Source organism: Candidatus Neomarinimicrobiota bacterium, from assembly GCA_034716895.1.
Lineage (GTDB): Bacteria > Fidelibacterota > UBA8477 > UBA8477 > JABMPR01 > JABMPR01.
Genome location: JAYEKW010000016.1, coordinates 1 through 52,603, shown reverse-complemented (window position 1 = coordinate 52,603; position 52,603 = coordinate 1). Strand labels below are relative to the sequence as shown.

The window sequence follows — 52,603 nt, the reverse complement described above, 5'->3', positions numbered from 1 at the left end:
ATTTGGGAAATCGTTTCTTTTGCCAACATCCATTTTCTGATGCCTGGATTATTTCTCCAGTCTAAAATCATCAATTTTTCAGACATGGATAAATCAATAAAATTTTTAAATATACTTCCCGGTTCACCAATAAGTTTGCGCACATTGGTAAGCAAAAGCTCAGAATCGAAACATTCCATGGTGATAAAGTGACTGTCTTTCAAATATTCCAGCATATGGGATTGATTATCCGCTGTTTTTATTGCAATAAATGGTAGCTGAAATTGCAGGATCTCGTGGACAAGTGCACTGGGGGTAATTATGGCATAGTCTGAATTATGCATGAGTGATGCCATATTTTCAGGGTTAACATGCAATGATACGCTTGCTTTACCAGCAACGTATTTAATCAATTCTTCCAAGTGTTGTTTGGCTGTACTCGTAACAACAATTGGCCGAAGATTTGGATATTCAGCCAATACCAATAGTATTTTCATTAATATATTTGAATGATCAGATCCACCCATTGCTACAAATACATTAAAATGAGAACGTGGATCACTCAGATTACTGATTTTCAGATTCTCATCCATAAATTGATCATCGATAAGTGTATATTCAGCTCCACAACGTAGTTCACATCTCTCCGGAATCAGACCGGCATACTTTGATTCATCTGCATACAGATTGTGATTCAACAAAATATCACAGAAATGTGGTTGATAGGTGTCATCAAGCACAAGGAGCAGTATATCGCACTGTTCTTTTAGCTTTTTTTCATATTCCAGGTCTATGCCATAGTGATCAATAACGATCATATCAATTTTTTCATCACTAATAATGTTGATCATCTCTTCCACTGCATTTGATTTGAGATGTAATAATCTATGACCACATTTTCTGATATAGTCATTGATATTCCCTGGTAGATCTTGGGTGGCAAAAGTGATACTATCCAGTTTATACTGTTTAGCCAATACCAGATCTCTTGTGATATGTCCTATGCCAATTTCCGAAGAAGAATCTGCTCTGAATAGTATATTTTTCATCGTTCCATCGATTGTTTTTGTAGAATCTTATACATAAGCTCCGCTCTTTCCCAATCTTCATGAGTGTCAATATCCTGAACCAAATGGCTGGGAATTATCACAGGTATGCTATGCTTGCTGAACATGATTTCAGTGGATGTCTGTTTTAGTTTTCTCCAATAAAACTGACCTGCGTCCTGATAGGTCTCTTCAAGATCCTGACTTCTGGATGTGAAATGCTCTGGCCACAGCATCTCGCATCTACCGTTTGCAGTAATTTTAAAAGCCCTTTGCACTGGAAACGGCATTATTGCAGCAGAAAATGCATTTATTGCATCTGATTTTTCCAGTTTCTCAAATCCTTGCTGCAAGTAAACACTTCTCAATAGTGGTGCGGTTGCATAGACTGTACAGACATAGTCATATTCTTGATCATATTGCTCAAGCCAATCCAATGCATGACCCATTACTTCAGCAGTAGTTGCAAAATCATCAGCCAACTCTTTCGGACGAATAAATGGTACTTCAGCTCCATATTTTCGGGCGACCCGGGCGATTTCTTCATCATCTGTGGATACAATTATCCTATCGAACAAATCTGATCTCTGGACAGTATCAATGGAATATGCGATCATTGGCAGACCACAAAATTCTTTAATATTCTTATGCGGGATTCTCTTGCTACCCCCTCTGGCAGGGATAATTGCAACCTTGCTAGTCATTATCTACCCTACCTGGATCATATTGATCAGTACTGATCATAAAAATCTCGTATTGTTTCCACAACATGATCTTGTTCATCATCGCTAAGCCCGGGAAATAAAGGCAGTGAAAGTGCTTTGGAGAAATATTCCTCACAGACAGGGTAGTCACCCTCACTAAAGCCATATTCCTCCTGATAATAGGGATGAAAGTGGACAGGGATATAATGAACCTGGACCAAGATATCATGCTCATGCAGGTAGTGATAAAGTGCATCCCGATCTTGAGCCTGAATAATGTACAGATGGTAGGATGACTCACCTGCCGCCGTGTGTTTTTGAGGCTTCAGGAAGGAAATGTCTTTCAAATATTTATCATAACGGGCAACCAGATACGACCTTCTCTGGATCCAATGGTCACTTTTAGCAAGTTGACTCAATCCCAGCGCACTTTGGAAATCTGTGATTCGGTAATTTGCACTTAATGTATTCATCTCATACAACCAGGGTTGGGCCAGGCTGATCGCAGTTTCCTGAGGTTTTGCAATCCCATGAGTCCGTAAAGAAAGTAAGCTAGTGTACAGTTTGCGATCATTTGTCGTGATCATACCACCTTCACCGGTTGTGATCTGTTTGACTGGATGAAAACTAAAAACAGTAAGATCAGAATGCGAGCAATCACCAACACGTCGAACCAAACCAGTTTTATCTATCCATTTTCCACCAAGGGCGTGGCAAGCATCTTCAATGACATACAAACCATACTCTTTTGCCAGAACCTGAATAGTCTCCATGTCAACTTGAGCTCCAGCAAAATGTACAGGAATTATGCCTGCATACTTTTGTCCAGATCCCAGAGCTGTTTTTACCTGGTCTACTGAAATATTGAGATCATCTGGATCAATATCAACGAGATGCGGAATTCCATTATTCAAGGCAATACTATTAGCAGTAGCTACAAAAGTATTGGGAGTCGTGATTACATGGTCACCTGATTGTATGCCGAGAGCCTTGTTCGCCAGGATGAGGGCGGCAGTACCATTTGATACAGCTACCGCATATTTTGCCCCGCAGTATTCTGCGAAAGCATCTTCAAATTCGGCCGTTTTTGGTCCCTGGGTTATTAAACGGGCATGAAGTGCCTCTACTACAGATTCAATATCTGCAGTATCAATAGACTGTTTGCTATACGGAATATTCTCCATAACTGCTCACAGCTTTGAACTTACATGATTGTTGATCAACTCCCGAAGATGTGGAACATCAAGAAAATCAGAATTATTCTTACTGTTATACTTAAACCCCTCATCCAGAAGATGGCATTCCACACCAAGTTTTCGTTGCCGTTCCATCGTCTCAATAGCAATGGAGGTTGATGGAAACAAAATGAAATAATCCTTAAATTCCAGTGTGCTAATGGCATCGGTTTCAGTAATCAGATCCTCATGAATTTTCTCACCAGAACGAACACCAATGGTCTTTAGTTTAGCTTTTGGTGCCATGGCTTTTGCTACATCAACTATTCTATATGATGGGATTTTAGGTACGTATAATTCTTGTCCACGCATCCGCAATAAACAATCCAGAGAAAATTGCACACCCTGTTCAAGGGTAATATTAAATCGAGTCATTCGTGGATCAGTAATGGGCAAACAGCCCTCATTTATTTTAGACTTAAAAAATGGAATAACAGAGCCACGACTACCCATCACGTTGCCATAGCGAACGACGGCAAAGCGAGTATCTTTGCGACCAGCATAATTATTGGCAGCTACAAACAGCTTGTCTGAAGCAAGTTTAGTGGCTCCGTATAAGTTAATGGGAGCTGCAGCTTTATCAGTACTCAGAGCCAAAACCTTTTTAACATTTACTGCAAGCGATGCATCAATAATATTTTGTGCTCCTATAATATTGGTTTTGATCGCTTCAAAGGGATTGCGTTCACAAGCAGGTACCTGTTTCATAGCTGCAGCATGGACAACCACATCAACCTGGGCTTGTAGAGCCAGGTGAACTCTTGCTCTATCTCTGACATCACCAATAAAATAATCAACACGTGGATCTGAGATCTCATTGCTCATCTCAAACTGTTTAAGCTCATCCCGACTGAATATAATAATCCTTCTTACTTCGTGATTTGCTAAAACTTCCTTCGTGAAGTGTTTGCCAAATGATCCGGTTCCACCGGTAATTAAGACCGTTTTTCCTGTAAGTTCCAAAACAGATTCCTAACTCGCCATTCGTAGCGTTTTATAAAAAATCATTTTCTAGCTTTTCAGTATTCTCATTATTTCCAATTAAGACGTATCTACAGTTCATCTTATACGTGCTTTGGTTTTTTAATTTTTTTCAGCCCTTGCAAAACGTTATCTAATTGGGTTGTACTGGCTGTGGCTGCTCGATTTTGAGCTTGGATCTTTTCATAGATCTCATTGCGGTAAACAGCTACATTTTTTGGTGCATCAATGCCGATCTTTAAATATCTGGAAGAGCTCTCTAGAATGGATATAATAATATTATTCCCAATTCGAATACTTTCTCCAGACTTCCTTGTCAATATGAGCATACCGTCCCTGGTCCTTATTCACACTATTCAAGTTCGTTATTCAATGGATGTTCGACAGATAAGCTGGCATTATCCAGGATGACCTGATTGGCTGCGCCAGATACTGGATTAAACACAATGGGTGCTTTAATGTTAGCTGTGAACTCTTGAGTTCCCTGATTAATTTTCAGGATCACATATTGCTCTGAATCCCCTGTCGCTTCGAGATCCAGAATCTGTAATTCCCTGGGGGGAATATCTATATCCTTCCAGATAGCCAACAACTTGGCATCGATCACCAACATTGAAATATCAGGCTGCTCAACCGATTTCAAGGCACAAAACGGTGCATATCCATCCAGCTCAGCCAAAATAAATGTAGTCAGATTCTCAAAGCCCGGTAAGCCATTGATCAAATCAATACTTCTGAGGGTTGCCATTGGAATCCCACCAAAGGAATGACCGTTAGCAGGTGTTTCTGTTTGCACGGTTTGTGATTCACTATTCATCTGATAAAATCCATAATATTCAGCTGCAGAGCCTTGGAAGTAACCTGAAGAGCAGCCTCATAGGCCATTTCCTCTCCATTGTACTCCATGATCACTTCAGCCAGATTTGAGTCTTCAGTTTCGGATAGAAATGATAAAATATTTGTACGAGCCGTCTCGATTCTGGAGTCGCTCATGAGCATATGGCTTTTCACCAGACCATTTTTTGATTCCAGCCCCAACAGATTATTTGCGGCACTATCCAGATCAGTAAGATAGCCTGCAACAGTCGCAGCATCATCTGCTTCCAGGGCTTCCCTCAGTGCGATCAAAGAGTCAAAAACGCCTGCTGCAGCGAGTTCAGTACCGGTGATATTGATCTCAACATCCAGACCCTCTGATATGTGGCGACTCATTTTCCCGTTATTGCCGCTGTAGGTCACTACGTTTCCATCATATTCAAAAGGCTCCATATTCAAGGTATCTGTCCCTGAAAAAATGGATTTTCCTAAATAGCTACTATTGGCGATGGAGATCGTTTGTTCGATGATGCCATTGATGCGATCCGCCAATACCAGTCGGGTGCTGGCTGATTGCGAGGCATCCGCGCCCTGGATAGCTACCGAACGGGCTTCCACTACCAGATTATGAAATTCATTCATCACCATGGCATTGTTATCCACAAATCCGAGGCCATTGTTGATATTCCGCACATATTGATCATACTGTGACAAAGTTTTGCGATATCTGGATGCACGCGCAAATTTGACCGGGTCATCTGATGAATTGGTGATCTCTTTTCCAGTGGCAGCATATTTCTGGAGCTCACCCATGTTTTCCCGACTTAAATTCAGGTTTTGAATTAGATTTCTAGACATGATAGATTGGGTAACTCTCATACTATTTCCTCCATCAAATCAAGGCCAACACTGACTGGATCAATTCATCCGCCACTGCGATCATTCGGCTGGCAGCCTGATATGCTTGTTCATATTTAACTAAATTGGTCATTTCTTCATCCAGGGAAACACCTGAGATCGAATCCCGTTGATTCTGCAGAGCGGTCACCACCATTTCCTGACTGGTTCTTAAGAATTTTGCTTCCTGAACCTTACTGCCCACCTCGCTTAGCATTGAGTTATAATAATCGGAATATTTTACGCCCTGTAGGAGGTATCCATTTTGAAGGTTAGAAATATCAGCAGCGATCTGACCATTACCAGCCTCATCCGCAAAACTTGAAGTTGCAATTAAGAGTGGGTCATCGATTATGTTCGTACTGACAGTCAGGCTATCTGCACCGCCGATGTTGGTTTTGAAAAAATTTTGATCTGTATCATTATCAAGATTAAATCCTGTTCGATGAACCTCGTTCACTTCTTCAGCAATGGAAACTGCCAGAGCATCTATTTCCCGTAAATAGCTCGGGATCTTTGCATTATGCGCTTCCAGCAAGCTTCCCAGAGTACCTCCAGTAATGGCACTCAGAGTTCCCCCTTCAGAGAAGGACACATCTACGGTGTAATAATCTGTGAATGGTGCAATTGTAACATTCAACTCATTGATAAAATCATTGTTAACCAATGGAACCAGTACATTTCCGCCAGTGGTTATGCTTATGATATGGTCACTATCCTCAGCCACTTCAATATTTATAATCTTGGATAGTTCAGTAATGGCAGCATCCCGGCTGTCGGCCAGATCGTATGAGTAAGTTGCACCCATCGTTTCATTGATGGATTTTATTTCATGCAACAACCTGTTCACCTGGTTAACAGTTGCCTCAACATCATAACCAACCTCACGCTGCATATTGTTAAGATCAATATCCAGTTGATTAAAAGTATTTGAAAGCAATACTCCCCTGTCCTTAACAATAGCCCGGGCCGTATTACTCTCAGGATCATTAGCGAGATCACTCCAGGCATTCCAGAACTCGGTCATGATGTTAGACAAGCCGGAATTACCTGGTTCATTAAATAATGATTCAATCTGGGAATAAACTATTTCATCAGACTCATACCGTCCCATAAACTGGTTCTTGTACCATAATTGTCTCTGGATAAACCCTGATTCCAGGCGATCAGTACTGTCCTGTTCACGAAAAGCCAAACCGCTATTGGGAGAGATCAACGCGCCAATATCAGACCGTCTGCGAACATAATTTTCATTGCCTACATTAGATATATTTCTAGCAGTAGTTTCGATGGCTGATTGATAGGCAGACAAAGCGATCCGAGAAGTTCCCATTATGGTAGATATTGACATTTAAATCCTCATACCTGACAATCCACACGGGCGTTGTGGGTTTGATCGTCATATACCTGCCCATGGCCACCGTAGTGGATGTTTTCATTCTCAGCTTTGCCTAAAAGGACCTGAACAAGCCCTCTCACTAATTCAAGGGAGGAATTAAGGAGGAATTCATTCTCACGATTTGCGTGAGCAATTTGATCAAGTCTGAGAATGAGGTGTTCCCGATACTCGATCAACTGTTGTGAATAATGAGAGGGTGTCAGATCGATCAATTCCATTAACGAGGGTGTTTTACAACTCATTTTTGATACTGCTGCAATCGTAGCTGCCCGTAGTTCCCTTGCCCGGGTTGCGGTGCGTATCTTTGGAATCAATCGTTGTTCTTCGTGAACATTGTTTTGGAGGGATTCAACATCCCCTTTGATAATATTGGATTGCTTGGCTTTCAAAAGATCACCAAGTTGATTGTACAATTTGACTTCATGTTCAAGACACTGGATCAGTTCCTTGAAGGCTCCGTCTCCATTATTCAGGAGTTCATTCATTGCTCATCCTTTAAGGAACTAATACTTTGTAATACATTGAAGGTTTGCAGGTAGTCCTCACCACCAAGCTCTTGTGTATCTGGTGCTCCATCCATACTCCGTAATGAAGCAAAGATCATTTTTGAGAGCCCGATGCCACCCCCCTGCGTCATAGCATCACCCATGACGGAGCTAAACATCATGGTGGAGAGTGAGTTTTTTCCACCTCCTAACCCGTCTGGAATGGTTTTCTCCATGGACTTGATCAATTGTGTGAGAAAAACAGCTTCTAACTCATTGCTCTTTTTCATAAGCTGAATATCTCTGGCGCTAAGATCGGTATCTGGTGATGAATTCTTACAAGGCTCGATCTGTTTTTGTTGTTCAATTGCTATATCTGGGGTAATCTTCATCTTGATCCAACCCTAAATGATGATCAGGCGTGCATTTAAGGCACCAGCCTGCTTTAATGCTTGAAATATTGATATTACATCCCGGGGTCGCATTCCCAATTCGTTCAAAGCAGCAGCAAGATCACTTACTGAAGTAGTTTCCTTGATAACTGCATTCTTAACCTCACCCTCGGAAGCTTTCGTCTCTGTCACATATTCCACTACGGTCTGCCCTACATTACTGAAGGCAGCCATCGGTTGGGAAATAATGGGGGTCCGTCTGACATGGATGGTCAAAGCACCATGAGAGATCATGATCTCGTTGATCCGGACATTCCCACCTGTTACCACAGTACCCGTTCGTTCATTGATAACCACCCTGGCATCAACATCAGGCTGTACCATCAATATTTCCACATCTGCAATAAAAAATACGGCTTCATCCTGACTGGTAACGCTGGCAGGAAAGCTGACTTCAACAACTCCGGCATTTAATGGTTTGGCAATGTTAGCGGGAGTGTTTCCCTGGCCCTGGTCGGTATTGATCTTATCAGCAATGCGGCTGGCGGTTCCAAAATCGGGCTCATTTAGCAAAAACCGAACGGGTTGATCCAGTTGGAACCCCAGATTATTGGCAGCTCGCTCCAACACACCACCATTTGGAACCCGTCCCACCAGGGCATGATTCTTTTTTAATTTTTCCCCGGAATCTGTCTCGATATTAAAGCCACCAACAGATACGGATCCCTGTGCCAATCCATAGTGAGTTCCGTCCATTCCACGTAGAGGTGTCATTAACAGGACTCCGCCTTCGAGACTGCTTGCATCCCCAAGTGAACTAACTGTAACATCAAAATGACTTCCCACTCGACCATACGCAGGGGTATTAGAGGTTACCATTACGGCAGCTACATTGCGAGTTCTTAAATAATCTTTGGGAACCGTAATCCCGAACCTTTCCAGCATATTACTAATGGTCTGAACAGTGAATATTGCACCGCGATTACCGGATGATCGATCTCCAGTGCCATCCAGTCCAATCACAAGTCCGTAACCGATCAGGGCATCCTGTTTAGCATTCTCAATGCTGGTGATGTCCTTCAAGCGTACCTCAGCCGACAGTGTGATTGCCAGTAGAAGTCCTGTCAGGATAGTAGTCATTCTTAGCATAATAAGTCCCTAGATACCTGCCCCGGAAACCGCTAGACCCAGCAATACCACCACCATACTGATGGCAATCGTTTTCGATACAGTTGCTGGTGATGCGATTGAATTGATGACTCCGGACTGTCTGTAAACGATCTGTGCATCAGCAATATTATAAGAAAACACGGTATTGTCTGTCCGGATATCGCGAGCTCTCACAGATCCTTCCAATTTCATTATGTTGGCCTCTCCATTCACCTCCACAGATCGTTCGCCCCTGATTTTAAGCAGACCGGCATCTGTCTTTTCGATAATTGTGGCAGTAATCTTACCGGTGAGGCGATCTTCCTGACGGCTGCCATTTGTTTTGTCAACATCGCTGGAGATCACGCTAGTAGCGCCAAATACTGGCAGAAAATTGGCAAAGGTTCCAGCTAATTTCCCATCAGCATTAACGGCTGCATTTGATCTTGATTTGGCATTGGATTCCTGTTTTGCGCTGGCATTTTCAACGATCAGGACTGTGACTACATCCCCTATTGAATGCGCTTTAATATCGGTATACATTGAGGACATGGACTGCGCCTGAATGGAAGCTACCCACAGTAAACCAATTAATATTATTTGTCTGGTCTGCATCTCTTTACCTCAGACTTACTGAAACTTGTTTTGGGCTTTCTAAGATTCCTCTAAATTCTTTCCGGGTCGCAGGACATTGAACTCGAATCTCTTCACCGATCAAGCCTTCATCTTTGGCTATTCCAGCTAACTCCAAGCGAAGGCCATCATTATTGAGCACGATCTGCACTTCGGCTCCCCGCAATACATCAGGTGGAACGCGAACCATATTTCGTTCGATGATCCTGCCTTCCCGAATCATTTGAGTCGCCATTTTAGTGTACACTTGATCAGCATCAGCTAATACACGACAATACTCTCGACCAATTCGCCTTCGTTCAACAAGCACCAGATCCTTTGATAGAATTTCCAGTCGTGAAACATTTTTTAAAGCAGTGGGAACCATGAGATTAGCATGAACCTCAACAGTAATGGGATACTTCTTCCTGACCACTCCATTTACCTTGTGAACCATCCAAAGGGTTTGGTGTCCGAGATTGAACTTGCGCTGTCCTGATTGTACCTGGATCTGTCCGTTTTGCAGATAGGTCTTGTTTATGTTTGAAATATGGATCAATTCCACTTCAATGTGATCTCGAGTTATATCGAGACGTTTGGCAAAGTATTCAGCTACCAGTTTCGCTTGAGCATTCCTTGTATCGGTTGCTTGAAGCAATAAGGGTATCATGCTGATTATCAGCATGTTGCAAATATTATATTTGGATATAAGGCGCATATTTACCGTTTCAGGGCGTTTGTCATAGCCAACATTTCATCAGCTGTTTTCACTGCCTTGGAATTGATTTCATAGGATCTTTGAGCTACAATCAAATTGATCATCTCCTTTACCACATCAACATTGGACTTTTCCAAATAGCCCTGCATGATGGTTCCATACCCTTCATCACCGGCCATCCCGAAATTTGGATCACCTGAGGCTTCGGTGGCTTCCAATAAATTTCCTCCAATGGGTTTCAACCCGGCTGGATTCATAAAATTAGCCAACTCAACCTGTCCGATCTCCAAGGCTATGGTCTCTCCTTCCATGATGGCTGCAACCACACCATCCTGTGCAATGCTAACACTTTGAATGCCATCCGGAAGGCTAATATTGGGGTACATCTTGAGTCCGGCTGAGTTGACTATCTCGCCAACAGAATTAATCCTGAAAGCCCCATCTCTAGAGTAGGTGATCCCGCCATCCGGCATTAATACTTGAAAGAAGCCCTTCCCACTGATCGCCATATCCAGGGGATTGCTGGTTTCTTCGATCGCTCCCTGTGAATAGGATCGAAATGTTGAAATCGGTTTATTTCCCAGGCCAATGTTGATCTCACTGGGCTTTTCATTCCCCTGAGCCCCTTCGGCACTACCGGAATGAATGGTTTCATAGAGCAGATCCTGAAATTCAACTGTAGATTTTTTATAACCAGTAGTGTTTACATTGGCCAGATTATTGGCAATCGAATCAACATTTAATTGTTGTGCTGCCATTCCCAGTGCTGCGGTTCTAAGTGATCTTAGCATAGTGTTCCTCTCCCCCTATTTATAATTTCCAATACTACTGGCTGCCTTGCCAATGGCACTATCCAAGGTTTTCAGAGCCTTTTGGGAAGTTTCAAAACTGCGTTGTAATTCGATCAGGGCGACCATCTCATGGACTGCATGAACGTTTGACCCTTCGATCTTACCCTGCAATATCATCGGCTCTTCCACACGATTATCAATCGCTCCAGATTGAGCCCTGAATAGGTTTGCACCAATCTTTTTAATGTCAGCTTGATTTTCGAAAGAACTGATCTCCAGAGTATCTACAAACTCATCATTAACAAAAACATCACCCTTCATGCCGATCCGAACTTCACCTACGGTGTCGGCACCCAATCCCAGATCGATCCAACCTGCCTGTCCCATTACTGCCTGTCCGGAGGATGTCCTCAGGAACCCGTCAGCCCCTTTGGTAAAATGACCATCCCGGGTATAGACGAATTGATCACCATCATCGATAGTGAAATATCCTTCGCCGGAAATGGCAAGGTCCAGGGGATTATTTGTTTGGCTTAGGTCTCCCTGAGCAAAATCAGTAGCCACATGATTAACAAGATCAGTTTTCTGATTTGAACCCATCAGCTCTGAAAACATCACGTCTCTTTTATAGCCATTAGAATTCACATTTGCCAAATTATTGGCAACCACGCTGTTACGATCCAACTGACCGATCATGGCTTGTTTAAGTTCTGAAAATCTAATGTTCATTATCATATCCCTTGTTTTTGACGGAGGCTTCTATCGCAATTTAAATGCCATGGGTTTTTGAGGGATACAGGCGAGCAATACAGCAGATTCAGGTTATCCCTATACTGTATGTTATCTATCTATATATATTGATGTTATACAAGTACTATTCTGTGATTCTAAACGATTATTAAGAGGGTGTATCTAGTGATGAAAAAGGGAAAGCTTGGTTAACTGCGGAATATTTTTCCGCACAAATATTCAATATTTTCTGAGGGTAATATTCGTGGAACTGACGGCGAGAACAGACACTATTCTCTGGTCATTGAGGCTCCCTACTCAGGTAGTTTTGTCATCAAAGTATCACCTACATAACCGATGTTCTCTGAGCTGGTTATACGGGTAAGACGATTGGTGATCTCCTGAATTCGTCGGGCTTCTTTCAGAATCGCTTTGATCGCATTTTGGGCTTTCTCTGGAGAAAGGGTAGCAAATGAAAGTTCCAGGATCTCAGCCAAGCCAATAACAGAAGTCAAAGGATTATTAATCTCGTGATTGACGGTCACCACTAATTCACCCATGGCTGCCATCCGTTCTTTTTCTACAATCAATCCCTGGGCAGCATGCAGATCCTCCAGAGCAATTGTGAGTCTCTGGTTCTTTGTTTCCAATTTTTCGCGCAGGATGAAGGTTTCCACAATTATTGAAAGTTCTTCTGCCATCACCGTGAAAGATTTGATCTCACTTTGCAGATACATATTGGGAGTTGAGTGACCCAGATTCAGAACTCCTATCAGTTTACCAGCAGCTCTTAGAGGCAGCGATACGAAGGATGTGAATCGCCGTTCTTTACCGGGACGTGATTTTGACAGAGATTCAAGTATGATAGGCTTCTCCTGCTGAGAAACCCAACTTGCCATTCCCATTCCCCTTGAAAAGGGAATCTCTCTGATGAGATCCACAACCTCGGAACCCTCTTGATGCATGATTTCCAATTTGTCTTCCTCCTCTTGATACAGAAAGAGGGTGGCAGACTCAAAAGAAACACTTTTTTCCACCAGGTGAAAAACAGCTTCAAATGTTTCGCCGGCTCCTAAACCCTTCTGCAGCAGGGTCACTATCTCATGCAGAAAATCTGTGGCTACCATATAAACTCCTGTAAACTCTCGATGTGTTCGTTCGCAACAACAAGTATGGATCACTAACTGTTCAAAAGCTCGATCATATTGATCAGCTGGGCACGTTCTTCTGATTGAACTATGGGGATTCGCATCTTAAAACATGAGCCACTTTCTGTTGCAATATATTTTAAGTCCCCCCCCAGCGAGGCAACAATACTACGGGCTACTGACAATCCGGTTCCGGCATGCCTACTCTCATCCCAGGTTGAAAAAAACGGTTCAAACATCTTTGTAGATATTGATTCTGGAATACCCCCAGCATTGTCCTGAATACCTATTTCCACCCATTTCTCCTCAATATTCCTGGTAGATATGGAAATATTTTGCTCCCCAGTGATCTGGTTAACCTGGAAAGCCTGCATGGCATTGGTCAGCAAATTCAAAAATACTTGTTCGAGTTCTGGCACGTGGGCTACAATGAATGGAAGTGAATCACTTAGATCAAGTTCAAGGACAATGTTTGCCTGGCTCAGATCATAGTCCAGAATCTGCAACATGGAGTGCACAATGTCATTGATATCAACTGAACTGGTCTGTTTATCAGCCATGACCTGTGCATAAGACCGAACTTTCTCGACAATAGCAGACAAACGTTCGATATCCCTATGCAATTCACGCACCTGTTTTTGAACCTCATCCAGGCTGGTCAGTTGAGCGATATGATCCAGGCGCAGTTTCATTGCAGTAACCGGTTGTCCCAATGTATGCACCAGACCAACTGACATCTCACCCAGAACCTTCAGACGATCAAATGATACTGAAAGAACCTGGCGATTCTTAAGCTGCATTTCCAGGCTTTTGCGATAAGCGATCTCTTTGGCTGTCACAATAAAATATTTCAAAGATCCTTTTGAATCAGGAATACTGCTAAAATTGATCAAAACCGGAATCTGCTGTTTCCCACCGGATAGTTCAGCCTCAGAGCTGCTACAATAGTCAGGCTCAATGCCGGAATCTGACGATGCAAAGCGACTCCCACTGTGGAGCAATTGCTGAATTTCTCCATCGTCACTGGTGATAAAACTACCCAGGTCCATCCCGATGACAGACTCCAGCGGCAATTGCAGATACTCCTGAGCACTTTGATTGGCATATTCAATCTTGCCCTCAACATTCAGAATGAATATGGCATCTGTAATACTTTCCAGGATCGTTACCGTGGTTGTATAATCTTTGATCTCTTGAATTCGATCCCGTTGGGAACTTTTGATCTCAGATGGAGGGTTGCTTTGCTTTCCGGGTTTCATTTGTCTGATCTGTGTGTAGCGCTCTTATTATGACTACATGCTAAGCGTAGATCGATCCTTTTGAATTTCCTGTTGCGATTGGCCGCAGGTTAAAAACCAGCTTAGGTTTGACAGCTCTGACGGATAGCACGACCTCATCCAATTTATTGAAAGTATGATTTGATTCAGTCAGGATGTTATTCCCCCATATTCTAAGAATATATATATGGTTCCCCAATACCTCTACAATACGACCATCAAGTTCCATTCCTGGCTGAAGTCTATCCACAAACTGCTCCAGTCCTGAGACAGCCCATACGTTTCGAAATTCCGGTTGTGTCTGTTGCTCAGTCACTGTCCAGATTCATTGTTTGATATTGAATACGCAGTGAGGCTTCATCATAACTGATATTGTCTGTCTGCATAAGCTCACGGATCCTCGCCTCCTGTATTTCAGGCGTATTGACTGGAGGAACATCGTTATCGACTTCCGGAACATGATCATCATTTTGAGCCTTCCGGCCAAGTACATCGGCAAATTTCTGCGATTTGGCTGGCCACTTTTGTTTCATTTTGATGATGGTCAGAATTATGCCTAGAATTAAAAGAACCAATCCTAAAACACTTGATGCGATCATGACAGAATCCTTGAGCATACCCCAAACCTTTTTGGTACTATTCCTATGAGTGGTCCCACTCGCTATAGACCGTCCCTCTCCAGAAGCAAAGCTTAGGTTCGAATCATGGGAAGGCTGATTCGGGCTAGCTGGATCAAATAATTGCATTGGTGTGGACTCATGGAAGATGAATTCGAGGCGGTACTCATCCAGATCAAAAGAATAGGTGCACCTGACGTCATCATAGGGTAGCGTTTTGCCAGTTATAGCCACTGTTTGTGAGTCTATAAGGTCAACTTGAAAATGAATGGGGTATTGCCCATGGTCTCGCAGCATTCGATTCCCGAGATAGGCAGATGTTTCGAACCCAGTAAGTTTTATCCAAAAGCTACCTTCATTACCATTGGTTTCATAGATGGGATACAAAAGAGTTGAACCGGAGTTTAAACCCTCGCCGGAAATGCTGAGCCAACGACGCGATGAATCTTCTCCACTGTTTATTCTTAAGGCTTGGATCAATACTTCGTCAGCTTTTAGGTCTTCTACCACCTCGATCGCTATATCAGTGACCGCCATTTTCTCTTGACTACATCCAGGATCGTGAAGCATCAATAAGCTTGCAAGAATCAATATAGTCTTCGCTCTGGGCATTGTTATCCTATGGTCAAATCGATGTGCGAACCGGGAATCAGGTCATCATCTTCCGCAAGATTCTCGTTGATTGTGACCTTCTGAGGAAGTTTTTCACCGGATGACAGATTTACCGAGTCATGCTCACGCTCAAGTGTTTCTTCCTCATCTGAGCCTGTTTTTTTCTGCTGTTCCCGATCCATTTCTTTACCAACCGGCTTGATGGCCTGGGAAAAGCGAACAGGCTTTGAACTATACGTGCTACCTAATTCATCTGCAGGCATTATTAGGTTCCTTTTTTTTGATTGACCTGAACCCGTATCTCGGCCAGTGTCTGGCTTAGTATCTGACTTATCCGAGATTCGGATAGTCCCAGGATCATACCAATATCTGCCAGGGTCAATTCCTCATAATAGTAGAGTGCCAATACCAATCTTTGTCTTTCCGGAAGATGCTTGATAACGCCCATAAGTTCCTGTTTTAAGGCCTTCTGGCCAAATATTTCATCAGGAGAAAGCTGGGATTCATCTTTGATGACATCAAGACGCTGCATGGAATCTGTATCATCCCCCCCCACACTATCATTCAAAGACAGGTGTTCGCGGCTATCACCCTTGAACAACATGGCATTCAACTCCTCTGTAGTCACGTTCATTTCATCGGCTATCTCACTCAAGGCAGGATCACGACCCAGTTCCTGACGCATGTTATCAGAGAGCATAATGATCTTTTTGCGGATACTGTAAGCATCCTTACTAACCGTACTTTCTCGGCGTATTGCATCAATCATCTCACCGTGGATCCGACGATAAGCAAAGGTTTTAAAGCTGGCTCCTTTGCCTGATTGATAGCGATCCAAAGCTGTTAAAAGTCCCACAATCCCAAATTGATACAGATCCTCACGAGCTAAACTGCCAAATTGATCGATCTTTATGCGACCAGCGATGTATTTAACCAACGGCAGAAAGGCTTGAATTGCCTCTTCTCGGATACGATCATCACCTGTTAAGGTATATTGTTGTACGAGATGCTCACCATCATGGTGAACTACTTGAGTCCTTTGCATCATGCATCACTCTTCTTTTGCGGTGTCATTACAATGAGACCTAGTTTTAATATTTGTCCGGATAGATAGAATGCGAACAATACACCAACAAAAACGATCCCTGTTCGAAGAAGGCTTGTTGTGATCGATATCTCTCCGATAAGACACATCACAAATGTTATAGCTGAAACGAGTATGGCGAATTTATTTGCTAGTTTGATCATTGATATTTCCTACAATCTCATTTCTGTTCTCTCTAACACCATCAAACAGACTGATTCGTTCTGAAGCATCCTTTGAGGGCAGCTTCAATAAATTTCTAGTCATCATTTTCAAGGAATTCGAGGGTCGCGAATTTGGGTATTCAAGAACAACGGGAACCTGACGACGAACTGCATCCTGAACACTGTCATCACGTACAATCGCTCCTCCAAAAAGAATTTTATTCTGCAAAAAGCGTTGAACCATCAAATCCATCTTTTTGTATAAATTTTCACCCTCATCATCACTTTGAACCATATTTGTAACCAACATGATGGGCAGATTAGGTGCCTTCTGCAACAGGATCTTGATCACCCCATAAGCATCTGCAATGGAAGCTGGATCAGGGGTTACAACCACAATAACCTTGTCTGCCCCTAATGAAAAAGAAGTGACATTTCGACCAATACCAGCACCCGTATCCACGATCACCAGGTCGTAGTTGTGTTCGAAATTCAGAAAGGCATCACCCAAACGTTTAATCACTTTTTCCTCAGCATCGATCATATCCAAAACAGCTGATGAAGCTGGCATGACATCAATACCAGTAGGTCCCTTCACAATAATTTCTGCCAAGGCCTTCTCACCGGATATGACATCTGCCAAGGTGGCTCCGGGACGGATGCCCAACATGAGATCCACGTTGCCAAGATGAATATCGGCATCAACCAGCAGTACATTTTTCTTTAGACGTCTCAACAGCAGCGCTAGATTGACACTTATATTGGTCTTTCCGACGCCCCCTTTCCCGGAGGTGATGGCAAATATCTCAGGCCGATTATTCTCCACCCTCAAATTCGAGAGTGCAAAAATACTGGGTGTTGTACGTGGTTCCAGCATTAGTTGTCCAGAGCGTTAATCAGTTTATCCCAGATGTATATTCCATTGGGAATGTGAATTGTTTCGGGGATTTTCTGTCCATCACAAACAAAGGCGATCGGTAATCCAATCTCGGCCGCCAAGGTCACCATTTTCCCTTGACGACAGGTTTCATCCAATTTGGAATAGATCAATCCTGTTGGTTTCAAGGCCATGAAAAGACCTGTTGACATAAAGAGATCATCCAGATCTGTTGCCATGCTGAGGGTTAATAAAATATCCGTGGGGTTGAGTACGTTGAAATAATTCTGCATCTCCTGGATATATCCGTGAAATGAGGGACTTCGAGCGGGAGTATCCACAAGGATCAGATCGTATTCCTGTAAAGTTGCCATCACTTTTTCCAATTCTTCCAGATTACTGGTTTTATGAAAAGGAATTGTTGTGATCTGAGAGAATACTTCGAGTTCACTACTGGCAGCCATCCGGTAACAATCGGTGGATATGATCGCCACCCTTTTTGCTCCCATGAGACCTGGTTTGGATGCCAGCTTCATGATCGTTGTCGTTTTCCCAACGCCTGTGGGTCCCATTAAGACCGTTACACGGGGTCCCTCTTTAGGTTTTTTCACATAGGTCTGGTAACCCTGAAACAGAGTTGATATCTCACTCTGGATGATGTGAAATGCGTGACGTTCACCTACCATATGCTCATCACTCAGATGTGATTGCGCACGCCTGACCAGCATGGCCGCATGGGATTTTGACAGCCCGGAATTGACAAGCTTCTGATGAACTCCGCCAAAGGGATATGGAAAATCATGAATATCTGCCCGCTTTAGAGCTCGCTGAGCTCGATCCAATTCACGCCGTAAGGATCGTAATTCCTGTTCCAATGCTGCATCAGGCATGCTGGAATCTGTTTCCCGTTTATCAATAAGCGAGGTCAAGTATTCTCTGAACTGCTGAGCTTCAGGATCATTTGATTTCAGAGCTGCAGCTGCAGTCATATTATCCAGTGAGTGTGGGTTACCGTCAGGATGATACTCGGTTCTGCCATTCAATTTTTCTGAATTGATCTTGGAAATGCGGGCTATGACCTCTGCCTTGGCTGATTCGCGTCTTGCCTGGCTTAAGATCTTCTGCATATCTTGTCCACTGTTTGCTCTGTTATCCATTGGGATACCTCACTGCTCCGACTGATTTAAGATTAGTGTCAGATGTTAACTCGGCGTAGGAAAGCACTGAGACATCTGGTAAAACCTGATCTATGAAATTTTTTACATGTCGCCTGATCTGGGGACTGACCAATAATGCTGGGCGGGAACCTTCAGTCAACATGGCTTGAACTTTTTCACCGATAGAATCGAATATCTTGTTTACTTCAGCAGGTGAAAAACCGAGGTTAAAGGCTTGTGCGTTACCATTTTTTACAAAACCGGCAATTTTATCTTCAAGTTGAGGCTCGAAAGTGGCAATGGTAACCTGGCCGCTATTCTGTTTATAGTTCGCTGTAATTATATCGGAAAGAGATGCACGTACATATTCTGTCAGTATATCAGGATCTTTGGTCATGCCGCCATAGTCTGCAACTGTTTCAAGAATGGTCACTAAATTTCGGATTGGCAATTTTTCCCGGAGTAGGTTTTTGAGTACTTTTGTCACCACTCCCAGCGGAATAACATCAGGAACAAGGCCATCGATAACAGCAGCATGGCTTTCTTTTAAATGATCCAGCATCCGTTGGGTTTCCTGTCTGTCTAACAGCTTGTAGGCATTTGCCTTCAGGACTTCAATAAGATGGGTGGCAATCACAGCCGGCGCTTCAACCACTGTGTAACCTGACATCTCTGCCTTATCACGCTCTTTTTCATTAATCCAGAGAGCTGGTAAGCCAAAGGTGGGTTCAGTGGTCTTAATACCCTGGAGATCGATCCGATCATCAGGATGCAATACCAGAAAATAATTCATCATAACGGTCGCTTCTGCGATGGCGATGCCGTTGATCTTGAATACATAAGCATTGGATTTCAGTTGGATATTATCACGAATCCTGATGGGTGGCACGATCAAGCCAAGTTCCAGAGCAATAGTTTTCCGAATGGTTGATATTTTATTTAATAGATTTCCACCTTGCCCTGCATCGACCATGGGAATCAAACCGTAACCAATCTCAATCTCAAATCGATCAGGATGCAGATATTCTTCGATCTTTTCTTCAACAGCTGGTTCAGGGATCTCTTCCTCAGCCTCCTGTCGTTCACGTTCGGTTTGATTTCGGGCTTTCTGTGCTGAAAAACCGAAACCCGCTGCCAGTAAAGCCATCAAAATAAAGGGGATAAACGGTAGGCCCGGTACTATACCAAGCATAAAGAGCACAGCAGCAGTGATAAAAGCAGCCTTAGGCTCATTACCCAGTTGTTTAGCGATCTCCACTCCCAGTTGTGATTTACCCGTGGCCCGTGTAATAATAATAGCAGAAGCCGTCGAAATTATTAAAGCCGGAATCTGGGCAACCAGACCATCACCAATGGTCATAAGTGAATATAGTGAGGCTGCTTCGCCAATTGACATGCCACGCTGCAAAACCCCAATTGTTAAACCACCTATAATGTTGACACCGGTAATGAGCAATCCAGCGATTGCATCACCGCGAACAAATTTTGCAGCGCCATCCATAGCGCCATAAAAGTCAGCCTCAGACGCAATTTCTTCGCGCCTGGCTTTGGCTTCACGATCATCCAGCAAACCGGCATTGAGGTCAGCATCAATGGCCATCTGCTTCCCAGGCATAGCATCCAGGGTAAATCTAGCTGAAACCTCAGCGATACGGGTGGAACCCTTTGTGATAACAACAAAATTTATAATAACCAGTATCAGAAAGACCACAGTTCCTACGACATAGTTCCCCTGAACAACGAAATTTCCAAATGAATTGATGATCTCTCCAGCATACCCATCCCCAAGAATCAAACGGGTAGTAGCAACATTCAGTGAGAGCCTGAAAAGGGTAACGACCAACAGTAAGCCCGGGAACACCGAGAATTCGAGTGGTTTTAATACATAAAGAGCTACGAATAGAATGATCAGGGCACCGCAAATATTCATCACCAACATGACATCCATTAAAAATGTTGGTAAGGGAAGTATCATGATACCCAGGATCATTACAATGGCACCGGCTAAAACGAGATTGCTGAAATTGTTTTTTTTAGTCATCTTCAGTTAACCTCAAGCAACTGCTCTGGGAACTTTATTTTTATTCATTTTATATACTTCAGCAAGGATCTCAGCAATCGCTTCATAGAAAAAGACTGGAATCTCGCTGCCGGGTTGGGCATAATCGTAGAGACCTCGAGCCAAAGCCTTATTCTCGATAACGGGGATACTGTTAGCTCTGGCGATCTCTTTGATCTTTTGGGCTAATTTACGTTTTCCCTTGGCCAATACTTTAGGTGCATCAGCCTTGGATTTTGGGTCATACTTAATGGCAATGGCAATGAAGGTCGGATTGGTAACCACAACCGTGGCATCCGGTACCACTGTTAGCATCCTGGCTCGGGAGGCGGCGAGTTGAGCCTGTTTAATTTTGCCTTTAACCTCAGCGTTACCCTCATACTGTTTGGATTCTTCCTTGACTTCCTGTTTGGTCATTTTCAGATTTTTTGCATGGTCATACTTCTGGTAAGCAAAATCAGCTACCCCAATAATGATCAGCAGAAGTCCGATCTTAACGGTCATGCTATACAACACTTCTCCCAAGAAGGACAATGTCCCCGGTACTGTATCAAATGCCAGTAGCCAGAATTCATCAATATATGAGCGAATTACTGAAACACCCACGTAAGCAACCAGACTGATCTTCAGAACACCTTTGGCTAATTCTACCAGCGAACGAGTAGAAAACATTCGTTTAAAACCTTTGGCAGGGTTGATCTTCTCAAATTTCGGAACAAGTGCTTTTTTAGCAACCATTACCCCAACCTGAACGTAGTTAACCGCCAGTGCCGCAAAGAAAAGCACCAGCATGATGGGTCCCAGGATACCTGCATATGTTTTCATGAATTCTGCACTGTAAAAAGAGACCGTATCTTTTGTGATATCCATTTCAACTGCATTGTTATAGACATTCATGGTAAAGTTCATAAAGACAGTAATGATCTCATTCGCTGAATAGGTTAGACCAAAGATTCCAGCAAACAAAAGTACCACAGAATTTAAATCCTGACTTTTGGCGACATTTCCCTTATCCTTGGCTTCTTCCAGCCGTTTCGGGGTCGCTTGTTCGGTTTTATCCTGGGCTGCTTGCTGTTCGGCCATTGCCTCAAGCCCCTTTCAATGCATGCATAGTATTGAACAGGTATTCTTGCATATCCTGATAGACAATATCGAACAACATTTCAAACATATCCAATGAGATGATCAGAACTAACAACCCGGTGGCAATCTTTAGTGGCAGGGTTACCATAAAGATGTTCATCTGGGGCATGATCCGGGCTGTAAAGGCAATAGCTGTATCCACCATTAACAAAAAAACAATAGCCGGAGCAGCAAATTGAAAAGCATGTGAAAAGGCTGTTGCTCCAGTACCTATTAAGAGGCTTCCGGAGTCTGGGCTTAGCACTCCTGTCCCCACAGGCACGATAATAAAATTTCGATAGAGGGTTTCAAAGAGCATGTGATGCCCGTTCACCGCAAAAAAGAAAGCAACTACAACCAGTAGCCAGAATTGACTTATGATCGGCATCTGACCCGTGCTGGTAGGATCCATGACGTTCGCCATGGCAATACCCATTTGTCGACCGATGATGGCACCAGCCCAATTAATGGACTCAAAGATCACACGAGTGCCCAAACCGAGCATAAGCCCAATGAGTAATTCCTGCATAACTGACAAAACCAAGGCGAAGTTGGTCTCAAACATGAGTTCCTGCTGTTCGATAAGTGGAAATAAGATGAAGCTCATCAAGAAAGCAAGAGCGATACGCACTCTATTGGTGATCATCGGGTAACTGAGAATCGGCATTACCATCACTAAACCGGAAAGTCGAACAAAGGTCAGCAGGAAAGCTGGTAACACCAAGGCTACTCTGTCGATCAATTCAAACATTAATTCACCATTAATGGGATCTGGGCATAGAGTTCACGAGTGAAGGACAATAGAATATCCAGAAACCAGGGGATCAACAGCATCAATACCAATCCGACGGCTGCCATTTTGGGGATAAAGGTCAGGGTCATTTCATTAATTTGGGTCACTGCTTGAAATACACCAACCGTAAGACCAACCAGTAGGCCAGCTCCCAACAGGGGAGACAATATCAGGATAGCAGTGCTCAGGGTTTCTCTACTCAGGTAAAGAACATATTCTGAAGTCATTTAAACAAAGCCCTCCACCAATGATTTTACAATAAGGTTCCAACCATCTACCAGCACAAACAACAGGATTTTAAACGGCATTGAGATCATTACCGGAGGCAGCATCATCATTCCCATTGAAAGGAGCACACTCGCCACAACCATATCCAGTAGCAGCATGGGGAGATAGAGCAGAAACCCGATCTGGAAGGCGGTTTTGAGCTCGCTGATGATAAAGGCCGGGATGATCGTCGAAAGGGTCAGATCCTCGCGTACTTTGACCTCTTTGTCCCCTTTCAGGTCAACAAATAGTTGGAGATCAGCTTCGCGAGTTTGATTTAGCATGAATTGCCGGATCGGGGACCCTGCTTTTTCAATGGCTTCATCCTGGGTGATGATTTCACTCAAATATGGCTGTAAAGCCTTATCATTAATTTCGGAGAGTACCGGTTTCATTATAAACAATGTCATAAATAGCGCCAAACCGACCAGGATCTGATTCGAGGGTACGGATTGGGTTGCTAAAGCCGCTCGCAAGAAATGAAAGACGATGATGATCCTCGTGAAAGAAGTCATCATGATCAGGATAGAGGGCGCCAAAGAAAGAATGGTCATGAGAGCCAGGATTTGGATCGTAAGAATAAAATCGCTTGGGTTTTCGGTCTCCTCAACCCCAAGACTGATCTTGGGAAAAGGAGTTTGCGCAGAGGTCATAACCGGTATCAGGATCAGCCCAAGCAAGATCAATATGGCTATTCTACGGTTCAAACTTTAGTTTCCTCTTTGGTTTCCAGATCAATAATAGATCCAAAGGAAGTGTCAGAAGAAGATCCCATATCGGTAGAATCTTCTAATTCAGTAATAAAATTTATAGTGGATTCAGATACACCAAGCAGAAGATATTTATCTTCAACTAATACTTTAAGTAAATATTGCTTATTATTGATATAGTGTCTACCTAGAATATTTATTCCTAAGCTATTCTTACCACCCCGCTTATTGTTTTTCTGATACATCTTCAATCCGACAACCAGTATAACGATCATAGTCAGGGTTACTATAACGACACGAGAGAGATAACCGCTATAGTTGCTTCGCGTATTTATGATCTGTGAAGGCTCTTCTGGCTCCGGTACTGATGGAGGTGTCAGAATCGACATTATGCCAAGTATTGCGATTAGGGCAAAGATGATGGCAAATATAGTTGAGCCCTGTTTATTGTAGCTGGCTTTGTTCAGTTTGGTTCTCATCCCAAGCTCTTGATGCGTTCCGCTGTACCTGCCAATTGAGTGATACGAATACCAAAATGATCGTCTATCACAACGACTTCACCTTCAGCCAGCTTTCTTCCATTTACAAATATACCTAGGGGTTCACCAGCTGCTTTATCAAGCTCTACTACAGAACCTTTCCCCAGCTTCAGGACCTCTTTGATGAGCATGGTCTTACGTCCGAGCTCTACCAGTACTTCCAGGTCTACATCGAGGAGCAAGTCGATATTTCTGGGGTGTCCATTGAAACCAACTCCAGCATTCTCATCAAAGGCACCAAATTCAACGTCCTGGACATCAACTTCTTCATCAAGATCATCATCAACACTTACGCGAGCGTCTACTTCTTCTCCATTTAGCATATTATCAATTTCATCATCGGATAGAGCAGTATCAGCCTTTTCATTGCCCTCTGCCGCAAACTCTGTAAAAAGGTATTGATTGACAGTATAACTCTGGTCGTCGACTACGACGGAGTATGCTGCTGCAGTTCCCTCTGCCGGGGCACTTTCCAGATCCAGCACATCCAGACTATCGATCAGGGTCACCTGTAGATCTGCAATGTCCAGTGCGATCCCTTCCCCATCCAAAACGGCTCGTATCTGGCCAAATATTTGCTCGATCCCTTCTTTCAGTCCCTCAAGGTGTTCATCCTTGACTGCTTCATCAGCTTCCATCTCGACCATCCAGGCATACAGGTTCAGCACCATATCAGATGGCAGTGCCCAAACCTGTTGAATGGGATCTGGCGTATTGGTTTTGAATTGAAGTATAACCTTGGGAAATACCTCATTCTGAATGTCATTCTTGGGCTCACCAGAACCGATCAGGGACTGATCAATGTTAAACTCATGCTTAAATAGCTGAGAGAGAACCTCAAGGACTGTCGCTTGAATTGATTCGAAGCGATTACTTAATTTTGTGTTGAAATCTTCGTTTTTCATGACCTTCATCTCCGATAATTACATTGTGTATACGGATTGCATTATTTTTATTTGCTTGTCCTATTGAACCGGTATAAACCAGTCTGTTTTCAGCAAAAACAGATAACTTTTCATTCATTCTACCATCAAGCAGGATAATATCGCCCTCGCTTAAATTCATAAAATCATCAATGGAGATCTTTCCTTTTCCCAGGATAGCACGCAGGTCGATCGGTGTCCCTGAAACTGATTTCACCATAGTATATTTTTCTTTTTCTGTTCCCTCATTGGCACCAAACAGTACCTTTTCCTGAATATCAGGACTGGATAGGATTGTACTGATCCAACGATAGGGGTAACAGATGTTCATCATGGAAGTGTTATTATGGATTTTAGCTTCCATGGATACCACAATAACTGGTTCGGAAGCCGATATAATTTGAACAAATTCCGGGTTACTTTCAAATCTGCCAATAGCCGTATCAAAGGTCCGTAGAGGCTTCCAATTCTTACTGATCTCAAGAGCAATTCGCTCCACCACCCTACTCATGATACGTTGTTCAATAACAGAAATGGGACGTACCGTTGGGATCATGTGACCCTTACCACCAAATAGTCGTTCTACGATAAACACAACCAATTGGGGACTCACTTCAAGAACAAACTTGCTATTTGGATTGGAGAAATCACCAACATAAATCGCCCCGGGGGACACAATGGACATGACGAATTCTGAATACATGAGTTGATCAATAGCCAGCAGGTTCATATCCACGATCATGCGTAATTGGGCAGATAGATAGACACCGAAATTACGAACCAGACCTTCGTGTATGTTCTCCAGAAGACGCATCTGATCTTTGGAAATAAGATTAGGACGCTTGAAATCATAGAGAGAACCTTTGCTGCTCTTTTTACTTTGAGTACCAGTATCTTCTCCACTGGAGACACTGGTCAACAGGGAATCAATTTCCTCCTGTGATAATATTTTAGCCATGCATATTCTCCAGACTACTCAAAACCATTACTGAAGCAACAGTTTCACATAATACATACTGTCAACTCGACCACTGTTAAGATGTTCGTTAAGCATTTTGGTCAGATCACGTCGGGATCTTTCCTGGAAACTCAGATCAAGGACATGCTGGGCAGTTTGACGTCGCAGGTACTGAATGAACTCATCTCGTATCTGAGGTTCTCTGGCAATGATCTCATCCACCACAACCTGGTCAGTTACCTCAAGAGCAATTTCTGCAATGACGTATCTCCGACCACCAGAGCCCAGAGTGTTTACCGTAATATTGTTGATGATGTGAATTATTCCCATGGGAGGAACTTCATTTTTGGCCTGTTCGATAGTTGCGATCTCTTTGGCTTCTTTATAAGCAAGGTATTTTGGCCACAGCAAGCTTTTTGAAATAAAAAATGCGCCTATGGACAGAACAATCAAAACAATGACAAGAACAATGATCTTGACCAGAGGCGATAGCCCTTTGTTCGATTCTACGATCTCTTCTTCCTGATTTACATCCTGTGATACTTCTTCAGCCATGCGTACTCCTTTAGTCTATCAGCATGAAATATTCTGGGCACTTTGCTATTTTTATACATAGATAAATCATGATCATGGGCTGTTTTTTTCCAAATAATATGCCATGCGCGCTTTACTGTATTATGTAACTCATATTTGAGCTACCCATTTTTATTGAAATACTGATTCACATGATCCAGAAGACGTTATTTTGATCTACTTGGCAATTTCGTCTAATGGATCAGCCAGGATATCCATCATATTTTTAACTTACATATTATTGTTATTATTATATTTATAAAATTATTGCTTAAAATATTTTTAAAATACTCTGGATATTAAATAGATTCGCTCGACTATCAACAACTAGGCATATATTTCCATTTTTGTCCGGTAGGAGGTAACCCTCTTACTTGACAGTCCCGTTTGAAAACGGAAATATTTTCCCTTCCAAAAGATATTTTTCCTGAATTGGTATTGTGGTATAAGCTCGAACATCAAACACTATTAAAAGTAAAAAAAACGCCCCATCGGGACGTTAATTAGGAAAATGTAAACCGAGATTAATACTCATATTCCGGGATAGACCATGTTACAGCAAATTCAACTCGACGGTTTGTTTTGCGCTGTTCAGCGGTTTCATTGGGTACTAACGGACGATATTCGCCATACGCTGTTGCAGCCAGAATTTCTGGAGATATTCCTGCTTCAGCAATGAGATAATTTACAACACTCATTGCTCTACTGCCTGACAGTTCCCAGTTGGATGGATATTGTTGTGAATTGATTGGAATATTATCAGTATGCCCAGCCACCAAAATCTCAGTAGCGTGATCCTTGGTTGTCTTCGCGATTAATTTCAATATGGGAAGTGCTTCTGGCTTTAATTTGGCCTCAGCTGAGTTGAACAACAATTTACTCCCCATTCTGATCAGCAATCCATTCTTAATGGATTCAACAGTAATGTCCCCACTATTTATCTCAGCAACGATCTGCTTTTCAAATTCAGCGATATTCTCGTAGATCTCTGATCGTATGAGCATATCATCTTCCCCACCAGGCGATTCCTGCATCATCTGCATCTCTACCTTGTATTCCTCTAGAACACCTAAGGCTCCCTGAAGCGATTTTGAAGCCATAGCCCATTTGCGTTCGTCCATATTGGCATAGGAGATCATAAGAATGAAAAAACATAATAAGAGGGTTACCATATCACCATAGGTGGCCATCCAAAATGGAGAGGTTGGGACGTCCTCAGGCTTTTCAACTTTTTTCTTCATATCTATCTAAGCTTCATCCTCTTCAGGACGATTTTTTGGTGCAATAAAGTTTAATAGTTTACGGTGGATATTCTTTGGGTGTTCGCCATACTGGATCGCTAAAACACCTTCAATGATCATTTCTTTCCTGACGATCTCCTCATCTGACCGATTTTGCAACTTCCCAGCCAAAGGGAGGAAAAAAAGGTTTGCGAATAGTGATCCATAAAATGTGGTGATCAGAGCAACCGACATACCACCACCAATGTTTGAAGGATCATCCAAATTCTGAAGCATGGCAATCAGGCCGATCAGAGTACCGATCATACCAAAGGACGGTGCATACATGCCTAAAGATGAGAATATTTGTTTACCCCGTTTATGCCTTTCAATTAGATACTGTAATTCCGTCTCCAGGACTCCCCTAATCGTTTCAGGTTCAGATCCATCAACTGCCATTTCCAGACCAACACGCATAAAATCATCTTCGATATTGGCCAGCTCCCGGTCAATAGCCAGAATTCCCTCCCGTCGTGCTTTCTTGGCCAGATCCACAAATTGTTCAATGATCTCAGGTTCTTTAGCTGCTTCTACTTTAAAAGCATTGCCAACTACTTTCATGGTGCTGATAAAATTGCTCAGGGGTGTGTGAACCAGAGTAGCTGCAATAGAACCTCCTACGACAACAGCCAAAGAAGGAATGTGAATAAATATACCAGCATCGCCAGCACCACTCAGGATAGTATAGGTGACCAGTCCCATTCCACTAAAGATTCCGATTATCGTTGCCAGATCCATCTAGCTTACACCTTTCATGTTTTCGTAACAGGTGGAGGGTGGTTTCGATTCAAAGCCGAAACCACCCTCTTTACCATCAAACGTTGTCAAATCACTCTATTCTAGAGGCCTAACTTGGTTGATTCCTGGATCACCTGGTTCAAGGTTGAGAGCACTCGCGAGGAGGCCTGGAATGCTCGTTGCGCCTCGATGATCTGGGAGAACTGCTCAGCGACGTCTACATTAGACAACTCGAGATAGCCCTGTTCAACCGTTGATCCGAACTTATCAGCCTTGCCGATATGCACTTCACCACTTTTAATGGTTTCGATGAAGTTACTACCGCTGACCTTGGCCAATGCACTGGGGTTCGTGAATTCAGCCACAGCGATCTGAGCTAATTTTAAGCTCACACCGTTGCTGAAACTGCCCATGATCGACCCATCTTCCTCAATTTCATAACCGGTCAATTCACCGGTGGACCGCCCATCATGTTCCCTGACGGACAGAGTTGAAGTCGAATTGAATTGAGTAATACCGGTAAACTGATCGGCACCACTGACATGAACTTGGAGGAGCACTTCAGCACCCCCACTTTCAGGCTGCATTTCAATGCGACTATATCCATTATCGTATATGAAAGAGGTTACTTGACCCACATCGTTGAAATAGATGGAACCGGTTGTATTCTCGCTATCTATCTGCTCATCTCCTGAAGGTGTCACAGTCCAGGTCCATTGTCCTGGATTTTCGGTCTTTACAAATTCGAATACCAGATTGTGGCTTTCACCCAATGTATCATAGATAACAGCCGAAGTTGATACCCGACCTGTGAATCCTTCTGAGGTCTCTTCATAGTAGGGAATGGAAAGAGATCCTGCATTGGCTTCCTCGGCGTACATGTTGATGGATGTTTCGCTATCACCAGGCACGTCATCCTCCAGGACTACTTTACCATCCACTAATGATGCCTGAGCAAAGGCACCCCAACCAACACCAGGAGTCGTATTATTGATAACAGCAAGCAGATCATCTAACGTAGTCCCGTCATTTCCCAGCCCATAAGTGAAGGTAGTGCTAATGGCTCCCCCTTCATCATCTGTTCCGGTCAGGACAATTTGATCACCATCTTCCAGTAATTCTGCTCCAGATATCTCATCAAGGTCATTTAATTCAGTTGCTCCAACTGCATATTCCTCCCCATCGGAGGCAGCTGTGGTGAAGGGAAAGCCTGCGGTCCAGATCTGGGCAACTGGATTCATACCAGATGACAGGTTACCGGATAACCACAGATTTTGGGTTGCCAGTGCCTCTGCCTTTAAATTCGAGTCAAGAGTAATATCCTCAAGATTGGCTAGAGTTTGCACTTCTTCCTCTCCATTGATATTAGCCATCCAACCCTGCACTGTGTAGCCACTACTGTTGACCAGAGTACCTTCCTGATCAAAAAAGAAGGCACCTGCTCTGGTGAAGTAGCGGTCATCTTCATGGGTATCAACTACGAAAAAGCTCTCACCACGAATGGCTAGGTCTGTTTGGAAACCAGTGGCTTCCAGATCACCCTGAGCGAAGGGTGTGTATTCAACATCAATAACCTGTCCCAGTGCTTCCAGGAAGGTCATCCGGCTGCTTTTATAACCAATTGTATTGATATTGGCAATGTTGCTTCCCAGGAGTTCCAAAGTCCTCATTTGTCCCTGTAATCCTGCTAATGCTGACGATAATGCTTCGTTCATTTGTTCCTTTCCTGACCCACGTCAATCATTCGGTGGGTCGAGGGTTTCCCGTTAGGGTCCAACCCGATTTGTTAAACGATGGCTACACTGTCTATATTGGAGAAAACGTTCCCCTGTGCAGCATCTCTATCCAATGCAGTGATCACCGTCTCATTTTTGACGCTCACTACATACGCCATCTCATCCACCAGGATCAGAGATGACTGTGCTCCTTTGGCACGGGCTTTTTCAAACCCTTCATTCAGCCGTTCCAAGTCGATCTGCGAGGGATGCATATCTCTCTGGTCCATACGTTTAATTGCATGTGCGCTGAATTTGAGTTTTGATCGTTCCGCAACTTTCTGATTCAGAATGTCATTAAAAGATGGTTGACCATCCTGAACATTTTTTGATTTTTGGCTCTCCCGGGTTCCCTGGGGTCCCCGTATTTGATCCGGTCTAAGCGGTAATCCAGCCTGTCTGATCTGAAGTTCAGCTAATTTCATAATTAACCCAGATCTTCTGGTTCAGGCTCACCAAGCTCAAGTACCGATGAAAAAGGAATCTCTTCCCCGTTCACGATAAAAATTGCTCCAGCATTTGTATACCTGACTGCCTCGATAAGGCCGATCATGACCGTATCGCTTGCAATGGTTTCACCTGCAGCATTGGTAGCTTCAACTGAAAAAGTATATTCTCCAGGTGGCAATGCATTTCCATTATTACCAATCGCATCCCAGGTGACCGTGTGATCACCCTTAGCAACTGATTGCATACTGATAGTGTCCACTACATTTCCGGCTGCATCCCTGATGGAAATATCAACATCATCGGCAAAACCACCCGTTTGGAAGCTGATCGGGGGCTCTGCCCCATGTTCCAGAATAACGGTATCGCCCATAGCTTTGACTTCCTTGCCTATCATGGTTGCGGCCATGGTGTTGTTGATCGTCTGTGACAGCATCAAGTTGGTCTCTACACCCTGAGTGGATGTCCGATTCAGTTGTTGAAGCTCCTCCAACGATGTGAATTGGGCTAATTGAGATGCAAATTCTTGACTGTCTGCCGGTTCCATTGGATCCTGATGTCGCAATTGTGCGATCAGCAACATCAGAAAATCCTGCTGAGATATGTTCCCAACATCGTTGGTATTCGAAAACATCTGGCTACCACCGCCACCGGTTATACTCGAGATATCAGTCATGGCTTCCTCCTTTCCTTAGGCCAACACTTCCATAGTGTTGTAGCCATAATTACGGTTTGTGACTGACTTACTTTCATCACTCATCCCTTTCTCTGATGAGGTTACTTCCTGTTTATCTGAATGAGAGCTGTCTTTCTCGGCATTATTAGCCGAATCACTCTCTTTTTGGTCACTCCTTACTTCAACATCCAACCCGGCAAAGCTGAACCCGCGTTGCTGAAGATTATCTTCGATCTGTGGCATCAATCGCATGAGATCGATCCGGGAATTTTCACTATCTACAAAGATGGTCACCTGTTCCTTACTCGATTCTTGCTGAAATTCAATATCCAGCTGGCCCATCTGACCACCGTCAACTACAAAGCTGGTTTTCAACCCTCCATTGCCAGTCAACTTGCTATCAGTTATAGCTCGAATCTTTTCCACCATTTCAGAGGCAAAACTACGGGTAAATAGAGCAGCATTTGTTCTGGAATAGAATCCACTCGTCTCCGTGCCTGGGGAAACGTTTAAACCTGGATTAGCCTTCATGGACACATCCCGATTAAAATTTTGATCGGATTGTTGTTCCGGGCTATTCGTTATAGACTCCTGTGCTTTCTTCAGAACATTTATTCTTTCATGCAACTGTTGTTTTAAGATATCCGTAGAATTATCACTCAAGGGATCAACGACTTTTTCATGAACTGCTTGTGTTCCATATATTTTTTTGATCTGCCTGGTTCGGAGATGTTCTGTAGGCGAGATATTTGTCTTTCGGCTTACGCCACGCTTGGTAGTCTGGGACTGTTTTCGTGATTTTGCAGATTTAGGTTTGTCTGCCTCACCCATGATCATTGCCGCACTGCTTTGCTTGATGATCTTTTCAGAATCTGGTGCAACTTCTTGTTTCTGTACAATTTCCAGGTCTTGATTTATGGCTTCTCTAGCCACAGGCACTGAACCGCTGGTAATAACCCGGCGATCAACCGCGTGGGATACTGTATTTTGTATATGATTAACCTTCGAAGCCTGTTGTGCCTTTGATTCCGACGATTTTGACACCCGATCCGAGCTATGATTCTCAATAGATTTTTCAGATACGGGATTGCTTTTGGACTTGATTGGCTTGGATTCCTCCGACCCATTTGTTTTCTGAACTGAGCTTGCTTCCACAACGGGTCTGGTTGGCGAAATAGTATCTGGCGCTGTCTGTTTTCCTGCTTTCTGAAGTGGTTCAACAGATTGAACTACTTCAACCTTTTCAGGTCTACTTGGCTTGTTATGGGTTCGATCAGCCGGTGTATCTTTCGGCTCGGGAGTTGAGATGGGCATCTGTTTTGACTTCGAATTAATCTGCCCGATAACGGTCTTAGACTCTCTGACAATTTGTTGTGAATCGCGGCTATTTGATCTGACTGTTGACTTCTCCAGGTTTCCCTGAGACCTTTTTGTCATCTTCATAGTGGGTTGCTCAGCGGCAGAATTTTTACCAGCATTGATCTTGGACGGCTCCTGAACGGTTGTGCTTTTTTCCCCAACCGGATGACTATTTGCAGATGCCGGTGCCCTGTCCTTTATTGGTATAGCTTGTGCATTTGCAATTTTCTGTCCCTCAGATGCAGGTTGGGTCATATTATGACCAGGATTCCGGTTCTGTTGAGAACCCTCCCTCAGGTCAGGTGGAGTGGTATTCTGAGTCTCATTTTTCATGGGGGCTGGCTTGGTTGTCACAATGTTTTCTGATCGATCTATACCTGATCTCTGTTTTGCATCATTTAAACCTGCCTTAAGCTTATCTGAAATGCGCCGATCCGGTTCAATCCCAACTTTGACATTTGCAGATCTTGCTATTCTGGTCTTTAATTGGGCTTGTAGATTTTCCTTTGAGTTTTCTTTCCCTGGGTTAATGAGAACGTTCGCATCAGGTTTCATCAACGGATTTGCAGGGACGGTATCCATCTCCTGCATCCCGCGTTTTCCAGTATTCTTTGTTTGATCTGATGTCTTTGATCTCGCCACAAGCTTAGTCTCATCAGCGGGTGTTCCCCGGTCAGCTTCAAACAACGTTTTGACTGGTTCGGAAGCTCTGGATCCGGGTTTTACTTCAGCCTTTTGATCATCTCCAGATTCTGCTTTGACCTGTGGGGAAGGTCGCTTCTGGTTTTGTGATATATTTCTTGTATCCAAAATTGGTTTGGCTTTGAGAGGTATCTTTTTTCCGTTTTTACCAAAACGTGCATTCACAAATATGTTGGCCTGGTTCGACCCTCTTGTCTTTTGAATTATTTCCTCAGTGGGTGAACCCGTTTTCAAGAGATCATCGTAAGGAAATTCGCCACCCTCTCTGGTCTTTCCGGGATGTGCCACCGCCTCATTCTTGGGATTTTTCAATTCAACAATTGGTACTTTATGATTCATATTGATCACCCTGCAAGTTTTATGGTTAGGTGGGCTGCTCGTTCACTATTCAGAGCCTTCATCAGGTTCTTCCTGCTACGGCCACTCATATTTTGATAGATGGCAATAATGGTTTTGTCATCCACTCTCTCTAAAATTGGCTTGATCTCGGCGACTTTCATTGTCTCATAGGTTTTTGCCAGTTCTTTGATAGAAACATGCTTGTCCTGGAGGGTTTGCAAGTTCGATTTCAGAGATTCAACTTGCAAAACGTGCCCCTGAATTATTCCCTCTTTAATACTTAGTTCATCATTCAAGCTATCCAGAGTGACTCTGGCGAAGAACAAAGTATTGGTAAGATCATTTATGATTATTTGTAATGAATCTGCTTTACTGATCTTTGGCTGTACACCTTGCGTTGTGTCTGTACTAGCCAATTCATTTTCTGATACTGCCAGTGTCTGGCCTGTTTCATTGGGGTCAGGTGTCATAAAACCAAGGGCAAAAAATGCTACAGCGATCAACACTACAAACAAAGCCACAATCATTAGAGACCACATGATGATTTGTTTCATGCATCCTCCTCGTTTTGAATAGTGCGAGCGGCAATCTCACTTTCTTCTTTTACCTGATCCTGATTATTTTTCTTCTTAAAGGCATCATGGTGATGCTCTTTAAGCTTCTCCATGACCATTTTATCCTTGGAAGCCTTGATATAGAGTTGTCGCTGCTCATCTGTTTTCAGCTCACTGGTCGCCACAGCTTCATCATGCTCTTTAATTTTATCAGAGAGTTGATCCACGTAGGCTGTCCGATTACTTAGCTCACCTATGGTGACACTGCCTGTGTGAGCTGCTTCGTCGCTACTATTGACCAGGTTTTCCTTCTCGGTTTGAACCAATGTCAATCTCTGTTTTTCCAACTCAGTTTCCGCCTGTGCCTTTTGAAGATCAGCTGCCTTGGCATCTTCAACGATCCCTCGAATATCCAAAACCTTCTGCAATGAGAAATTGAAAGCTTTCGTCATTGTACTGAGCCCTGTACGGTTTCCTGCAACTTGGCAAGCGTATCCTGAAAAGGAGCTGAATCACGCATGTCCTGTTTTAAGAATGTTTTAATGGCTGCGATCTTTTCAATAGCTCGGTCAACCTCGGGATTGCTTCCAGCGACATAGGCACCAATATTTATGATATCTTCTGAATCACGATAATCGGCGAGCATCTCAAGAACGGCTTGAGACTGACTCAGTTGTTCATCTGTAACAACCTCTGTTCTTAACCGACTGATGCTCTCATTCACATCTATGGCAGGATATTGACCCCGGGTAGCCAAACGTCTTGAAAGTACGATATGCCCATCCAGAATTGCTCGCGATGCATCACTTATGGGCTCATCCATATCATCCCCTTCTACCAGAACCGAATATAGTCCCGTGATGCTGCCACTATCTGCTGTACCAGCACGTTCCAATAGACGGGGCAATAACGCAAATACTGAGGGGGTATAACCTTTGGTTGTTGGGGGTTCACCAACAGCAAGACCAATTTCGCGTTGAGCCATTGCAACTCTACTGAGTGAATCCATGAGCAACATAACATTTTTATTCTGATCTCTGAAATATTCAGCAATGGCAGTTGCGATCAGGGCACCTTTTACTCTGACCATAGCTGCTTGATCCGAGGTTGCTACAATAACAACAGAGCGTTTTAAGCCAGCGGGACCGAGATCTCTTTCGATGAACTCTCGAACTTCACGACCACGTTCACCAATTAAGGCGATCACATTGACATCAGCTTCTGTATAGCGCGCTATCATGCCCAGCAGGACACTTTTTCCAACTCCGGAACCGGCAAAAATACCAATGCGTTGACCTCGACCAATGGTAACCAGGCCATCAATACTGCGAATGCCCGTGGGCAGAATATCCTGGATCCTTTCACGAGTCAAAGGATTGGGTGGTGAATTATACACTGCTTGTCGCTTTTCAGCGCAAATTGGTCCCTTACCATCAATGGGGTTTCCGAGTCCATCGATCACACGGCCTAACAACTCAGGACCTACTCCAACTGACAGAGGCCGAGGACTGCGTTCTACTCGGCTACCTCGTGCTATCCCCACTGTTTGATCCAGGGGCATCAGTAATACTTTTTCACCTTTAAACCCTACGATCTCAGCCCGAATAGCCGATCCGTGACGTGGGTGAATTTGACATAATTCTCCCATTGTAGCGTGGGGTAGCGAAGCTTCAATGACAAGACCAACGACATTGGATACTTTGCCGTCCAAACGCAGCGGGGTGCCCATTCGAGCAAGCACAGCATAATCTGAGAATCTATCTAAGATCTGTTGCATCTGAATCCTTCAACATCTTCCCCAGGTTCTCAAGTTGGGTTTTTATGGTACTGTCCACTAAAAAGTCTTCGGTTTCTATTTTGCATTCCCCAGGTTGGAGCTGTGGATTTGGAATAAACCGTAAATTATGGTTTTGTGAAATATTCAATGATCTGAGGATATCTGCACCGGTGATCCACTCCAATTGGGTGGTGTTGACCTGTACAATAGTTTGCGTCTGAGTAATTGTTTCATTCAGCACGCGTTGTAACTGTGATCTCAGGATCTCATTTGAATTATTGTCCAGGGTCAATTCGCGTTGAATCAATTTTTCAGCCGTTCCCAGAGCGAGTGATAACAATGGTTCAGAGAGCTTCTCGAGTGTTTCTTGAAATTCGGTATTCAGCGAACTGATATTATCACCAAACTCCTTGGTCAACTGAGCATATTGTTTGCGAGCTTCAATTTTGGCCAAATTTTGACCTTCTTGAAACCCCGCCTGATAGGCTTCCGTACGCGCTCTTTGCAATTCAGCTTCCAACAGCTTTATTCGATCGACATAGGCACGCATTTCATGATCTCGGGATTCCTCATTGAGATCTTCTCCAAATATTCTGGCCATTTCATGATCTTGTTGATCGTCAGATAATTCATCATCCAATTGAGCAAGAAGTGGCTGGACTCCTTTAAGAGGACGCTTGAGGGTCATTACATCCATTACTCAATAACCTCTTCTTCTTCTCCACGACCGATAGTGATCTCTCCATCTTCTTCCAGTTGGCGTACGATATCGAGTATCTCTTTCTGGGCACTTTCAACATCGCGAACACGAACAGGTCCCAGATATTGGAGTTCGTCTTTAAGCATATCTGCAGCTCGTTCAGACATATTTCTGAAGATCTTTTCTTTCAGATTTTCGCTGGTTGCTTTCAGTGCAAGTGCCATTGTATTGGAATCTATGTTCTTGACAATGTTCTGAACTGCCGCATCAGGTAGCTTATTAATATCTTCAAAAAGGAACATGAGACTGGCGATCTCATCGAATAGATCTGCATCCCGCTCCTTGAAGGAATCGAGAATATTCTTTTCAGCCGAGCGACTTGCTGAATTTAGTATTTCAGCCACAGCTTCAGCCCCGCCTGTAGTACTGAGGTCACCGCCAAACACAGTTCCGATCTGTTCCCTGAGCACAGTCTCAATTTCCTCGATCAATTCAGGTGAGGTCTTTTCCATGGTAGCTAGGCGGAAAGCGATCTCACTCTGATTCTCCTGAGGAAGTTCAGACATGATATTGGCGGCCTGGGCCGCTTTCAGGTTGGCCAGAATAAGCGCTGCCGTTTGGGGGTGTTCATTCTGCAAAAAGTTGAGTAATTGTTTGTCATCCACAGTCTGCAAAAGGTAGAAGGCACTCACTTCAGTGGTTGCCTCAACCCGTTTGAGGATTTCTTCAGCCCGTTTATGACCATAGGCAGACTCCAAGACGCTCTTGGCGTAATTAAGACCACCTTGAACTATAAAATCATTGGCCTGCATCAATTGATAGAATTCTTCAATGACAGCCGATAGTACTTCGGCAGGCACATTCTGAAGAAGTGCGATCTCCACTGAGATCTTCTCAATTTCTTTATCCGCTAAGTGCTTCATCACGGCAGCTGCGTTGGCCACGCCCATGGCGATCAAGATCAATGCTGCCTTTTGGAGACTTTTTAGATGGTCTCCAGGCGGATTTTTGCTTTTCTGATTTTCTTTAGTCATTTATTTGGATCCAACAGTAGGTGCCATCCATGTCCGGAGTAGCTTTGCCGTATCCTCAGGATTTTCCTTTGAATACTCAACCACTTCAGAGGTCATTTTATCTTTTGCCTTCAGCTTAGCCTGGGCTTCAAGTGAGAGTTTTGCCATAAAGGCATCTGAATCGTAATTAACAGTCGGTTCTGGGGCCGACTGAGAACCCACGATTGTGGGATCCGTTGCTTGGCCCTGCTGGGGTAAACCCTGGACAACATTGGAACCCTGGAGCATGGTTTGTTCTGTCGAGCCCCCTAAAAGGACTGGTAATTCTATTTCATTGCTGACTGATTTTAATAGTCCTCTCACCACAAAGAACGCCACTAACAGACCTAAAGCCATAAGACCTTTATTGATCAAACTCGCTTGCATTTCTTTTTGCGCAATAGATTCAAAATATACTTTATCCTCTTCGATCATGCTTTTATCGAATTGGATATTCTGGACCTCGATGACATCACCACGATCTTCGCTATAACCTACAGCACTTTGCACCAGAGTTTTGATCTGAGCCACTTCCTGTTTGCTCCTGGGAACGTACTCGCGAATCTTTTTACCTGCAGGATCCTCACCATCCTGGTAAGTCCCATTTATCAGTACTGCCACTGTTTGTCTGATCACCACACCAGTATTCGCAACGTAATGTTCAACGGTTTTGTTCAGCTCATAATTGGTGACCACATTTTCATTTTCATTGCTATTATTGATATTATTGGTTGTGTCGAGATTTACTGATGATTCTGAATGTCTTTCCTCGCTCACCACAACCACATTTTCGGGATCAAATAGTTCTTGAGTTCTTTCCAATTTCTCAAAATTCATCTCAACTGAGACTTCTACCATTGCATTTTGAGGACCAACAACACCTTCCAGCAGGTGTTCGATCTTCTTCTCAAGCTTTCTCTCAATATTATGGCGAAGATCCCACTGACTTCCTGAAGCCCCCATGACCATTTCTTCACCCTGTCCACTGGTAAGCAGGTTGCCATCAGTATCTACAACCACCACTGCATCTGAATTCAAACCTTCAACGCTATTGGCTACTAACGCTGCAATTCCCTTTACCTGACTTTCGCCTATAAATCTCCCCGGTGCCAAGCTTATAACGATAGAAGCAGATGCATCTTCCCCTTTTTCAAAGAGCTTCCCCTCAGGGATTACCAGATGGATCCGACTGTTCATAACTCCTGGGAACTGATTGATAGTCTTGGTCAATTCACCCTCAAGGGCCCTACGCATGTTCAGCTGCTGCATAAAGCTGGTCATTCCCAACTTTTGATCATCAAATAATTCATAACCTGAGACAACTTGACCGACATACCCAGCCTCAATAAATCTCAAGCGCAGTTCCGAAGCCTTTTCCTTGGGAACCAGAATAGTTGCCCCATTATCTTCTATCTCATAGCGTACCTTGCTTCCCTGCAACTCGGCCAGGATCTTACTGGCATTTTTCGAATCCATATCTGAATATAGAATTACGAATTCGGGACGATTAGCCCACAAGACCAAAGAAATAGTGATGGAAAACAGTAAAACAAATACCACGGCCAGAACCGCCCGTTGGGCAGGGCTGTAACGTCTAAAAATGGTACCGATCAGATTAAACAATTGGGTCATTTTCGATTACTCCTGCCCCTTATACCTGCATCCGTGAAATCTCTTGATATGAATCAAGTAACTTCGACCTGATCTCTATCATCAATTGGAAACTCAATTTGGATTCTTCCATACTGATCATTGCCTGGGTAAGGCTGTCAGAATTCCCCTGAACAACATCTGTTACTTGGGCAGCAGCAGCTTTACTATTACCATTGACAACTTCAAGAAAATCTGTCATTGTGTCGCCAAATGACTTCTGCGCTACTCCTGGTGCTTCACCATTTTGTAATGGATCAGCACCCTTTCTGGCTGGTTGTGTTCCTTGAATCGATTGGATAAGATCATATATCTGAGTCATAAAAGCTCCTAACCAGCAACATCCAGAAGATGCCCTTTATAAATTGGTGTTGAATTATTCTTGCCATAAAAATTGGAGTCATCCGGTCTTTCACTTCCAAAAAGCACATGTAGTGTCGCTCTTTCCGGCAGGGACAAAACTGATGAACGTGTTGATTGAACCTGGAGGTGCTCTTCTTTTTCTATCAGCGTCTGAAGAAAATTCGAATCTTCACCTGCAGATGAATGCATACTACGCGTTCCGTTTTGCTGATAAACTTTGTCAGCATTGACAGAAAAAGGATTGAAACCTGGTACTTTGATATCCATAATCAGATCTGGAAAGTTCTTTTGGCCATACTTTTAGCGGCGTTCAATACGGTAATATTGGCTTCATAAGCCCTGCTGGTAGCCATGAGATCCACCATTTCTTCAATTACATTTACATTGGGCATTTTTACGTAGCCATTCTCGTCTGCTCGCGGATGAGTCGGGTCATGAATGATCTTCTCGCCTTTAACCTCAACAACATCGTAAGTGTTTTGTGGAGTAGCGGAAATGATGCCCTGGGAAGCAGACTTAGATCCAGTTCCCAAATGTTTATTACTTGAGCGGTTTAGCTTTAATGCCATTTTTGCCCCAAATTGCTTATTTTCAGCATCGTGAGAACCTTTGATCAGAGCCACTTTTCGTTGATAGAGTTTACCCTGTTTATCTGGAAGCGCCTCAGCATTGGCGATGTTTTCTGAAATCACTTCCAGGCGCTTCATCTGAGAGGAAATACCACTATAGGTTTTCCTGAGTGCTGAAAAAATGCCTTGTGTTTCCATAGTGATTTCCTACCTGTTTCGGCCGAGAATAGCAGTTGTCAATCCAGAATAGTACCTGGAAAGCGCTCGTGTAACGAGCTCATGTCTGATCTGATTTGCACTTAGATCTGTCATCTCACGAGCAAGTTCAACGTCACTCTCTGGATTATTTGGACTTCCCAGGGATCCTTCGCCCTTCCAACTGGCATGTTGAATATGTTTTTCACGACTTGCTCTGATCCCTGAATTATCAATTACAGATTTCAGCTTCTCAGAGAAGTCAGTATTCACTCGCTTATAATTATCGGTATTGGAATTGGCTATGTTCTGGGCAATTGCCTGGTGTTGTTCGTCATAAACATGAGCCGCCTTTTTAAGCAGATCTCCATAATCGGTATTAAGTATTTTTATTTCCATGGGTGCTCAAATATTCAATTGCTATGCCACTACATTTACCATTTATCGATTGTGAAACCACAAAGCAGTAAACATGGGCTTTAGCTACTGTATATATTTATTTTAAGTTGCTATTTAAGTGTCTGTTATGGTGCACAGTTCAGAGCATTGCAGGCGGATAATGAAAACAGGAGCGGAAAATATTTCCAAGAGGTGGCTAAATTGTTCAGGGATAAATTGCGGAGTGTTTTTTGTACTATGAAAATAAAAAGTCCCGAGAATTGTCGGGACTTAGGGGAACTTAATGGATTTAAGTATGATCAATAGTTACTCATATTTCAGCATACCCTTACCCATTTCATCGTATAGATGCAGTTTATTACGCAGGGTTCGCACACTTATGCCAAGCAGATCAGCTGCCTGAGTACGATTATTCGTTGTTCGCTTCAATGCATTATGGATCATCTGCTTTTCCATCTCTGCGATTGTTGTAACAGCCTTAATGGAACTTGCATCATCGGCTTTCAATATCTCAGCCTCAAGATTAAAGTGTTCTATGGCAATTCGCTCATCTTCTCCCGAATAGAGGACCGCACGTTCAATAATATTTTCGAGTTGGCGAACATTTCCGGGCCAGTCTTCCTTTGATATTAATTTCAAGGTTTCAGCAGATACCTCTTTGTGTTCAAAGCGATATTTAATCTTAAACTTCCCCAGGAAGTGGTCTATCAAAAGAGGAATGTCAGAATTTCTCATCCGCAACGGTGGCACTATGATTGGAAAAACATTTAAACGATAATATAAGTCTGACCGAAAATAGCCCTCTTTGATCAGCTTATCGATGTCTTGGTTTGAAGTTGCGATCACCCGCACATCGACATCCAGTTCCTGAGTATTCCCAACTCTGGTGATCGTGCGATTTTGCAGTACACGCAATAGCTTTGCCTGCATCGTAGTCGGAATTTCACTGATCTCATCTAATAGCAGAGTCCCCCCATCAGCTTCTTCAAAAAGTCCTTTATGCATTTTGATCGCATTGGTGAATGAACCCTTCTCATGTCCAAATAAGGTGCTTTCAAACAAAGACTCAGGAATTGCCGAGCAGTTGATCTTTAAAAATGGTTTATCTGATCGATCACTCCCCTCATGAATAGATTGCGCGATCAGTTCTTTTCCTGTTCCACTTTCACCTTGAATAAAAACAGCTGCATCGCTTCGTGCTACAATGCTGATCTGACTGAAAACCCGCTCCATTTCAGGACTTTGACCAACCAATTTTGTGTACTTCCTATCATCTGAGAGTTTACGTTTTAGCGCTTTATTCTCAGCTTTTAATTCCTGATAATCAAAATAGCGAGTAACCCGAGACTCTATCTGTGATATTGAGAAGGGTTTGGTTATAAAATCGAAAGCACCTTTATGCAAAGCATCAACCGCAGTTTCAACTGTACCATAGGCTGTGATGATCAAGAATCCCAGATTTTCATAAATATTTCGAGCTGCAACCATAAATTCAACACCTGTCATGCCAGGCATCATGAGATCTGATATCACCAGGTCAAATTGGTTTTCTGATAATAGTTCAAGGGCTGCTTTAGCATCCTTCGCTATTTCCACATTAAATCCTGAAGTAGAGAGCGTTTCGTTCAGAATCGTTCTGAGACTTAGGTCATCATCAACTACGAGAATTTTTTTCATTGTTTTCCTATCTTTAAGTCAGCATGCTGTCTTATTGTTTTAATCGGCCCTGCTGTTCCAGGTAAGATTTATGAGCACGGGCATGATCAACAGTTTTCCTTATCAGCTCCTGGCTCTCATCTTTCCCTTTGGAATCTATTTCTGAAAGTTGTTTTTTCAATGCCTCTAACTCTTCTTCAAGTTCAGATATTTTCTGAAGACAACTGACATTGGTTTTCTGCAAGTTATCATTCTTGATCGCTCGTTCAATTGAAGCAATGACCTGTTCGACAGAAAATGGTTTGATCAAATAGTCGTGAATATTCTGTCTTAACCCTTTAATAGCACTACTGATTCCCGGGTAACCGGTCATCAGAATACTGATCACATCAGGATACATCTCCCTGATGATCGCATTCAGGGTGATCCCATCCCGACCGGGTAATTGGATATCCGATAAAAGACAATCAATTCTGATGGCATTGGCAACTCGGAGAGCTTCAGAAACAGTAAAGGCAGTGTGGACCTCATACCCGTGCTCACTTAATCCATATTTGAAAATATCAACAATTGTCTTATCATCATCGACCAACAGGATAGTTAAAGGGCTTTGCTCTTGTGTCATCGTAATATCGCCTACCCTGAATATTTCACTTTTCTAACATCGTTAAACAAGCATGAGCTGAGTTTAGCTGTAATCTTTTTTGCAGAATCTGCATCAAATGGGTAGGTTAAGATAGCATGGGTCATACTCAAGTCTGTTTTTGATTTTGACCTCATCCTACCACTCTCCATTTCATTGCGGACGTTGGCCAGGTGATGGTCGAGTCCAACTGGATTTCCACCTACAGCCATGATCATCAGCGTATCATAGCCTGCCCAATATAGCCGTTTATCCGGACCCAATTGATCAGCGATCAGGTTCCGCCAGTTTACTCTCAACAATGAGAAATCTGCTTCCTCTTCCGACATCCCCGTCGCAATTAAACGGGTCATGGCAAAGCTCACGGGTGTATCTGAGATATCACTCAACCCAAGTTCGGCATTGATCAGATCGTCAAGTGCCCGAATAGGTTCTACATCATTACTTTCAAGGTTTCTCTTTGAGCGCCCTTGACGAGACCCAATGATAGGGGCTATCTGAGTTGCCAGTATCTTCAAAAGAGTCAATTCATCCGTAAAGGGATAGACGTGATCCTTGTGTTCCACGATAACCAGATATCCCTGCAATAACCCCTGGTATTTAATAGGAATAAAGATAATCTGTCGGCATGCATCGGGAAGATCAACATCATTGTCATCAATCTTGAGCTTGGCTCCTACATCAGGGAGGATGGTTATATTCTCATTCGACAGAACTTTTCCATTAAAGATAGCATTAGCATTAAAATTTAAACTATTTTTCATACTTTTGGCACCAACAGTAGTATAAGTAACCCCAAATTTCTGCACATCATTTTCAGGTTCACAGAGCAACGCGGTGTGGATATGCATACTTTCAGCCATCGTGTCAAATAGCATCTCAACTGCATATTTCTGTTCTCTCACCTGGTACAATATATTGCTGATATCATAAAGCATAGTGATCTGAGAAAGCATACTCTTTACTTCATTGTGCAGAGTCTCATTCTCTCGTTTGAGGGTCAGTTTTTCAATTGCGTGGGTTAGTATCTTATCAATATCTTCCAGTCTAAACGGTTTTTTAATATAGTCATATACTCCCTGTTGAACTGCGTCAATGGCTGAATCAACTGAGGCATAGCCTGTAAAAATAATAATTTGAGTATCATTTTCCTGTTGACGGATTTCCTTTACCAATTCCATCCCATTTATTTGCGGCATCATCAGATCAGTAAACACAATATCAAAAGATGACCTTTTCAATAATTCAAGTGCTTCTTCAGGATCATTAATACCAGTGACTGCGTAACCCTTTTCAGAAAGAAAATTGATGAGGATTGTCACAATCATCTCTTCATCATCAACGATCAATATTGAGATCTTATTTTTTTCCATATCCGCTCCCATCACCCTAATTCAGAGACTCAACAAGCATTTCATCACCCTGGCGATAAATGCACACACCGCCCTTAATACTTGTGCTATAATATTTTTTATGTCCAATGGTTACTGTCACCTTAGGATGTAAACATTTCTTGATCTTCACTGCGTATTCAGGTGATTGCCCCATGGCTTCTTTAACGAGTTTCTCACACTTTTCGGTTGTCATCTCGATTTGATTTTCGGCTGCGGTGATCTCCCCATGTATTTTTGCTATTTCCGCCGCTCGTTCCTCAGATATAGTATTGAGACGCTGCTGTAATAATTCCAGAAATTCTAATCTCTTCTTCAACGAATCCAGATAGCGGTACTCTTCAGCAAGATCGATCTTACTCTGCCAAAGCTTGGATTGTTCTCCATCCATATCACTTCGTGTGAGAGCCATTTCAGTCAGAATATTTTGATCTGATCCTGCTTCAAGGAGTTCAATCCCCTTCTCAGCAATTGTTTTTCCACCTCGAATCAAACCCTCATTTTCGTTTAATAGAATTTTACCACCTGATGTAATATGAGAATTAATGGCATAGTGTTTTATTACCACATCATTTTTAATACTGGCTGTGACATCCTGGATAAATCCGCAGATCAGATCATCTCCGGCAAGTATCCTGGCCCGACCACGGCCCAAAACACCATTCTCGATCACAATACTGCCATTTTTTGAATAGATCTCGGCTGCTTCAACACTGCCTTTAATAATTATCGAATCCGTTGCCTCTACCCTAAATCCAGACCGAACATCGCCGCCGATCATTACCGTTCCCTGGTATTTCACATTACCGGTGTTGAAATCGACATCACCATGGATATGAAACACATTATCTACAACAACTTTTCCTCTTTTAAGCATCGCTACACCATCAATAGCGGCACAGAGAGTTAACCCATTTTTAGAAAGCTGGGTATTCTTCCCGGCCGGAATGACCAGAGGTTCGATATTTGCTGGTCCCTCAATTATTTTTCCTGTGACAGTGGTTTTCGGTTGACCTGGGACACCGGGAACCAGCTTTACAATTTGGTCACCTTTACTTACAACTTCAAATTGCTTCAACTGTTTGAAATCCGCTTTTCCATCTACACTGATATTCGGACGATGTTTCGTTGCAATATCTATTTTCCAGACCAATTCATCCGGTATGGGGTCACTTGCGGCAAGACCTTGAGCAATATTAAGTTCATGTATGGATTTTCTGTCAGAAACCAGTTTTTTCAGTATACCTGTGTTGACTCCCACCACGACCTCTGCTTCCTGCAAAGCTGATTCAACAACTGCCAGCGAGGGAAAATCATCACCCCTTACACTAATAGATAGTAGTGCGGTCATCTCATCTATTGAAACGTGTATCGTTATGCCATCTGTTCTAAATACAGTCATCTTAATAAATTTTATATCATTGATCTGAATACTGAAATCTAAGCTCTGCGATTTTCCCACAATTGCATTTGTGGATCACACCCACGATGAGATCACCCTCATAGATCGGTTGAAAGAATTCAACACCATCTTCCTGGTTTTCTTCCACCGGATCAAGATGGATTGTTCCTTTCATATGGCTGTTCACATTTTTGATCACACCACTCTTTTGGCGAGTTTTCTGTTTTGTGAACTGATTTTCAGTTTCATCCATCTCTACAAATTCATCATTATTCATCATATAAATACCTTTTGACCATTAGCCGAACATGGAATCTATGTCATCTTGAGAAATTGCTTCATGGTGAATATCATCCCGGGTCTCTGCATCTAACGCATCCTTTTCTCTCTGCCGGGCATCCGGATCGACCTGTTCCTCAATTGCTTCTAAAACCTTTTTTCCAATTGAAGTGGACATTTTGGCTTCTTCCAATGAGGCGAATAGGACTGTGAACTTGTCATAGATTGCCCCAAGGATCTTATTAGCATGAGCCAATTTTTGAGATGTGATGTCCTGAAATTGCAGGGCATTTACAATATTGGCTACCTCTTCATGCATCATATTGATACTTTTGGTCTGGTTATCTTTTGCCAGCTCTGGTAGTATTTCAAGAGTGGCCGATATTTTATCCAGAGCATCCAAGATCTCCACCGTTGCATATTCGGTGGCTCTGGTTACATCATCGATCCGATCTGATGCTGTGGGGATCTTGTGAGCGCTATCCTGCAATGAATTATTCATTTCAGACATCAGGGGCATGATCCCTTTTAAAAACGAAAATAAGTCTCCCAAAAATGGAATAACCTCATCGCCAAACTTAAAGAATCCCCGCATATCATTGATACGCGTTAAAACTTGATCTAAGTGTTTCTCCTTTTCCATCTACATCACCTTCATCTACTTGCTAAGAATATCGTTGATTTTCTTCTTTAATATTTCGGGAGTAAATGGTTTCACCATATAGCCGTTCACCCCAATTTTCACTGCAGTGATCACGTCCTCCTTCATTCCCCTGGTGGTCACCATCAGAATTGGTATATCTTTATATTTGGGATTGCCCCGTAATTCAACAACCATTTTTTCACCATTCATTTCAGGCATATTCCAATCGGTGACAATCAGATCCACATCAACATCTAATAATTTTTCAAGCGCTTCTCTTCCGTTTTCGGCTTCGATCAAATCATTAAAGCCAACTTTGTTTAGTGAATTCTTGAGGATACGCCGCATGGTGTGCGAATCATCCACGTACAATACTTTAAAATCACTCATTATATTATCCTTTCACACTTACCTATTCGTTTGCCCCATACCAACTCCCACTGTGATGCTGGTGGTCGATTATTTGGTAAGAGACCTATATATGATTGATCATTTTGTTTGCTTTTTGGGTTCATTCACGTCTCCCATATTCAATAATTTGACCATATCTCTGACGGCGCTCCAATGCTCTTCCAGATCAAGCAGGAAGGTATTAAAATCACTATCCCGCGCTCTGGTCGATCGAATCTGGATCATTTCCCAAGCCTCCGGTGTATCATCTTCAGTTCTGAGTTGCCGATGGCCGAAATTCAATCTGATATTGTTTGCAATATAATTCGCGAGTTGAACCAGAGAGCCAGCTATCCGTAGTTCCACATCCTCAATAGCAGCCAAATCATGGTGATGCCCATTAACAGATTGAATATATTCACTAAGTCCCCAGCGTTTTGCGATCCACTGGCCGGCCTGTTGATGGGTTATTCCAAAAACTCTGGCTTCTGCCTGAATCATGGAAATCCTTTCAGAAAGACTCAGGTGATAAGCCTCCTCAAACTTACTCTGGTCCAGGCGAAAGAGCACCAATTGTCCAACATCATGTAGTAAGCCCAGTGAATAGGGACTCTCACTGAAGTGGATCCCTAATTCTTCATCCAATAATTCTGCAATATGTCCAACAGCAACACTATGCTCCCAAAACTTCTTCCAATTGATCGATGTTTCTGCACCAGGTTGAGTCATAGATTTCAGAACCGAGAATCCGAGAACAATTCCCGCTAACTCGCGCATACCAATAATCACAACTGCCTGACGAAGAGAATTCACTTTCCTCGACATTCCGTAATAGGCTGAATTTGCAACTTTCAGAATTTTCAGGGCCAGAGAAGGGTCTTGCTCAATAATAGGAACAGTTTGAATGACAGAGAGCTTATCCTCACGCATGATACTCTGAATCTCCAGAGCAATGGTCGGCAAAGTTGGCAGCCCGACCAATGACTGGATCTTATCCTGATAATATTTTGCCCTGTCTTCCATATTATCCTGATCTTGGACGATAGGCCAGGCTATCTAATTTTTCAAATTTGACATTATTTTTAGCGATCTGATCGATAATATCAGAAATGGCAAAGATCTTAATAACTTTTGGAAGCGGGCTGAATTTCATGACTGTAAGTGGCATAGTTGGTTGTCTTGTTGGACTAAAATCATTTTTGGGGAATTTTTGAATTATTGCCATGACCTTCTCTACTTATTCGTTCTCGGAAATAGATCATTAGCAACTGCATTTACTTGATCAATAGAAATTTCATTCAGCTTGGCTTTTGCAGACCGCGCCATACTAAGTGAAGCAATTTGATTGATGGAACGTGGGATACCTCCTGATAACTCCCATATCCGAACCACCGCATCTTCAGCAAAGGGGAAACTGGCTATCAAACCGGCCAATTGAAGGCGGTTGAGTAGATAATACTTCGTTTCCTTTCTGCCTAGAGGGGTCAGAACAATAGAGAAGTGGAGCCGTTCTAGAAAAATATGATAGGCTTGATGTTTCAATCGCTTGTCTAGAGCTGGTCGCCCAAACATTATTATTGATATTAAATTTTGAATCCCTATTTGAAAATTTGAAAGCTGCCTGATCTCATCAAAAATAGCTTTCTGGCGAATTTCATGTGCATCCTCAACAATCACAATTGGCCGGATACCCCTTTGGAATAATGCGATCAAACCTTGCTTGATCTGTTGTTGAACTTCCTTTTTCTGATTGTGAGGTTCAATGTCAAGCAAGCTGGTACAGATCGTTTTAAGGAAGGTCAGGGGTGTTATTTGCGGATCAGAGATCCAACATATTTTATAGCGCTTATTGTCTAGAGAATTAGCCAGAAATCTTGCTAACACAGTCTTTCCAGAACCTTGTTCACCAATGACCAGTCCTAATTCCCTTTGGTCAATTGCTTCCGTTACCCATTCAAGCACGGTTGCATGATTCTGGCTTTTGTAATAGAAAAAAGGATCTGGTGTTGCTTCAAATGGGTCTCGCTGAATCCCAAAGTTTTCTGGATAATAGTCCACGTGTTCACTTACCATAATTTTACCATTCACCTTTTCCCGGATAAGCAGAGAGCACTTTTAAAATAGAGGACCACACTGTGTTGGTCTGGTTACGACAATTCCGCAATTTCGATTTTCTCCCGTGGAGCCGCTTCATGCGACCCGTGCATTTTCGCAGAAATCATGCCACCGTATCTGGTAATGAGCACTACTCAAGGAGAAAGACATTTCATATTGATTTTATTGCTCTTAGAGAACATATCAAACCCACTATTGAATTATTATTGACGCATTGGGAATTATTTTCCCAATAGCCAGGGAAATTATTTCCGCATGGGATCACCTCGTTTACGCATAACAATAATTGAATATTTTCGGATGGATTATCCGGTAACATCTATGGTAAGGTCTGAATATCCGTGGTATCAACCTAATTATTTAATAGTTTCCAGCCTGAATCAATTCCAATAATCGCTAATGAGAGAGCACACGTTTATGGGACAAACAGCTGCAACCTTTGAATCCTTTTTCTTTGACTATCCCGATGGTGTCATTCTTAGTGACAGGGATGGTACTATCCTTGAGATCAATAAAGCTGCCACTATCCTTCTGGAATATTCAAGAGATGAACTGATCGGCCAAAAAGATGTTCAGATCATTGATTTTGCCAGAATTGATCCAACAATTGTGGAGATGATGACCAGAAGTGTCTTCAGTGGTGAAACCTACACAGCAGATCTATTCGCTAAAAAGCGCGATGGTTCCAGTATCCCCATTCAATTGCTAATGAATAGTATCAGCTATCAGGGACAACAGGTGCTGGCTTACACTATTCAGGATATCACAATGCGTTTTGAAGTAGACATCGCAATGCGTGAGAGTGAGGAAAGATATCGCAGTCTAGTGGAATTATCTCCATTTGCCATTTTTATCGTCTCTGGTGAGAAAATAGCTTATCTGAACCCCGCCGCAGTTGATCTGCTTAGAGCAGAGAATCAGTTTGATATTATTGGTCAGCACATGGCATCTTTTGTACTGCCGGAAGAACATTTAAATCTGGTTAGACATCTCCAAGACCGAGAGCAAAAGGGACAACGAGATCTGCAGCATACTCATTTTTTAGATGTTAACAAGAATTTGGTGGATGTAGAAGCCATCTTTCTACCCATCGTTTTTAAGGCTGTCCCCTCCACCCAAATTATCGGTTTGGATATTACTGAACGGCGCTTATTGGAAGAAGAACTCCGCCAATCGCAAAAGCTGGAAGCCATTGGATTGCTTGCTGGTGGCATAGCACACGATTTTAATAATATTCTCACTGGAATCATTGGATATGCCGGTTTGGGTCTCGGCGTATTGGACAATGATCATCGCGCCTATAACTTCTTCCAGCATATTGAGATTAAATCTCAAGAAGCAGCCAAACTGGTTCATCAACTGTTGGCTTTTAGCCGCAAAGATATATTGTCTTTCACTAAATTGGATCTGAATGATATCATTGTCAGTTCTGCTGACTTTCTAGGTCGGGTTCTCCCTGAAGACATGGACTACAACACATCACCATGTGAGGTGGAGTGCACTATCAACGCTGACCCGGTGGCTCTGCAGCAAATATTAACAAATCTATGTGTCAACGCCCGGGATGCCATGCCTGAAGGAGGCAGTGTGTTGATCTCCACTGATATTGTCCAGTTGGAGGAAAACAATATCAATTCTTCATTCAATTTTACTCCGGGGTATTTCGTTAAGCTTATTGTGAAAGATATGGGTCTGGGGATGAATGAAGAGACCCTGAAACAAATGTACGATCCCTTTTTCACAACCAAAGGGATTGGTGAAGGAAGTGGGTTAGGTCTCTCAATGGTATACGGCCTGGTAAAACAACATAATGGTTTAATCCATTGCAAAAGTAAAGTTGGAGAAGGCACTTCTTTTGAAATTTACTTCCCCTACCTGGCTTCTCAGCAAGCTATCTCCAGTATTGCCAAGCAAGATCAGATCACAATTCGTGGCCGAGAAACTATTCTACTGGTTGAGGATGATATTGATGTCATCACTATCCTCCAGGGTATTTTAGAATCATCAGGATATACTGTGAGAATGGCGAAGAATGGAAAAGTTGCAGCAGATATTATCTTGGAGAACAACTATGTGATTGATTTGGTGATCACTGACCTGGTCATGCCTGAAATGAGCGGAACGGAACTTTACAAGCGGGTTGAAAACTTGCCTTATTGTCCTGAGTTTCTCTACATAAGCGGTTACGCCCGGGATTCAGAGATCAAGGGTCTAAAGCTGAGTCCGGATATTGAATTTATGAAAAAACCCTTCACTGCAACAGAACTAAACCGTCGGGTAAGAAAGGTTATTGACAAAACGAAGGATTAAACTGAAAACCCAATTGGACTTTTGAGGGCACGTATAGGTTCAAAATATTTTCCGTTCAGAAAGCTTGACGATCTCGCAAAAAGTCCCCTTCGACCGGGCTCAGGAACCACCTCTCGCCCTTCGACTTTGCTCAGGACAGGCGCCGCGCGCAGAGACGCAAAGTGTTGATATATATGGATTTAGGCTTATTCACTATATGTAGTTGTATTTTATGGTTTTAGGGCATTTTTTTATGAATTCTCAGATACTTTTTGCGGTTCCGTCAAGCTTCATATTTTGAGCATAGCTGCTTGTCAGGGCGTAGCATGTAGTGTGGAGACTGATAGCTATGGTCAAGATTTTAAGTACAACAGAACTGGAAAAGATGAAGGAGATAACGCACAGTT

Annotated in this window: 59 protein-coding genes; 1 reads left to right on the top strand and 58 read right to left on the bottom strand. The window is 42.9% G+C overall.

All coding sequences use genetic code 11. The features are described from left to right. The 58 genes from pseG to U9Q77_01200 form a co-directional block, all read right to left on the bottom strand. A partial coding sequence (pseG, locus tag U9Q77_01485; GenBank protein MEA3286036.1) for a UDP-2,4-diacetamido-2,4,6-trideoxy-beta-L-altropyranose hydrolase occupies positions 1-1,028 on the bottom strand: 1,028 nt, incomplete at its 3' end. Then, positions 1,025-1,729: a pseudaminic acid cytidylyltransferase gene (gene pseF, locus U9Q77_01480; GenBank protein MEA3286035.1), complete on the bottom strand. Its 705-nt coding sequence runs from the start codon at positions 1,727-1,729 to the stop codon at positions 1,025-1,027. The genes pseG and pseF, both read right to left, overlap by 4 nt. 26 nt (positions 1,730-1,755) lie before the next feature. Then, entirely contained in the window at positions 1,756-2,913 is a 1,158-nt protein-coding gene (gene pseC, locus U9Q77_01475) for a UDP-4-amino-4,6-dideoxy-N-acetyl-beta-L-altrosamine transaminase (protein MEA3286034.1), read from the bottom strand. Positions 2,914-2,919: 6 nt separating this feature from the next. Further along, complete coding sequence (pseB, locus tag U9Q77_01470) at positions 2,920-3,927, bottom strand: UDP-N-acetylglucosamine 4,6-dehydratase (inverting) (protein ID MEA3286033.1); 1,008 nt, start codon at positions 3,925-3,927, stop codon at positions 2,920-2,922. 101 nt (positions 3,928-4,028) lie between these two features. Further along, positions 4,029-4,274 (bottom strand): carbon storage regulator CsrA, encoded by a 246-nt coding sequence (gene csrA / locus U9Q77_01465; protein MEA3286032.1) that lies wholly within the window; start codon positions 4,272-4,274, stop codon positions 4,029-4,031. Between the two features lie 23 nt (positions 4,275-4,297). Continuing rightward, positions 4,298-4,762: a flagellar assembly protein FliW gene (locus U9Q77_01460; protein ID MEA3286031.1), complete on the bottom strand. Its 465-nt coding sequence runs from the start codon at positions 4,760-4,762 to the stop codon at positions 4,298-4,300. Next, positions 4,759-5,640 (bottom strand): flagellar hook-associated protein FlgL, encoded by an 882-nt coding sequence (gene flgL / locus U9Q77_01455; protein ID MEA3286030.1) that lies wholly within the window; start codon positions 5,638-5,640, stop codon positions 4,759-4,761. The genes U9Q77_01460 and flgL overlap by 4 nt, the downstream gene beginning before the upstream one ends. A 13-nt stretch (positions 5,641-5,653) precedes the next feature. Next, positions 5,654-7,009, bottom strand: a complete 1,356-nt coding sequence (gene flgK, locus U9Q77_01450) for a flagellar hook-associated protein FlgK (GenBank protein ID MEA3286029.1) — start codon at positions 7,007-7,009, stop codon at positions 5,654-5,656. 8 nt (positions 7,010-7,017) lie between these two features. Further along, positions 7,018-7,542: a flagellar protein FlgN gene (locus U9Q77_01445; GenBank protein ID MEA3286028.1), complete on the bottom strand. Its 525-nt coding sequence runs from the start codon at positions 7,540-7,542 to the stop codon at positions 7,018-7,020. Continuing rightward, a complete protein-coding gene (locus U9Q77_01440) occupies positions 7,539-7,934 on the bottom strand; it encodes a rod-binding protein (protein ID MEA3286027.1) in 396 nt (131 codons plus the stop codon). The genes U9Q77_01445 and U9Q77_01440 overlap by 4 nt, the downstream gene beginning before the upstream one ends. Before the next feature lie 12 nt (positions 7,935-7,946). Beyond that, the gene (locus U9Q77_01435) at positions 7,947-9,083 is read right to left on the bottom strand and encodes a flagellar basal body P-ring protein FlgI (GenBank protein ID MEA3286026.1); all 1,137 of its coding nucleotides are present in this window, start codon (positions 9,081-9,083) and stop codon (positions 7,947-7,949) included. A gap of 9 nt (positions 9,084-9,092) precedes the next feature. Next, positions 9,093-9,698: a flagellar basal body L-ring protein FlgH gene (locus tag U9Q77_01430; protein ID MEA3286025.1), complete on the bottom strand. Its 606-nt coding sequence runs from the start codon at positions 9,696-9,698 to the stop codon at positions 9,093-9,095. Between the two features lie 4 nt (positions 9,699-9,702). After that, positions 9,703-10,365, bottom strand: a complete 663-nt coding sequence (gene flgA / locus U9Q77_01425; protein ID MEA3286024.1) for a flagellar basal body P-ring formation chaperone FlgA — start codon at positions 10,363-10,365, stop codon at positions 9,703-9,705. A 50-nt stretch (positions 10,366-10,415) separates the two neighbouring features. Then, positions 10,416-11,204 (bottom strand): flagellar basal-body rod protein FlgG, encoded by a 789-nt coding sequence (gene flgG, locus U9Q77_01420; GenBank protein ID MEA3286023.1) that lies wholly within the window; start codon positions 11,202-11,204, stop codon positions 10,416-10,418. A 15-nt stretch (positions 11,205-11,219) separates the two neighbouring features. Then, a complete protein-coding gene (locus tag U9Q77_01415; protein ID MEA3286022.1) occupies positions 11,220-11,933 on the bottom strand; it encodes a flagellar hook-basal body protein in 714 nt (237 codons plus the stop codon). A 314-nt stretch (positions 11,934-12,247) separates the two neighbouring features. Next, on the bottom strand, positions 12,248-13,060 hold the full coding sequence (locus U9Q77_01410) for a histidine kinase dimerization/phospho-acceptor domain-containing protein (protein MEA3286021.1): 813 nt from the start codon (positions 13,058-13,060) through the stop codon (positions 12,248-12,250). A 53-nt stretch (positions 13,061-13,113) separates the two neighbouring features. Then, entirely contained in the window at positions 13,114-14,340 is a 1,227-nt protein-coding gene (locus tag U9Q77_01405) for an ATP-binding protein (GenBank protein ID MEA3286020.1), read from the bottom strand. Positions 14,341-14,380: 40 nt separating this feature from the next. Continuing rightward, a complete protein-coding gene (locus U9Q77_01400; protein MEA3286019.1) occupies positions 14,381-14,608 on the bottom strand; it encodes a hypothetical protein in 228 nt (75 codons plus the stop codon). Between the two features lie 58 nt (positions 14,609-14,666). Further along, complete coding sequence (locus U9Q77_01395) at positions 14,667-15,512, bottom strand: hypothetical protein (protein ID MEA3286018.1); 846 nt, start codon at positions 15,510-15,512, stop codon at positions 14,667-14,669. Positions 15,513-15,589: 77 nt separating this feature from the next. Further along, positions 15,590-15,850 (bottom strand): hypothetical protein, encoded by a 261-nt coding sequence (locus U9Q77_01390; protein MEA3286017.1) that lies wholly within the window; start codon positions 15,848-15,850, stop codon positions 15,590-15,592. A 2-nt stretch (positions 15,851-15,852) separates the two neighbouring features. Then, on the bottom strand, positions 15,853-16,635 hold the full coding sequence (locus tag U9Q77_01385) for a FliA/WhiG family RNA polymerase sigma factor (protein ID MEA3286016.1): 783 nt from the start codon (positions 16,633-16,635) through the stop codon (positions 15,853-15,855). A 180-nt stretch (positions 16,636-16,815) separates the two neighbouring features. Then, positions 16,816-17,712, bottom strand: coding sequence for a MinD/ParA family protein (locus U9Q77_01380; GenBank protein ID MEA3286015.1), 897 nt, complete (start codon positions 17,710-17,712; stop codon positions 16,816-16,818). Next, the gene (locus U9Q77_01375) at positions 17,712-18,869 is read right to left on the bottom strand and encodes a hypothetical protein (GenBank protein ID MEA3286014.1); all 1,158 of its coding nucleotides are present in this window, start codon (positions 18,867-18,869) and stop codon (positions 17,712-17,714) included. Before U9Q77_01375 ends, U9Q77_01380 begins: the two co-directional genes overlap by 1 nt. After that, positions 18,862-20,910 carry a flagellar biosynthesis protein FlhA gene (flhA, locus tag U9Q77_01370; protein MEA3286013.1) on the bottom strand — a complete coding sequence of 683 codons (2,049 nt, stop codon included), beginning with the start codon at positions 20,908-20,910 and terminating at the stop codon, positions 18,862-18,864. Before flhA ends, U9Q77_01375 begins: the two co-directional genes overlap by 8 nt. A gap of 12 nt (positions 20,911-20,922) precedes the next feature. Continuing rightward, positions 20,923-22,011, bottom strand: coding sequence for a flagellar biosynthesis protein FlhB (gene flhB / locus U9Q77_01365; protein ID MEA3286012.1), 1,089 nt, complete (start codon positions 22,009-22,011; stop codon positions 20,923-20,925). Positions 22,012-22,015: 4 nt separating this feature from the next. Beyond that, complete coding sequence (gene fliR / locus U9Q77_01360) at positions 22,016-22,801, bottom strand: flagellar biosynthetic protein FliR (GenBank protein ID MEA3286011.1); 786 nt, start codon at positions 22,799-22,801, stop codon at positions 22,016-22,018. Then, positions 22,801-23,070 (bottom strand): flagellar biosynthesis protein FliQ, encoded by a 270-nt coding sequence (fliQ, locus tag U9Q77_01355; protein MEA3286010.1) that lies wholly within the window; start codon positions 23,068-23,070, stop codon positions 22,801-22,803. The genes fliR and fliQ overlap by 1 nt, the downstream gene beginning before the upstream one ends. Beyond that, a complete protein-coding gene (gene fliP / locus U9Q77_01350) occupies positions 23,071-23,763 on the bottom strand; it encodes a flagellar type III secretion system pore protein FliP (protein MEA3286009.1) in 693 nt (230 codons plus the stop codon). It lies immediately after the preceding gene. A 50-nt stretch (positions 23,764-23,813) separates the two neighbouring features. Continuing rightward, the gene (locus tag U9Q77_01345) at positions 23,814-24,299 is read right to left on the bottom strand and encodes a flagellar biosynthetic protein FliO (protein MEA3286008.1); all 486 of its coding nucleotides are present in this window, start codon (positions 24,297-24,299) and stop codon (positions 23,814-23,816) included. Continuing rightward, positions 24,296-25,264: a flagellar motor switch protein FliN gene (gene fliN / locus U9Q77_01340; GenBank protein ID MEA3286007.1), complete on the bottom strand. Its 969-nt coding sequence runs from the start codon at positions 25,262-25,264 to the stop codon at positions 24,296-24,298. Before fliN ends, U9Q77_01345 begins: the two co-directional genes overlap by 4 nt. Next, positions 25,230-26,240, bottom strand: a complete 1,011-nt coding sequence (fliM, locus tag U9Q77_01335) for a flagellar motor switch protein FliM (protein ID MEA3286006.1) — start codon at positions 26,238-26,240, stop codon at positions 25,230-25,232. The genes fliN and fliM overlap by 35 nt, the downstream gene beginning before the upstream one ends. A gap of 27 nt (positions 26,241-26,267) precedes the next feature. After that, complete coding sequence (locus tag U9Q77_01330; protein ID MEA3286005.1) at positions 26,268-26,795, bottom strand: flagellar basal body-associated FliL family protein; 528 nt, start codon at positions 26,793-26,795, stop codon at positions 26,268-26,270. 542 nt (positions 26,796-27,337) lie between these two features. Continuing rightward, a complete protein-coding gene (locus tag U9Q77_01325) occupies positions 27,338-28,054 on the bottom strand; it encodes an OmpA family protein (GenBank protein ID MEA3286004.1) in 717 nt (238 codons plus the stop codon). 6 nt (positions 28,055-28,060) lie between these two features. Further along, positions 28,061-28,831: a motility protein A gene (locus tag U9Q77_01320; protein MEA3286003.1), complete on the bottom strand. Its 771-nt coding sequence runs from the start codon at positions 28,829-28,831 to the stop codon at positions 28,061-28,063. Positions 28,832-28,932: 101 nt separating this feature from the next. Next, the gene (locus U9Q77_01315; protein ID MEA3286002.1) at positions 28,933-30,546 is read right to left on the bottom strand and encodes a flagellar hook-basal body complex protein; all 1,614 of its coding nucleotides are present in this window, start codon (positions 30,544-30,546) and stop codon (positions 28,933-28,935) included. A 71-nt stretch (positions 30,547-30,617) separates the two neighbouring features. Then, a complete protein-coding gene (locus U9Q77_01310; protein MEA3286001.1) occupies positions 30,618-31,031 on the bottom strand; it encodes a TIGR02530 family flagellar biosynthesis protein in 414 nt (137 codons plus the stop codon). Between the two features lie 2 nt (positions 31,032-31,033). After that, positions 31,034-31,729, bottom strand: a complete 696-nt coding sequence (locus tag U9Q77_01305; protein MEA3286000.1) for a DUF2271 domain-containing protein — start codon at positions 31,727-31,729, stop codon at positions 31,034-31,036. A gap of 15 nt (positions 31,730-31,744) precedes the next feature. After that, positions 31,745-34,129, bottom strand: a complete 2,385-nt coding sequence (locus U9Q77_01300) for a hypothetical protein (GenBank protein MEA3285999.1) — start codon at positions 34,127-34,129, stop codon at positions 31,745-31,747. 5 nt (positions 34,130-34,134) lie between these two features. After that, a complete protein-coding gene (locus U9Q77_01295) occupies positions 34,135-34,683 on the bottom strand; it encodes a hypothetical protein (GenBank protein MEA3285998.1) in 549 nt (182 codons plus the stop codon). Next, complete coding sequence (fliJ, locus tag U9Q77_01290; GenBank protein MEA3285997.1) at positions 34,680-35,135, bottom strand: flagellar export protein FliJ; 456 nt, start codon at positions 35,133-35,135, stop codon at positions 34,680-34,682. Before fliJ ends, U9Q77_01295 begins: the two co-directional genes overlap by 4 nt. Next, entirely contained in the window at positions 35,132-36,460 is a 1,329-nt protein-coding gene (fliI, locus tag U9Q77_01285; protein ID MEA3285996.1) for a flagellar protein export ATPase FliI, read from the bottom strand. The genes fliJ and fliI overlap by 4 nt, the downstream gene beginning before the upstream one ends. Further along, on the bottom strand, positions 36,441-37,148 hold the full coding sequence (locus tag U9Q77_01280) for a FliH/SctL family protein (protein ID MEA3285995.1): 708 nt from the start codon (positions 37,146-37,148) through the stop codon (positions 36,441-36,443). The genes fliI and U9Q77_01280 overlap by 20 nt, the downstream gene beginning before the upstream one ends. 8 nt (positions 37,149-37,156) lie before the next feature. Beyond that, a complete protein-coding gene (gene fliG / locus U9Q77_01275) occupies positions 37,157-38,194 on the bottom strand; it encodes a flagellar motor switch protein FliG (GenBank protein MEA3285994.1) in 1,038 nt (345 codons plus the stop codon). Then, on the bottom strand, positions 38,195-39,844 hold the full coding sequence (gene fliF / locus U9Q77_01270) for a flagellar basal-body MS-ring/collar protein FliF (GenBank protein ID MEA3285993.1): 1,650 nt from the start codon (positions 39,842-39,844) through the stop codon (positions 38,195-38,197). 19 nt (positions 39,845-39,863) lie between these two features. Beyond that, positions 39,864-40,184, bottom strand: a complete 321-nt coding sequence (locus tag U9Q77_01265; GenBank protein MEA3285992.1) for a flagellar hook-basal body complex protein FliE — start codon at positions 40,182-40,184, stop codon at positions 39,864-39,866. Between the two features lie 8 nt (positions 40,185-40,192). Then, positions 40,193-40,492 carry a hypothetical protein gene (locus U9Q77_01260; protein MEA3285991.1) on the bottom strand — a complete coding sequence of 100 codons (300 nt, stop codon included), beginning with the start codon at positions 40,490-40,492 and terminating at the stop codon, positions 40,193-40,195. 2 nt (positions 40,493-40,494) lie between these two features. Further along, positions 40,495-40,992, bottom strand: a complete 498-nt coding sequence (gene flgC / locus U9Q77_01255) for a flagellar basal body rod protein FlgC (protein ID MEA3285990.1) — start codon at positions 40,990-40,992, stop codon at positions 40,495-40,497. Positions 40,993-41,001: 9 nt separating this feature from the next. Beyond that, a complete protein-coding gene (locus U9Q77_01250; GenBank protein MEA3285989.1) occupies positions 41,002-41,388 on the bottom strand; it encodes a hypothetical protein in 387 nt (128 codons plus the stop codon). Between the two features lie 306 nt (positions 41,389-41,694). Continuing rightward, a complete protein-coding gene (locus U9Q77_01245) occupies positions 41,695-43,065 on the bottom strand; it encodes a sigma-54 dependent transcriptional regulator (GenBank protein MEA3285988.1) in 1,371 nt (456 codons plus the stop codon). Between the two features lie 31 nt (positions 43,066-43,096). Continuing rightward, a complete protein-coding gene (locus U9Q77_01240; protein ID MEA3285987.1) occupies positions 43,097-43,669 on the bottom strand; it encodes a response regulator in 573 nt (190 codons plus the stop codon). An 11-nt stretch (positions 43,670-43,680) separates the two neighbouring features. Then, positions 43,681-45,060: a response regulator gene (locus U9Q77_01235; protein MEA3285986.1), complete on the bottom strand. Its 1,380-nt coding sequence runs from the start codon at positions 45,058-45,060 to the stop codon at positions 43,681-43,683. 16 nt (positions 45,061-45,076) lie between these two features. After that, complete coding sequence (locus U9Q77_01230) at positions 45,077-46,480, bottom strand: FapA family protein (protein ID MEA3285985.1); 1,404 nt, start codon at positions 46,478-46,480, stop codon at positions 45,077-45,079. 16 nt (positions 46,481-46,496) lie between these two features. Then, on the bottom strand, positions 46,497-46,760 hold the full coding sequence (locus U9Q77_01225) for a hypothetical protein (protein MEA3285984.1): 264 nt from the start codon (positions 46,758-46,760) through the stop codon (positions 46,497-46,499). Between the two features lie 18 nt (positions 46,761-46,778). Then, a complete protein-coding gene (locus U9Q77_01220; GenBank protein ID MEA3285983.1) occupies positions 46,779-47,402 on the bottom strand; it encodes a hypothetical protein in 624 nt (207 codons plus the stop codon). A gap of 15 nt (positions 47,403-47,417) precedes the next feature. Next, positions 47,418-47,792: a response regulator gene (locus U9Q77_01215; GenBank protein MEA3285982.1), complete on the bottom strand. Its 375-nt coding sequence runs from the start codon at positions 47,790-47,792 to the stop codon at positions 47,418-47,420. Positions 47,793-47,891: 99 nt separating this feature from the next. After that, positions 47,892-48,815 (bottom strand): HDOD domain-containing protein, encoded by a 924-nt coding sequence (locus tag U9Q77_01210; GenBank protein ID MEA3285981.1) that lies wholly within the window; start codon positions 48,813-48,815, stop codon positions 47,892-47,894. Position 48,816: 1 nt separating this feature from the next. Further along, positions 48,817-49,017, bottom strand: a complete 201-nt coding sequence (locus tag U9Q77_01205) for a hypothetical protein (GenBank protein ID MEA3285980.1) — start codon at positions 49,015-49,017, stop codon at positions 48,817-48,819. Positions 49,018-49,025: 8 nt separating this feature from the next. After that, positions 49,026-49,880, bottom strand: a complete 855-nt coding sequence (locus tag U9Q77_01200) for an AAA family ATPase (GenBank protein ID MEA3285979.1) — start codon at positions 49,878-49,880, stop codon at positions 49,026-49,028. A gap of 444 nt (positions 49,881-50,324) precedes the next feature. Between U9Q77_01200 and U9Q77_01195 the strand changes: the two genes are divergently transcribed. Next, positions 50,325-52,217, top strand: coding sequence for a PAS domain S-box protein (locus U9Q77_01195; GenBank protein ID MEA3285978.1), 1,893 nt, complete (start codon positions 50,325-50,327; stop codon positions 52,215-52,217). Positions 52,218-52,603: the final 386 nt, after the last annotated feature.

Bases quoted from the DNA above. Each gene is read 5' to 3' on its own strand.
- U9Q77_01405 (MEA3286020.1), bottom strand. From the start codon at position 14,340: ATGAAACCCGGAAAGCAAAGCAACCCTCCATCTGAGATCAAAAGTTCC.
- U9Q77_01380 (MEA3286015.1), bottom strand. From the start codon at position 17,712: ATGCTGGAACCACGTACAACACCCAGTATTTTTGCACTCTCGAATTTG.
- fliP (MEA3286009.1), bottom strand. From the start codon at position 23,763: ATGACCTCTGCGCAAACTCCTTTTCCCAAGATCAGTCTTGGGGTTGAG.
- U9Q77_01295 (MEA3285998.1), bottom strand. From the start codon at position 34,683: ATGAAACAAATCATCATGTGGTCTCTAATGATTGTGGCTTTGTTTGTA.
- csrA (MEA3286032.1), bottom strand. From the start codon at position 4,274: ATGCTCATATTGACAAGGAAGTCTGGAGAAAGTATTCGAATTGGGAAT.
- U9Q77_01345 (MEA3286008.1), bottom strand. From the start codon at position 24,299: ATGAGAACCAAACTGAACAAAGCCAGCTACAATAAACAGGGCTCAACT.
- flgL (MEA3286030.1), bottom strand. From the start codon at position 5,640: ATGAGAGTTACCCAATCTATCATGTCTAGAAATCTAATTCAAAACCTG.
- flgK (MEA3286029.1), bottom strand. From the start codon at position 7,009: ATGTCAATATCTACCATAATGGGAACTTCTCGGATCGCTTTGTCTGCC.
- U9Q77_01390 (MEA3286017.1), bottom strand. From the start codon at position 15,850: ATGCCTGCAGATGAATTAGGTAGCACGTATAGTTCAAAGCCTGTTCGC.
- U9Q77_01300 (MEA3285999.1), bottom strand. From the start codon at position 34,129: ATGAATCATAAAGTACCAATTGTTGAATTGAAAAATCCCAAGAATGAG.
- U9Q77_01240 (MEA3285987.1), bottom strand. From the start codon at position 43,669: ATGACACAAGAGCAAAGCCCTTTAACTATCCTGTTGGTCGATGATGAT.
- U9Q77_01460 (MEA3286031.1), bottom strand. From the start codon at position 4,762: ATGAATAGTGAATCACAAACCGTGCAAACAGAAACACCTGCTAACGGT.
- U9Q77_01210 (MEA3285981.1), bottom strand. From the start codon at position 48,815: ATGGAAGACAGGGCAAAATATTATCAGGATAAGATCCAGTCATTGGTC.
- U9Q77_01250 (MEA3285989.1), bottom strand. From the start codon at position 41,388: ATGGAAATAAAAATACTTAATACCGATTATGGAGATCTGCTTAAAAAG.
- U9Q77_01435 (MEA3286026.1), bottom strand. From the start codon at position 9,083: ATGCTAAGAATGACTACTATCCTGACAGGACTTCTACTGGCAATCACA.
- flhB (MEA3286012.1), bottom strand. From the start codon at position 22,011: ATGGCCGAACAGCAAGCAGCCCAGGATAAAACCGAACAAGCGACCCCG.
- U9Q77_01225 (MEA3285984.1), bottom strand. From the start codon at position 46,760: ATGATGAATAATGATGAATTTGTAGAGATGGATGAAACTGAAAATCAG.
- U9Q77_01260 (MEA3285991.1), bottom strand. From the start codon at position 40,492: ATGGATATCAAAGTACCAGGTTTCAATCCTTTTTCTGTCAATGCTGAC.
- U9Q77_01445 (MEA3286028.1), bottom strand. From the start codon at position 7,542: ATGAATGAACTCCTGAATAATGGAGACGGAGCCTTCAAGGAACTGATC.
- fliI (MEA3285996.1), bottom strand. From the start codon at position 36,460: ATGCAACAGATCTTAGATAGATTCTCAGATTATGCTGTGCTTGCTCGA.
- fliJ (MEA3285997.1), bottom strand. From the start codon at position 35,135: ATGACGAAAGCTTTCAATTTCTCATTGCAGAAGGTTTTGGATATTCGA.
- U9Q77_01375 (MEA3286014.1), bottom strand. From the start codon at position 18,869: ATGGATAACAGAGCAAACAGTGGACAAGATATGCAGAAGATCTTAAGC.
- U9Q77_01215 (MEA3285982.1), bottom strand. From the start codon at position 47,792: ATGAGTGATTTTAAAGTATTGTACGTGGATGATTCGCACACCATGCGG.
- fliR (MEA3286011.1), bottom strand. From the start codon at position 22,801: ATGTTTGAATTGATCGACAGAGTAGCCTTGGTGTTACCAGCTTTCCTG.
- U9Q77_01440 (MEA3286027.1), bottom strand. From the start codon at position 7,934: ATGAAGATTACCCCAGATATAGCAATTGAACAACAAAAACAGATCGAG.
- U9Q77_01330 (MEA3286005.1), bottom strand. From the start codon at position 26,795: ATGGCTGAAGAAGTATCACAGGATGTAAATCAGGAAGAAGAGATCGTA.
- flgG (MEA3286023.1), bottom strand. From the start codon at position 11,204: ATGCTAAGATCACTTAGAACCGCAGCACTGGGAATGGCAGCACAACAA.
- U9Q77_01195 (MEA3285978.1), top strand. From the start codon at position 50,325: ATGGGACAAACAGCTGCAACCTTTGAATCCTTTTTCTTTGACTATCCC.
- U9Q77_01220 (MEA3285983.1), bottom strand. From the start codon at position 47,402: ATGGAAAAGGAGAAACACTTAGATCAAGTTTTAACGCGTATCAATGAT.
- U9Q77_01230 (MEA3285985.1), bottom strand. From the start codon at position 46,480: ATGACTGTATTTAGAACAGATGGCATAACGATACACGTTTCAATAGAT.
- U9Q77_01205 (MEA3285980.1), bottom strand. From the start codon at position 49,017: ATGGCAATAATTCAAAAATTCCCCAAAAATGATTTTAGTCCAACAAGA.
- U9Q77_01325 (MEA3286004.1), bottom strand. From the start codon at position 28,054: ATGAAGAAAAAAGTTGAAAAGCCTGAGGACGTCCCAACCTCTCCATTT.
- fliN (MEA3286007.1), bottom strand. From the start codon at position 25,264: ATGAAAAACGAAGATTTCAACACAAAATTAAGTAATCGCTTCGAATCA.
- fliF (MEA3285993.1), bottom strand. From the start codon at position 39,844: ATGACCCAATTGTTTAATCTGATCGGTACCATTTTTAGACGTTACAGC.
- U9Q77_01265 (MEA3285992.1), bottom strand. From the start codon at position 40,184: ATGACTCAGATATATGATCTTATCCAATCGATTCAAGGAACACAACCA.
- U9Q77_01320 (MEA3286003.1), bottom strand. From the start codon at position 28,831: ATGGATCTGGCAACGATAATCGGAATCTTTAGTGGAATGGGACTGGTC.
- U9Q77_01395 (MEA3286018.1), bottom strand. From the start codon at position 15,512: ATGGCGGTCACTGATATAGCGATCGAGGTGGTAGAAGACCTAAAAGCT.
- flgA (MEA3286024.1), bottom strand. From the start codon at position 10,365: ATGATACCCTTATTGCTTCAAGCAACCGATACAAGGAATGCTCAAGCG.
- U9Q77_01310 (MEA3286001.1), bottom strand. From the start codon at position 31,031: ATGAAATTAGCTGAACTTCAGATCAGACAGGCTGGATTACCGCTTAGA.
- U9Q77_01245 (MEA3285988.1), bottom strand. From the start codon at position 43,065: ATGAAAAAAATTCTCGTAGTTGATGATGACCTAAGTCTCAGAACGATT.
- flgC (MEA3285990.1), bottom strand. From the start codon at position 40,992: ATGGAAACACAAGGCATTTTTTCAGCACTCAGGAAAACCTATAGTGGT.
- U9Q77_01415 (MEA3286022.1), bottom strand. From the start codon at position 11,933: ATGAACATTAGATTTTCAGAACTTAAACAAGCCATGATCGGTCAGTTG.
- pseC (MEA3286034.1), bottom strand. From the start codon at position 2,913: ATGGAGAATATTCCGTATAGCAAACAGTCTATTGATACTGCAGATATT.
- fliG (MEA3285994.1), bottom strand. From the start codon at position 38,194: ATGACTAAAGAAAATCAGAAAAGCAAAAATCCGCCTGGAGACCATCTA.
- U9Q77_01305 (MEA3286000.1), bottom strand. From the start codon at position 31,729: ATGACTGATATCTCGAGTATAACCGGTGGCGGTGGTAGCCAGATGTTT.
- flhA (MEA3286013.1), bottom strand. From the start codon at position 20,910: ATGACTAAAAAAAACAATTTCAGCAATCTCGTTTTAGCCGGTGCCATT.
- U9Q77_01280 (MEA3285995.1), bottom strand. From the start codon at position 37,148: ATGACCCTCAAGCGTCCTCTTAAAGGAGTCCAGCCACTTCTTGCTCAA.
- U9Q77_01430 (MEA3286025.1), bottom strand. From the start codon at position 9,698: ATGCAGACCAGACAAATAATATTAATTGGTTTACTGTGGGTAGCTTCC.
- U9Q77_01385 (MEA3286016.1), bottom strand. From the start codon at position 16,635: ATGATGCAAAGGACTCAAGTAGTTCACCATGATGGTGAGCATCTCGTA.
- pseF (MEA3286035.1), bottom strand. From the start codon at position 1,729: ATGACTAGCAAGGTTGCAATTATCCCTGCCAGAGGGGGTAGCAAGAGA.
- fliQ (MEA3286010.1), bottom strand. From the start codon at position 23,070: ATGACTTCAGAATATGTTCTTTACCTGAGTAGAGAAACCCTGAGCACT.
- U9Q77_01315 (MEA3286002.1), bottom strand. From the start codon at position 30,546: ATGAACGAAGCATTATCGTCAGCATTAGCAGGATTACAGGGACAAATG.
- U9Q77_01235 (MEA3285986.1), bottom strand. From the start codon at position 45,060: ATGGAAAAAAATAAGATCTCAATATTGATCGTTGATGATGAAGAGATG.
- U9Q77_01410 (MEA3286021.1), bottom strand. From the start codon at position 13,060: ATGGTAGCCACAGATTTTCTGCATGAGATAGTGACCCTGCTGCAGAAG.
- fliM (MEA3286006.1), bottom strand. From the start codon at position 26,240: ATGGCTAAAATATTATCACAGGAGGAAATTGATTCCCTGTTGACCAGT.